This window comes from Rufibacter ruber, assembly GCF_014138425.1.
In the GTDB taxonomy this organism is placed as follows: domain Bacteria; phylum Bacteroidota; class Bacteroidia; order Cytophagales; family Hymenobacteraceae; genus Nibribacter; species Nibribacter ruber_C.
The window spans coordinates 286,450-344,120 of record NZ_JACJIQ010000002.1 but is presented as its reverse complement, the minus strand read 5'-3'; the positions used below and the strand labels follow the sequence as shown (position 1 = coordinate 344,120).

Below are 57,671 nucleotides of genomic sequence, written 5' to 3'. Positions count from 1 at the left end.
GGTTGGGATTACGCCCAATGAGGTGGCCACACTGGTCCCACACCCATTAGAAGCAGTCACTGATACAGCGCCTGCGCCACTTCCTACAGTTACAGTGATCTGTGATGATCCCAAACCAGCAGTAATAGTCCAGTTGGCGGGCACCTGCCAAACATAACTTATCCCTGGCACCGGATTTGAAACCGAATAGATCACTCCTGTACTCCCAACGCAGGGCACTGATTCACCTACCACCGCCTGTGGCTGGGCCGGTGCAGTGCCAAAGGCTGAGACCGTTAAACTGATAGCTGGATTTGATGGAAGACAGGCGTTGATAGCTTGCACCCTTATTTGACCGGAACCAGTACCGGAGGTTACGGTAATAGTTGACGAGCCCTGACCAGTAAATGTCCAGCCTGTTGGAACAGACCATACATAACTGGTTGCACCCGCAACCGGGGCAACTGAATAGGTAAGGCCGGTTTGGCCCTCACACGGGTTGAGCGCCCCCGGCCTGGCTATGATAGCCGCCGGTGACGCAGGAGGTGCTGTGCTTACTCTTGTGGAGTGGGTGGAGGCGGCACCAAGTCCGCACTCATTCTCTATGGCAAGCGCAATGGTACCGGTACCGCCCACCCGCACTTGTACAGAAGCTCCGTTAGGCGCAGAAACAAAGTCCCAGCCCGCTGGGAGCGTCCATTTATAATTGATGGCACCTGTTACTGGCGTAACAAAATACGTATGTACATTGTTAGCTCCACACACTTCCTCTGGGCCTGTAATAGCTCCTGCGGCAAGCTTGCCTGGTACAACTGCTACAAAATAACTGGTGGCGGCACTGGCTCCGCAGCTGTTCTTAGCTTTAACCGTCACCTCTCCCGAGGCACTGCCTATGGTAAAAGTGATCGTTCTTTCATCTGCGGCTCCCACTACTTGCCAATCTGCAGGGTAAGTCCAGATATAAGATGAGGCATTGGCCGTGGCGGCGGCTGTGAAAGTGACGGGCGTCTGCCCCGCACAGAGTTTGGCAGTACCGGTAATTGCTGTTGGGGCCAACGGAGCGGCAGGTGAGATTACCTCGTTCCGTACCTTTACCACACTTTCCCCACACGTATTCTCAGCCTTTACTGTAATCTGTCCGCCACTTGTGCCAGGTGTTACCTTGATGGTAGCTGTGCCCTGACCGTCTTCAATTGACCAGCCACTGGGAACACTCCAGAAATATGTATCTGCCCCTACAGCCGGGTCAATTCTATAGGTGACCTCTGTCTCGCCTGAACAAATCTGAGGAGGGCCTTGAATCTCTGACAGGAAAGTAGGCACCCCATCATAGGGAGTAACGGCTTTACTCTGCGCAATACCAGCCCCACAACCATTGACGGCACTCAAGGAGATAGTACCAGCCTCACTAGTAGCTGCTACTGTAATGGCAGTAGCAGTTTGAGACTGCACCACCCACGTTGCCGGGAACAACCAGGTATAGACCACATTTGCGGTGGGAGAGGTAACCTGATAGGTGTATGTCTGCCCTGCACAGGGCTTTAATTCACCTGAAAAATCAACGGGAACAGCTGGTACTGAAGCAAACGGAATTACATTGATAGATGTGATTCCACTTAAACCACAGCCGTTTTCTGCCTGAACCGTCACCTGCCCCGCCATGGTGCCAGCTTTTACTGAAATAGAAGCAGACCCGTTGCCATCAGTAATCTGCCAATCTGCAGGCACTGCCCATTTGTAGGTGTTTGCACCGGCCACCGGGGCAATACTGTATGTAAGCCCTTCCTGCCCAACACAAGGAATAGTTGCAAAAGCGCTTGGCGTGATAGCTCCAGGCGCTGCCGGCAGAGAGGTACTAACGCTTATAGTACGTGTCTCAACGGCTGACCCACAGCCGTTGGACACTGTCACTTTGATTGTGCCACCGGTAGTTCCAGGTTTAACTCTAATGGTGTTTGTGCCTTTCCCTGAGATTTCTGTCCACCCCGGTGGTATAGCCCACACAAAGGTTAGATCTGCATCTGCTAAAGCAACAGAATAGGTTTGGGAAGCATCACTGGAGCAAATAGTACCGTCTCCTATGATATTGGCGATCACCGGGGCTGCCGGAGAGACAGTGACCTCTTTTACTGCAGCCTCACTGGAACCACAGATGTTATTTGCCACTACAGTTACCGGTCCGCTCTGACTTCCTACTTTTAGGGTAATACTGCTGCTGCCCTGCCCTCCCACATAAACCCAGTCTGTGGGGTAAGTCCAGGTATAAGAATCAGCTCCCGCCATTGGAGCGGTAGAATAAATGACTTGATCACCTTGATTGGCGCAAACTTTATCCTGCCCGGTAACAGCAGCTGGTTTTGCTACTACGCTTAATGCCACATTAACCGCTTTGTCCAGAACATTACTGCCTCCACAAGGGTTAGAGGCTTTTACTTCCACCTTCCCACTAGACGGCCCTACCGTTACCCGTAAGAAATCACTCCCATCTCCCCCTTCCACCACAGTCCAGTCTGCAGGGAACGCCCAATCATACGTTTTAGCGGTTGGTGCACTGGTAATGCTGTATAAGACGGTAGAGCCTACACACGCTTTTTCTGGCCCTGTCATGCTGCCAGTAAGAACAGGAGCCTCTATATACAAATAGGTGTTAAATTTTTTCTCAGGGCCCAACCCGCACGGGCTGTCTATTCTTACAGAGATGGTATGCGTACCGGGCACACCGCCAGTTGAGACCTTGATTTTGCTTGTACCGGCCCCATCGGTAATAGTCCAGCCGGCCCCGGCAGGCAACGTCCAGACATATCCTTTCGCCCCCGCTACGGCTGGAACACTAAACTCATATTCTGTTTTGTTGATACAGGCTTCGGCAGGCCCTGTGATATCACCAGGAGGTTGAACGGCACAGATACTAAGCTTTGCGGTGTTATCCTCAAGGTCATTATCTGTACCAGCCCCTTCAGCAGTGGCAACGGTGGTAATAAAACCAGACCTGTTAATACGAAGGGTTACCGAAAGAGTAGCTTCAGCGTTAACAGCTAAGGCTGGGATCTCCCAATCGCCGCTGTTGTATGTGCCCACAGTGGCGGTGTAGCTTTGGGCAACCAGCCCCGTAGAGGGTAACCAGCCAAAATTAACGTAGACATTCTCCTCATTGTCTGGCCCGTTATTCTTTACTTTAACAGTATAAGTGACAAATTCACCTACCACATAGGGCTCTGCACTGACAGACTGTTCAATTGACAAGTCTGCATTGATAGTGGCAGGGTCTGAGGTAAAGTTATCAGGTAGTAAGATTTTACCGGCTTTACTGAGAAGCTTCCCCCTTACAGATGCCCCGGGGGCGGCGTCTATGTCTCCATTAGACACGATATTCCCTCTAAAATCACTTTGCCCGCCCAGATTGGTTTTTCCCTCAACCTGCCAAATGACATTTACGGGTGAAGCCCCTTGCCGCAGCACAACAGAGGCAGAAGGTGACACGGTTAAATTGCCTTCAACCTGAAAGATGAAAAATTCCTCTGCTTTTCCGGCTGTCGCCAGTTCCAATGCTCCTGTGATGACAGCATCACCATTGATTCTGTAGACCCCAGGGGTAAGGCGTAAGCCTGATAAACTTTGGCCGGGGATAGTAGCGGTAGCAGGCAATTCACGTAAAGCAACAGAGGCCTTCTCAATTTCTTTTTTTACTTCTGCAGCAGAAGAAGTGCCCTGTATGTGCCGCTTTTGCTGAGGCTTTTCAGCAACCGGCCCCACCAACTCCCCGTTGAAGGAAGTGTTCTTACCCAGTTGAACGTGGCTTTGACTAAAAAGGGAGACTTTCCTCAGTGCTCTCAAAGGGGACTTCACCTGAGCGTGGGCCTGAAAGAGGAAAAGAGAAACAAACACAATCAAGAGTAAACGTGTCTTCATGCAGAATCCTGAGAATTACACAAGAACGCCCCTTCTGGATGTCCGCACTTCAACACAAATGACAAATGCTGTAAGATTGCAACAGACTACTAGTCTCTCTCGCTATCTAGAGCTATTCTATTGACAATCAGTTGAAACAATAGAGAGCTACTTGTCGTATCATGTTGGGGGAAACAGAAACGAGGTTTAATGTGAAAAAAATTACTTGTAAAAAAATTATTCGTAAAACAGCACCACACCCTCTGCCGAAGGGTGCTTCATTTTTATTCAGAACAAACCATTAGAAAGGGTTAAAACACGGGGGAATGCCTTAATGATACCCTGGAGAAAGACTTCTAATGCCTTTGTTATAACATCCCATTAAAATTTAATTCTATATTCAATCAGTCAATATGTACCCCATCTGCCACTATCCTATATACTTTTAATACCTATAATTATTTGATAGTTAATAAATAAAGACAAATAAAGAGAAAAATACCCAGACCTCAAAAAGGACGGCTCCAGTTCCTCGCCACTACTTCTGCGTTGGTTCTTCTGCTTTGGATTATTTATTGGCCCTATGTGCCAGCAGCAGGGCTCATTTCACAGCACAGCTTCTCTTTCTAAAGAAAAACCTTTACGCACTAACCCCCACCCGGACCCAGAGATTTGTGGTTACATTTTTTGCACATCTATGACCCTGCATCTTATTGAAAGGCTGCATTAGAAAAAAATAATTCTGCACAGCACCTTCCAAGTTTTACGCAACGCCTTCACAATCAAACCTGCAGCAACAAAGACGAGGCACCAGCACTTATCAGTTATTCCTAAACCCGCTCCCCCAGTTTTGACGGGTTTTGCCAAAAACAGGCCGGAAACGCTCTGATTTTAGTTCAGTGAATTGGGCACCCCCGTAGCGGTTTACTCACACATAAGCTTAATGGGAGACCAGACCGGAAAACCCAGCAGCAACAGTAGACGCTCCGGTTAACAATACTTTTCCCAGAAGCCAGTAAGTTGTACCCGTTTGCAATACAGGACAAATCAAATACTTTTTGCACTTGAGCTATCAGCAGAGAAAGCTTCTCCAGGAAAGTACCATTCCACAGCCCGGACCCGCTTTGTTACTCTATCAGATCAATTGGGTTTCTAAAGCATGCAAGGCAATGTATTCTTTCGGGCTAATCCCTTCAACTTTTCTAAAGGCGCTGTAAAACCCGCTTCTGGAGGTAAAGCCAGCCTGCAGGGCCAATGACTCAATGGTAAAGTTCTGCAGGTTGTCTGGCTCAGCCAATTGCTGCTTCAGATAATTTATCCTGAATTGATTAAGGAAATCTTTAAAGCTTAGCCCACAGTGGGCATTGATGGCCTGTGAAAGCTTATAGGCGGGAATGCCTAACTGCTCTGCCAATGATCCTATTTTAATAGACTTCCTTTTGAAAGTCTTTTCTTGCCTGAAACATTGCTCTACATGCGCCACTATTGCCGCATGAGCGGCGTCTCTTGGCATGACCGCCTGTTGCTTCCTGATTCTGGCAAGTGTCTCTGGCTTCATGTCTAGAAAAGAGGCTATGAGTTCCAGCGGCAACCGTTCTATGAGCCCAGGCTTTGATTTCAAAAAATACCGGTATCGCTCTGTGGCGTTCCCAATGCGCACCAAATGGGCTCTTTCCTGCGCATCACGGTAATAGGCCTCATACACCTTGCGCACAATGAAATTCAGGTCAAAGAACCGCTGATACCATTCCAGAAGCTTGTCAGTGTGCACCCCTACCAGCAGGCTAGGCTCCACGGCCACAATAGCCTCCAGGGAAGGTTGCTGCGCATAAAGCCCCGAGAGCGAACTCACAAACTCATTCTCAACTGAAATATAGGTGGTAATCTTCTTTTTCTTATGCTCTGAATAGGCAAGAAGGGCGCCCTCTCTGATGAAATACATGTAGTGGCACAGGCCGCCCTGGCGCAACAGGTGCTCCCCGCTCTCAAGCCGCAGACAAATGGCGTGGGCGTGTAATTCATTCATCAATTCCTGACTTACCGGGTACACCATAGACATGAACTGTATAACGTGCTCAACATCTGCGGGATTAACAGGAAGGTATTTAAAGTCTGTCTCAGCCATTCCTTATGTACAAGTCTTCATGCGCAAAGCTACCTTTGATCAAGCCAGCCGTAGCTGAACTGGCTGAAGCAAGATACTGGAGTTCTGTTAAAAAACAGAATACGGGCATTTGTCCAGATATAATTTCCTTTCTGTGAGCCTGTTTATTTTCCCATTTACAAAGAACCCAGATCAACCCGTACGGGGTGCGCATGTGCCGCTGTTTTGGAGCTACTTTTCTGAAAACAGCCCGAAAACAGCCCCCCCTTCTCTCCAAAGGCACAAACGCACGCTGGCGCCAGAGACAAGAACAGGCACCATGGCACGTGGCAGGCCTCTCCCAAAGAGAATGTCTTTTGGGTTGTCTCCCTGAAAAGACAGAGGAACGTAATCCTGACAGGGGAGCCCTAATAAAGAACTGAGCCTGGGTTGAAAAACTTAAGCCATTTCTGTTTTCGGCCTGTTTTTCTGAAAACAGGCCGAAAACAGAAGATATTTCTCCCGCATGCCGCTCACGGGAGAGCCTCTAACTGAAAAAAGGCCCTGCCAGACCTTCTCCCAGCGAACAGAGGTCTTGCCTCATTTTGCCTGCAAGGTCCCAACTTTAGGCAAAATCTGGATGACAAACCTGCGGTCCCGTACGTCACCGCTTCTTCCGGCGCCTTCAAAGCCACTGCCAGAGGCAATCAGCTCTATCTGGTTTTCAGGGAATTTGATACCGGCATCGCGCCAGAACCGCAGCAGCGCCAGGGCGCGTTTGTAACTGAGCTCCAGCGCAAATTCGCGCTGGCTTATGTTGCGGGGGTCGCCTTTGGGGAAACTGGCCGCCCGCCCGTCTATCACAATCAGGTACTTCACGTCGGCGCCTTTGATGGAGGAGATGACCCGGCTAAGTTCTTCGCCGGCCCGGCGCAAGGGAGCCAGGGAGCGCTGCGGAATGACGGCGCTGCTCTGAGGAAACAGCACGTCTACCAGCAGCTCATGCCGCTTGTACTTTTCATTGTATTGGAAATACCGGCCGTCTAACCTGGAGAGGGCGGCTTTGATTTCGTCTAGTTTGCGCTTCTCCTGCACCTCTACCTGCAGGCGGGCAATGTTGCGGCGGTTCTCTGAGTCTTTATCTGTGAACATTTTGAAACTCAGCACAAAGAGCACCAGCATGATCAGGAACAGCACCGTCATGAGGTCTACGTAGCTGGGCCAGAAGAAATCGCGGTTTTCTTTGTTCATGCGTTACGGCCTCCGTCTGTTGTGCTGCCCACCGCCAAAGATTTTCCCCATGGCCGCTTTAATTGGCCCCGGCTCCATGCTCTTCTCTACGTTGGCATTCAAGATGGCCAGCTGCTGCAGCAACTTCTGCTGTATCTCGGCGTCGGTGTCCAACTTACGGAGCAGGCGTTCATGGGTGTGTTTGATTTCCTGGGCGGTTTCATGCTGCTGTTTATTCAGTTGGCTCTGCTGCCCGTTCAGGTTTTCAAAAGGCCGCATGTAGTCCAGAATGCGCTGGTACAGGTTGTCTTCGTTCAGCCGCCTAAAGTGCTCCTGCCATTTTTCATAGGCATTCTGGGCGTCGCGCTCCTGGTGCTGCAGACGGGCCTGCATCAGATCGGTCAGCTTGAGGGCTGCTTTGTCAAAATACTGTTCAGTGCGGTTGGCAATGGTGTTGAGTTCTTCTTCATGCCGGGCGAAGAAGTTGATTTGCCGTTGCAGGGCCTCGTCATGCTGCTGCAGGTAACCGGGCACTTGGTCAAAGCCTTCCTGCAATCTGGTGAGGCGGTTGAGCACCTGCGTGATGTTCTGCGTGAGCTCCCCGCCCTTACGCACCGATTCGTTCAGAGCCTCCTGGTACTGCAGAAAGTTCATGAACAGGCGCTCGCTTTCCTTGATTTTGTCAAAGACCTGCAGGTTGGCGTTGGCCATTTGCGTAAAGCCAATCTGGTCCAGCTTCTGAATGAATTCCTTCTGCGTACTGATGTTGTCGGTGAGGGTTTCCACAATCGGGCGGAAGCCCAAAATCTTATCCAGAAAGTCTTTGTTGAACGAGTCCAGCACCGATTTGAGGTTGCCCAGGCTGGCCGCCATGTCTGAATTGAGCTTGGGCAGCAGGTGGGTCTGCAAAAAGGTGTAGTAGGCGTTCTTGAGGCGGTCACGGGTGCTGCGTGCATCTTTCAGGGCGTTGTTGCCCAACAACGTCAGCAGCAGGCCGCACATGCTCCCGGCCATGGCAATGAGCACGCCAAACAAGAAAGACGGAATGTTATGGTCGGTGATAAAAGAGGCATCAGCGTCAGAAGTGCCCTGCAGCCCCGTCCAGACCAGGCTGGAAAGCCCAATGATAACCCCGGCAAACGTGCCCAGCAAGCCAATGTACAAGGGCGTGGCAATGGTAGACTGCACCTCATTGTCCTGCGCCTCGGCGTAGCGCTCCGCCACGTCTTTTAATATGTTGAAATCGGCGGCCGCACCTTTGTTTACGCGCAGGTACTCATTGGTGCTGTTGATGATCTTCTGAAACGTTTCTGACGGGTTCTGAGCCTGAATGAGGTCAATGGTTTCAGGATTCCGCTCAGAACCAGCGGGAGAACTGGAAACCGCTGGACTGCTTTCCAAAAAGATATTCCCGGTATACAGCAGCTGCCTGAACTTTTCAATGGCAATGGTATAAAAGGGAACCGGGTCATTCTCGGCTGAAATGTGTAGTTCCTCTGCGTCTACCGCTACTATTCTTTTTATAACTGGGCTGGCGGGTGAATATTCCCGGAATGTCTCGCCGTACAGCAACCGGTCCCATTGCTCTTCTACGGTTGCCCCCGCGGGAGCACCAGCGGTGTTGCCGTGCATGGGTTGCCGGGCCACAGAAAGTTTCCCTTCAGGCGGGAACAGTTTTTCAATTTCTGCAATCCGGTTTCTGTTGCCCCTGTACACCCGCAGCTGGTACCCTACAATAAAGAGTACCATCAACGCCTCAAAAATGAATACTATTTCCATGTAAGTCAGTAAGGGTAAAGGGTATCTGGGGTCAGGTACGCCCGCAAAAGGCGCGGTTTTCCAAGGAAAGAAGAGCGGCCTGGGAACAGAAGATAAATGGAACTCCTAATTGCGTTTTCGGCCTGTTTTTTAGAAAACAGGCTGAAAACAGACTTTCAGCCATGTTTCCGGGGAGTGTCTGGCACCCTTGCCTTTTTCTTCTTTTCAGCTGAATTGGCGGTTGAAGTAAGCGTTTGCTTGCTGGTGCGTTTTTGGGCTATTTTTCCAAAAACAGGCCAAAAACGCACTTTCAGCAGGGCTATGGTGACTTGCCCTAGTCTGTCATTCCGGAAGAATCACGGGAACAGGCGGCAACTACAGGAACGGCTTACAAACGCGCATGTAGTTTGCCCATTGCTCCCCGAGTTCCTTTCAGGATGACACTCTGTTGAGCAAATTTGCCACCCCCGCTTCTGAACACCGGTAAAGCCAAACAACTATCCAGCCGCTACCTGAAATCTATTTTAGCTTTTTCCTGAATTTTCCAACCGTTGGTGGTTCTTACCAGCACGCCGTCGCCCTGCAGCACAATCTGGCTCACCATTCGGTTAGACGGCTTCTCAAACGAGAACGCGTTTTCCAGCCGGTCCATGCCCTGGGTGATGACAAACGCCTGGTTCCCTGACAGGTTGAACCGGTACCGCGTACTGCCGCTTCCGTCCTGGGGGGTGTCAATCTCCAGGTAGCTGTCTGAGTCTGGCCGCAGCTGCAACTGGTGGCTTTTCACAATGCCGTCTTCCGGGATGATGGCGTACCGGGTAGGGCTGGTGGGTGCTTCCTCCTGGCTTAGCTCCTGCAAGAGATGATCGCCTACCAGGTCGTTTCCTACGGTTGTTTTAGCGGTTGGGGTTGGGTCAGATTCCAGGTTGTTCATAGGTTCTCTGCGTTTGTTCTCGTTTCTTCTGGGTTGTGGCTCCCTTTTGCCTTGCGGGGCGCCAGCGCTCTGAGGCTGTTGCGGCGCCCCAGACTGTGGCTGTGGCTGCCCTTGTTTCTGCCGTGGCTCCTGCTGCGGACGGGGTTCTTTGGGCTGCCTTTGCTGCTGGGGTTGCCCTTCCTGCCTGGCCCGGCCTTCCTGGGGTTGGCGCGATGGCTGCGGTTGCCCCTGGTTGGGGCGCCCTTCGCCGGTTTGCTGCCCGCGGGGGGCTTGCGGCTCCCGCTGCTGTTTTTGCCTTGGCTCCTGCTGGGGCCGGGGCTCACGGCCGGGCGGCATAGTGGTTTGCCCGCCAGCACGGGCATTGCGGTTGCCGTCTTGCGGTTGGTTCCGGCCGCCTTTGCGGGCATCTTCTTTGAGGCTTTTCACCTCATCTTCTAGCTTGCGGTTTCGCTTCTCCAGATTCCGGATTCGGGAAAGCGCGCCGCCCATTTTCAGGAAAGTAAAGCCCGCGACCAATAAGGCAAGTATGCCCAGAATAAGTGGTATATAGTCCATACCGTGTTTTTTTTTAGGTGATGTGTATAAAAGGATTCCCTCTGGTCTCGTGTAGAAGAGCACCAGAGGGAATAAATAAGCTTAAACAATAGCCCCCACCTGCTGCTGGTACAGTTCTTTAGACAGCAGGTACAATGACTGTTTCAACGGCATGAAGAACATAGTCTCCGGTATCAGTTCCCGGTCAGACAAGCCGCGCAGCGTGTCTTCCAACACCATGGTATAACTGTCTTGTATGTGGGACCGCATGAAGTTCAACACCCAATGCGGATCAACCTCTACCCCCATGGAACGCATGAGCGGGGCTACGTCTTCATCATCTAACAGCAGCTGCAGGCAGTTCATGACATTGTCCAGCACCTCCTGACGCAACGTGCCGGAAATCTGGCTTTTATTGACTGGTTTCAAAGCGTCTTCGCCAGCGGCCGTTCCCGTGGGGCGCATGATAGGAATATCTGTCAGGTCAGAGAGGCTGGCGCCTTCCAGGGCCATGGCTCCGCCGTTGGCGGTCACCTGTTTAGGGTTGTCTACCAGCACCAGCTTGAAGTTAGCCGGCGGCTCCTGCCCCGTCACTTTCTTGAAGATGGCCTTGGCGTACCGTTCCACATTAGAGAGGTTGTTGCCAGCGCTTAACAGCTTGATGTACAGACTGCCTTGCCCACTAAAGCAGATATACCTTGGCACCTGCGTGCCCAGTAGCTGCGTGAGTTGCGCCAAATGATACATCAATGCCCCAAAATGCAGGTAGAACATCAAGCGCAGCTGCCGGGCCTGCAACAGCTGTGAACTGTAATGCAGCTCTCTGTCATAGCTGAACAGCAAACTGGTAATATCTGCCGAACTGAAGTCCGGGTTGTCCAGGGCGGTTTCCAGGAACTTCTTGTACTCCTTGCCTTCCTCGGTGAGCGGAATCTGGAGCACGTGCTGCACGCCATATTGCAGCAAACCATTGTCTTTGCTGGTCTTGACCGCTGCAAACCCGTCGCCCCACAGGTCATTGCCCGCAAAGCGGAACGAGGCGCTGTGCGACGGCTTGCGGTTGGTGAACAGCAGCACGTCTGTGGTACCGCCGCCTATGTCTACGTTAATCAGGTTTTCGTCCTGGCTGGGCACCACCACCCCGGTTCTGGACAGGAAGTAAAACGGCGCCACCGATTCTGTGATGCAGGCCGTGTTTCTGCCGTTCTTGAACACGCTGTGGTACACGCCGTCCCACACGTTCTGGAACATGTTGCGCGAATAGTCATCAAAGCTCAAGGGCGCAAACCAGACCACCTTGGTGTTGGCCACGTTGCCGTTGTTCAGCACCACCTTGTTCTTGATGAGCAGCATTATCTCTGTGAAGAACGCCTCAATGCGGCGCTTTCCGGTATTAGAGAGCGTCTCGCTCCACTTCAGGTCTGTGTGGTACGTTTGCTTGTACTGGTTCTGGTGCGTGCCCTCTGTGTTGATGGCGAACCCAATGTTGATATTCCCGAACAAACTCGGGATTTGGTTCTCAAAGTCAGCCGACTCACAGGTGGCGGTGCGGGCCGGGAACGTGTACAGCGAGCCGCCCGCGTTCAGGATTAACGGAATGAATTCACGCTTGAGTAAATCCTGCACCGCGAACAACCGCCCAAACCCGCGTTTATGGAACCGCTGGTAATCAGTTAAAGACGCGTCATCTGATGGCTTGTTCAGCATGACTAACTGCAAATCATTGGCCGTGATGGAGAACTCCTTGGGCGCCTGGTTAGAACCCGAGGTATAGGCGATGTGCGTGTTAGAGGTCCCGAAGTCAATGGCAAACGTGAACGACTGGATTCCCTGCTGCACCGGCTGGAACCTAGGTACAATCAACGCCTTGCCGGTTACGTCCATGCCCTCATGGGTCAGTTCAGCATAGTCAAAGTGCGTGCCCCTGATTTCATAGTAAGTGCTGCCGGCGCTGCTGTTGCTTTTCTTGGTTCTGCGCTGCGAGGTAGCCGAAATAATTCCGCCCCCGGCGTCTAACTGCCTTCCGCCCGCATAGAACGTGAGCGTGTGGTTTCTATTGACGAGCAACGGGTCAATGTCTTCGTCTACCAGCATGACCTTGTAGAAGTCATTGTACGTGGGTGCATCTACAAATTTGTAGAACGGGAACACGCCAATGCCCACCCGTGACTTAAGAATATGTCCTTTCTCCGGGATAATCTGCCCGCTGGCGTCTCTTGAATTGAGTGGGTTGTCATAGTAGCTGCGCTCATACACCACGTTCCCCTGTTCGGTAGGAATTTGCAGCGTTACCCGCACGTGGTTCACGTCTATGTGGAACGCGAGATGGGTGGCTAAATCCTCGGGGGTGAAATAGGTGAAGTACAGGCTGGTGAGGGGCAACAGGTAATTAAAGGTTTTGTCTGTGACGCCCGGCTGGTACAGCACCGTGCCGCTGTAGAACCGGTCTGTATTCACCTCATAGGGCACCTGTACAATGGTTTCCTGCAAGAGGTCATTAATGGTGAGGTACGGGTACTTGAACCCGACGCCAGGCAACGAGCGGGCGGAGATTTCTTTGCTGTCTGCGTAGCCCACGTGGGTGTTGGCCGGCCAGGCCAGGTTGTTCACATACTTTACGTGGGGTGCCAACCGTAAGTCTGGCTTCAAGACAATGGGCCGGTCGCCGGAGAACGCGGCATTGGTGGGCCGCAAGAATAAATCGCTGTTGGTGACGGCGGTCTGGTCTTTTTTTACCAGAAACGTGAGGCTGCCCACGTGCACCGGGTTCTGCTGCAGGTCTACCAACGGAATGTACTCGGCGGAAATGGCGTTCTGCCCCACCACCCCAGACATGCTGATGCTGCGCAACAGGTTTTCATCTAAGGCATTGTACACCGCCGGGAACGCTTGAATAAACGCCGGGTTGGAGACAAACAGCTTGTGCACGTATTCCTTGAAATCCCGCTCGCGGTCATGGAGCGAGATATACTGGTTGTCAAAATACACGCCTACATTCTGGGCGCGGTTCATGCCCAGCGGCTGCACGTTGGGAGAGACAAAAAGAAAGGTGAGCGGCGAGGTGCCGCCCAGCAACTGCATGTGTTTTTCGCCGCGGGCATTGGTAGACTCCAGGTAGAACAGGAACAGGTCGTCTACGCCGTCAAAGCGGCGGTCGTTCATGAACAGCTCCAGCGTTTTGCCCAACAGGTTGGTGTTGGGGTTGGCCTGCATGGCGTACAGTTGCTGTTGCTTGTTCCACCGGCGGGTCACTATTTTATTTCCGCCCTGGGCGTAGCTTTGGTGATTATAAAGCAATTCCCAAAGGTCCCAGAAATGAGTGACAAACTTATGGTAGATGCTGTTCTGGCCCGTGGTCACGCCCTGCTTCACAAAATCAAAGGCCGTTTCAAACAGGTGCATGCGCGCGAAAGGCGTGGGAATGGAGGCGTTTATTTTCTGAGCGCGGCCACCGGCCCCATCTACCATGTCCTTGATTTCGGTGCTGGTAATCTGGGCGGTTTTAGACCAGCCTTCTACGTTAGAGCCAGTTTTATGAAGACGAAGTACTTTCGGCATAGGTCAATCTGTTTTTAAGGTGTTTTCAGAAAAAGAGGCCAAAAACGCAAACGTGGGGTTTGGCGGTCTTTCTGGTGTTCTTTTTACTGTATCTGAACGTCCCCCTTTGAAGGGGGTAGGGGGATGATTACTCGTGCAGAGTTTCGCATTCCCGAGAATCAATTTTTTCTTTCTTTGTAGGTTTTGCAGTTGGTTCTTCAACCGCCTTTATCATCCCCCTACCCCCTTCAAAGGGGGACGAAGTGCGTGCTTCCAAAATATCTTAATTATCTGTCTGTGATTTTCTCAAATGCACTCTCCTGTGTAAACACCCCTCTTAATCCCCCTTGAGGGGAGAATTTGCACTTAATGGAGCCCTTTCCTAGTTCGCCCACAAGATTCTTCCAGAATGACAAAATGAAAGGGGCAAGGCACTTACTCTACGAGTACTTCAGTTTTTCCTCTACCAGATTATTGGTGGCCACTTCAAATGCTTTGATGGTGGCTTTGAACGCCTCCCGGTCAGAGATGGCTTCAGAGGCGCGGTTGAGTTCTTTTACAAATGCCCCCTGAGAGATGCCTTTGTTCAGGAAACCGGTCTCTACCTGCTTGTCTGACACCATGCGGTTGAAGTCTGGTTCATTAAGATGGAAAGCCGAAAACGTTCTTTCCATGCGGCCCAACTCCTTCAACCAGGTTTCATACCCGAAGTCTGGGCTGTTCAGGAACTTGGTCAGCTCCCTAAAGATGGGCTCATTGCGCATGGCCCCTGCCAAATCAACGCCTTTGGCATAGGCGGCCTGGCTGTCTTCGGGCACGTGGTGGGTGAAATACCGTGAAAAGAAATGGAACCTAATCAGTTGCTTGGCAATGCGGTCACGGGTTTCCTGGTCCAGGTGCGAGAACTGCACGTTGTCTACGTCTTCGCGCAGGCCAAACTCATGGAAAAGCGCAGAACCGGAAAGCTCATTGTCTGAATAGTCCATGAAGTCAATGATAGACAGGGCGCTGAGCAACTCTACCAGGTGGGCGTCGTTTTTTTGGCTGGCCCGGCCCGGGTTGTTCTCCAGCGGCTTGTCTGGCGTGTCACCCATGTAGTAGGTGGCGTTCACGCCCTGCAGGTGGTGCTGGTAGTAAGAAAGCGCGTCTTTGGCTTTGGTGGTGAACGTATTGGAGTCTATGAAATCTACCTCTGCCCCCGCCGCAGGCTGTTCTAAGGAGAAATACGGCAACACCACCATGGCTCCGGTGAGGGCGGCATTCAGGCTGGAGGCGTTGGGCAGGCTGGAGCGGCTGTCTTTGAAGTTCTTGAGCAACAGCGGAAAACCGGCGGCCCCCGTGCCGCCAAAAATGGAGCTTACAAAGAAAATCCGGTCACCGGCCTGGAAATTAGAGGCGAAGAACCGCATCTCTGGCGAGTCAATAATCTCATTCAGCACCACGCTGCCCACATTGGGGCTGCCCCTGAAGCCCACGTCCAGGCTGTTGTTCAGGTTTTCTGGGGTAAACAGGAGGTCTACCAATGCCTGGCTGTCTATGTCCAGCTGGTTGTACCCCACGTGGTCTTTAAACGGCTTGTTGATTCCGCCAAAATCATAGACAAAGCTGTCGCGCACCTTAGAGGAACCGTCACCGGCAATGCTGGAGAGCGTGCTGATGTTGGTATGGAAAAACCCCTCGTCACGCTTGCCCAGCTGGTCATGCAGGTGTTTGTAGGTTTTGAGCAGTTCCACCGTACGGTTCATGTCGCCGTTCTGGGTGTCTGGGTCAATGATGATGGGGACTATCTTATCACAGTTCTTGATTTTGACACCGGCGGCCATGAGCATAACCAGGGAACGGATGACCCTGGAGCCCGTGCCCCCAATTCCGAATACAAAAAGTTTAGCCATAGTTTATCTAGCGTAGGTTACCTAAGTAACGTTTTGGTCAGGGTTTTCAGATTAAGTTTCGTTTAAAACAACAAAAGTTGAATGTCCCCCTTTGAAGGGGGTAGGGGGATGATTACTCGTGCAGATCACGCATTCCCGAGAATTACTCTTACCCTCATTATAGTAATTACTTCTGCATCTTCAACAGACCTTGTCATCCCCCTACCCCCTTCAAAGGGGGACGATATGCGTCATAGTCTTTCTATCTGGAGTGAGGCCATCTCATAGGGGTTGTCCAGGCCTGGACAGACCCTTTCTTGAGCAGCAGGGAGAAAACGAAAAACAGAACAAGGCTGAGCACCGCGTTCACAAAAGCAAAAGTGTAGGTGTACGAATGGGTTTCAACGCCGTTGCCGTTCACCTGCATAATGGGCACCGCAAAGGCAATAACCGCGTTCAGGAGTAACATGACCACCCAATGCTTCGGCTTATAGAAACCGGTGCTCATGACCCGGTTGAACACATAGTAGTACAGCACCACCAGCGCCAGCGAAATGACCAGCAGCAAGAGCCCCGTGTTGGGGAAGATGACCTCGCGGTAATCTTGGGTAAAGTTGGCGGGCATGGGCCTGCCCAGGAAAAGCTCGTAAAGGCCGGAGAAGAAGTTCTGAATCATCTTTAGTTCGTTTCTTTGTTAAACTTTATGGTTGCCGTGAATACCTGCTCGCTTTTGTCACGGTACAACGCCTGCAGCCCCTCCACAATCTTTTGGAGCTGATACGTTTTGCGCGGTGCCGCCGCCGGATTATTGTCATTCTCAGTAGACCATTGGGGTATCCAGGCCGGGACCACAGACGGCAACTGCACCGTGAGCGTACCAGTAGCCGCCGTTACCTGGGTCACCGTTACCCGCACAAAGTGGGTGTAGGTAGCCAGTTCGGGCACCGCCCTGGTATCTGGCGTGGCTGCAACTACTGTACCAATCGCTGCTTTTCCGCCGGTCACTGTTAGTTGCAGATGCTTCTTGAGGTAAGCGGCCTCCTGCATAGAGGCAGGCAACTGACTCAAATCCAAGGCAATATCAAACGCCACCGGCGCGCCTTTCTCCGGAATTAAATTTACGCTGGTGCACACCTGCGCGGTACGGCTGGTGCAGTACACCACGCCCTGCGGCTTAAACGCCTTCGCTTTCAGAATAGCCGAATACGGTACTGCGCCATATGAAAACCCAAAATACGCCTGTTGGGCGGGCAGGTTGCGGAGCACTTTGTTGATGACAGTTTGCACTTCGGCCTGCGGGCCGATGACCCAGGTATAGAACGGGACTTCCTGGCCCGTTAGATTCTGTTTGGTCGCCGGTTTTTTAACTGCCGGGTAGTAGCTCCCATAGAAAGGCGAGGCATCTGCCAGCACCGCCACCACCAGATTCTTGTGTTCGGCCTGCTTCAGGCTGCTCCTGATATCAGAGTCCAGGGAAAGGAATTGGCCGGGGTTGTTGGGGTCTGGGCCATGAATGAAATCAGAGACAATCACGCTCACCGCCCCGCCTTTTATGGAATTGGCAAGCGCCGACTGTAGCATGGCCGGCAGCGGCGTACCGCGCACATCGGCTTTAATGCCGCTGGTGATAGTGTTCTTGAGCGTGCCGTATGAGACGCTGTCCAGCACCGGTTGGCCCTGCCCGTCTTCCTTGGCCAAATAGTACCGCTTGCTGTCTACGTAAATGCCGTCTTCTACCTCAGAAATGAGTTTGTTCAGCCGGCTCTGGAACACGGTGGGCTTTTTATCGGCGGCGGGCGGGGGCATAAAGCCTTTCATGCCATTAGACACCTCCAGGTACAAATCAACGTCTACTTTGGCCTTGGCCGAAGGCGGGGTGGCAGCAGGTGGCGCTTTGGTGGCCTCAGCCCCCGTTGCCGCAGGCGCGGCAGACTCTGACTTTGGCTCAGGGGCTGTTTCTCCCTCCTGTGATTTCTTGGTATAGCACCCGGTACCTGCCAGCACTATCATCAGCCAAAGCACTAGCGTGCCAGCCGTACGCTGTTTGTTGAACATGTAGTCGCTCTTCATGTGATATTGGGAACTTACTATATTTAACTCAAAAGGTTATTATTTCAGATGGGCCGGACCAAGCCAGCCACTAACAGAAGAGGGTTTGTCTTGCCTCCCCCTTACCCAACTACACACGGGCAAATGTTATTGCCTAGCTTACCTTGAATGAGATCCTCACAGGCCAATCTGGACCAACTGATCCTACAACTTTTCGCCTTGCCCAACAAGGTAAACATAGGTGTCACAGGGTAATTTATAAAAAAATTTGGTTCGGGCCTGTTCGGTATCACGCACTAGTACATTGCTGCTTGCCGCTTTACTGTGTAACCTGACCAGATGTTCCTGCTAATTCATTGGTCAGGAAGGTTAGAGTACCCTTTCTCCACCGTACTTCTACAACATTAGTTAACAGCCGCTGTAAAAGTCACCGGAAACCATGCGCCGTTAGCCAAGATAGTTTTAAAGCCAAAAGCCGTTTTTGGCCTGTTTTTCTGAAAACAGGCCAAAAACGGCTTTTGGCTTTAAGCAGAACCAGCGAAGATCAACCGCACAACAAGCTAACACAGATTAGGGTATCTGGCCAGTTCAACCATGGCGGACTCAGGGGTTTGCCTCTGCCGTATGTGGTTGGCTGTTTCTGGCCTGTTTTTAAAAAATCAGGTCGAAAACAGCCAACCACTATGACAAATGCCATCAATAAGGGAGAAAGCTTCTTACTCCCAAAACAGGAGCCCCACCTCTGTCATCTTCAGCAGTGAATTTTACCAGTACCGCTAATTTCTTAGCTGCTCCTTCTGCTTGCAACGCACCCCTTACTCAGCCAGGGCAAACTCTCCCGTCAGTTTGATGTTGTCTGAGGCGGTGCCTATCATGAGCTTGAAATCGCCGGGCTCGGCCACCCATTGCAGTTCCTGGTTGTAGAACGAGAGCTTGTTCTGGTCAATGGTGAAGGTGATGGTCTTGCTCTCGCCAGGCTTCAGCATCACTTTTCTGAAGTCTTTCAACTCCTTCACCGGACGGGCCAGCGAAGCCACTTTGTCTTGCAGGTACAGCTGCGCCACCTCTTCACCGGCCACTTTGCCCGTGTTGGTCAGGGTAAAACTCACCTCCAGCTTCTCATGGGGCGCAATTTTGGATTTACTCAGTTTCAGGTCTGAATACCCGAAGGTGGTGTAACTCAACCCGTACCCAAACGCATATTTAGGCGTGTTGGGGGCATCAATGTAGGCCGAGCGATAGACAATGTTCTTCTCATTGAGCACGGGCCGGCCGGTGTTGTAGAAGTTGTACGACAGCGGAATCTGGCCCACATTTCTGGGGAAAGTCATGGGCAGTTTACCAGACGGGTTGTAATCCCCGAAGAGCACGTTGGCGATAGCGTTCCCGCCCTCGTTGCCCAACCACCACGCAAACACCACCGCCGAGGCCTTGTCAGCGATTTGGTCAAAGATCAACGGCCGGCCGCCCATGACCACGGCCACAATAGGTTTGCCCAGTTTCTGAAGCTCCATAAACAGCGCTTCCTGCTGGCCGGGTAAATTGATGTTGGTGCGGGATTTGGCCTCGCCGCTCATGTCCCAGGTCTCACCCACTGCCATCACAATCACGTCTGCGCTTTTGGCGGTCTGGAGGGCTTCGGCGAAGCCGGCCTGCGAATTGCTTTTCACGTCACAGCCTTTGGCATAGAGCAGCTTGGTTTTCTTGCCCACTTTCTGTTGTACCCCTTCCAACAGGTTCACAATGATGGTGGTGTCGCCGGGTTGTACAATCCAGCTGCCGGCCAGGTCACGCTTGCTCTGCACCAACGGCCCAATCAAGGCAATGGTCTGCGTGTTTTTTGACAGCGGCAGGGTGTTGTTCTCGTTCTTTAAAAGCACAATAGATTTCTGGGCCACCTCACGGGCAATGAGTTTGTGCTGCGGGTCATTCAATACTTTCTGCTCGCGTTTGGCGTCTGAGAACTTGTACGGGTCATCAAACAGACCTAGCTCAAACTTTTTGTACAGAATACGGCGCACGGCATCATCTACCAGCTCCTGCTTCACTTTACCCTCCTGCACCAGTTTCACCAGGCTTTTCTTGTAAGCCACGCTTTCCATGTCCATGTCGCTGCCCGCGGTAATGGCTTTGAGGGCGGCCTCTTCTGAGTTCTTCGCGAAGCCGTGGGCAATCATCTCGCCAATGGAGCCCCAGTCACTCACCACAAACCCTTTATAATTCCACTGGCCTTTCAAAATGTCACGCTGCAAATAGCTGTTGCCGGTGGCGGGCACGCCGTTGAGGGTGTTGAACGAGTTCATGAACGTGGCCACACCCGCGTCTGCGGCCGCCTTAAACGGCGGAAGATAACTCTCCCAGAGCATCTGCGGGCTCATGTCCACGGCGTTGTAATCGCGCCCGGCCAGGGCGGCGCCATAGGCCGCGAAGTGCTTGGCGCAGGCCATCACCGCATCTGTACCGCCCAGTTTCTCGCCCTGAAACCCTTTTACCCGGGCAGCCCCAATCAAGGAACCCAGATAGGTGTCCTCACCGGCGCCTTCCATCACGCGGCCCCAGCGCGGGTCACGGGAAATGTCCACCATGGGCGCAAACGTCCAGTGAATACCGGAGGCCGCCGCCTCTTTGGCCGCAATGTGCGCCGACAACCGGATGGCCTCCAGATCCCAGGAAGCGGCCTCGGCCAACGGAATGGGGAACACGGTGCGGTACCCGTGAATCACGTCCAGACTGAACAACAGCGGAATCTTGAGCCGCGACTGCAGCGCCACCGCCTGAATGGCGCGGGTGTCTTTCACGCCCTTCACGTTGAGCATGGAGCCCACCCAACCGGCTTTAATGTCATTGAGTTGGTTCGTGTTTTTCTCGTTCACGGGGCCGGTCACTTCTTTGCCCGAATACTGGTTCAACTGCCCTACTTTCTCTTCCAGGGTCATCTGTTTGAGCAGGTCTTCCACGCGTTGGTCAATGCCCTGGCTCTGCGCCCAAGCAACACCGGGGAAAATAAAACAGGAGAAAAAGGCAAGGGTAAGGATTCGTTTTTTACTCATGGTAGGCGTACTAGCTATGTTTGATGTTGCGTCTTAGAGAAGAGGATGAGTTAATCTTCCCCAACCGAGACTGGAGTTTTGTTCAGGTAAAAGGGGTTCCGTTTTTGGCCTGATTTCCGGAAAACAGGCCAAAAACGGAAATCTGTTTTGGTTTGGTGGCAAGAGGAAAAGAGTGGTGAAAAACACTTTCTTGGAAATAAAGAAAAATTTCCGTTTTCGGGCTGTTTTGGCCAAAACAGCCCGAAAACGGAAAGGCGCATCCCTATTTCGCCAAGGCGAATTTCAAGCCCAGTTCAAATCCGCCGCTGGCGTAGTCTTTCATGTCTGAGGGGGCGGTGGTGTAGATGCCCGTGAAGGCCAGCCGAGACTTGTAGCCCACGGAGAAACCAAACGTGGCCTCCTGGTTGCTGTGGTACAGCCCGAACACATTGAAGGCATTGTACAGAAACGAAAGGTTCGCGCCCGCGTCCAGGATGTTGTCTGTTTCCTTCATGCCGCGGTAGGCGATTTTCGGCTCTATGCCAATGGCCTGGCCCCCGGCGGTCACGTTGAAACGGTAACTCACGGCCGTAAAGAAGGTGGGGTAGTTGATCACCTCCACCTCATTGGGGTCATTGGCCAGATAGTTCCGCATGCCCAGCAGGGCACCCTGCACCGTGAGTTTACCGGTGGTGAACGCCAGCCCGAAGTCGCCGTCCAGCTCCACGCTCTGGTCATTGAAACGGCTCACGCTGGGGTCACTGTTCTCGCCCACCACGTCGCTGTTGCTGATACGCTGATTGGTAACGCCCACAGACAGCCCGAAGTGCAGCTGCTGGCCTTCGTTCACGGGCAAATGGTAGGCGTACGTGCCCACGGCGCTGGTATGGCGCAGCAATCCCGCTTTGGTGTTCTGCACCTTCAGGCCCACGCCTACGTTGCCGCCAAAGCCGTATTCGGCGGTGAGCGACTGGGTTTTGGGCGTACCTGGGAAAGAATTCCATTGCTGCCGGTAGGCCAGGTTCAGTTTCCAGCCGTTGTCCAGCCCCGCCATGGCCGGGTTACCCAGGTATTGGTTCTGGAAATACATGGTCCCCAAAGGATTGATCTGGGCCAACGCCTCCCCGCCGGAATGGAACAGTTGCGTCCCCATTAGGGCACTCACCAGCACCACTTGCAGGCAAATTTTCTGAAGGATAGTATTAGAAGTTTTCATGGTCATGCTTTTACTATAGGTCAATCGTCTGCCTGTGCTTAGTCTCTTACAACGGTGATGAAGCCCTTGAACAAGGGTTGCCCGTTCCCGAAATCCACGATGTAGTAGTAAGTTCCGGCGGCCAGCGGCGCGTTCTGGTAAGTTCCGTCCCAGGTGTTGCGGTAGCCTTTCTGCTGGAAGACCACGCGCCCGGCCCGGTCAAAGACCTTCACCTCATTGTTGCGGTAGAAGTCAATGTTCTGGATGACCCATTTGTCGTTCACCCCGTCATTGTTGGGCGTGAGCAGGTTGAAAGCCTGCAGCACGCTGTAATTCTCGGTTACCTCCAGCGTGATAGACTCCGTATCAGTGCAGCCGTTCTCATTGGTCACCGTGACCTGGTACGTGGTAGTGGCCTCTGGCCGAACGGTTAAGGTAGCGCTGTTCTGCCCACTCACTATCCCGTTGGCATTGGCCCAGACATAACTGGTGCCGCCGCTGGCCGTCAACGTGGCGGTCAGTCCTTTAGAAAGCTGCGTGCCCTGGTTGGAGGTGATGGTGGCGGTAGGCAAGGCCACGCTGGTCAGTTTGAAGGTGCGGGTGAACGTATCTGTTCCGCCGTGGGCGGTGCCGCCGTTGTCTTTCAGGGTCACGGTCACATCGGCTTCGCCGAGGGCGCCCGCTTTCAAACGGTAAGAAAGTTGCGCTGCCCCATTCGCCCCTGGCGTGATGCTCAACTCCTCAAACAAGGCACTGTTGGTAGAAGCCACGGAGTATGTCAGAGTCTGGGTAGTCTCAGGCCCTGGCGTGGCGTTGGAGAGGGCAATGGTTTGGGTTTGAGTGATGTTACAAGCCACCTGGTCAGCGATGGCGGCCAGCGTAGGCGCCTCGTTCACATCCTGCACCGCCACCGTGAAGACCTCCTCCAGGAAATGCCCGGACGAAGACGTGGACCTTACCCGCACCGAATAGCTGGACTTGGCTTCAAAATTCAGAGCGGCCGCGGTTTGCAGTTGATTCCCTGATATGCTGAACGCCGCATTATCAGTATCCCCGTCCCCGCTGACCAAGCTGTACGTGAACGTGGCAGAGGCATTGTCTGAGGTGGACGTCAACTCACCTGCCACGGTTCCAAGCGGTGCGTTTTCATAGACCGTCTGGGGGGTGAAGGAAACGGTGAGCACCTTCGCGATATTGGTAATGATCTCGGCTACATTGGAGAACTCTGACGCCGCCGAAGCACCCGTAGCCCTTACTCTGTAGTAGTATTTGGTGGAGCCCACCACTGTTTTGTCTGAGTAGGTGGTAACGTTTGCCCCTACCGTTGCCAAAGAGTTGAAGGTAGTACCGTCTGTGGAGCGCTCTATTTCAAAACCGGTTTCATTAGGAGAGTTATCACTCCAGGACAGGTCTATCTGGGTGGCCGTGATGGCGGCGGCCGTTAAATCAGAGGGAGCGGCTGGCGCCCGAAGCGAGGCAATAAACGCCCGGTTATTGTCGCCGTAGCCCATGCCCCATTTGCGGTCTGTGTCTGTAGAGGATTTTGCCTTCACGCCGTCAAAGTCTTCTATGGAGACCGTTGGGTTCAAGGGATAAAGGAAAAAACCGGTGCCGTTGGTCTCCGCAGAAACCAAGGCTCTGCTATAGATCGCATTGAAAAAAGAACCCGCGGTAGAAGCGTTTCCATTGTTAGACACCAGGGCATGGATGGCATCCCCTGCCCCGTTGATGTCCCCTCTTTTGATCATGACCATGTCTGTCATGGTGAGGTTGAACTCATGCCCGCTCAATGCCACGTTATCCAGATAAGGGGAGGAGTTGGTTAAGAGCAGGTCCAGGGTGAAGTCTGAGGCGTCTGTGTCTTCCACGTAGGCAGCGTCCTGCGACTGGGTTTTGCGCAGCACAATGGTGGTTCCTTTCCTCATATCGGCCCAGAAGGCAATGTTCTTGAACCGGTACTTGCCGCCGGTGTCGTTTACCAGATTGTCATTGAAATCTTTGACCACCAGGTTGCGCATGTCAAAATGGTCTTGCACCACCAGCAGCTCAAACGCATCTGATTTACCGTCATTCGTGTCAGTGGCATTGTAGATTTTGTTTACCACCACGGGGAGATTCACCGGACCTTCGGCCACTACGGGGCGCCGCAGGGAGGCGATGAAATTTCTGTTTCCAGCCCCGTAACCGAATCCCCATTGGCGCTGCGCATCATTGGCATTGGTGATGGCATTGGAAGCGGTGGCGCTGGTGCCGTTGTAATCGCTCACGTTCTGGGTTGGGTTGGTAGGATAGTAGAAGTACCCGCCCCCCGGGTTGGCGTACACCAGCTTGATTTTAGGGCTGGTGGTACTGGCAAAGTGGGCAGAGGCGTCAATATTGGCCGCGCTCCCGTAGGCAAAGGCATGAATGGAACCCGCAGTTCCGGTAGGTTCCCCGGTTTTTATCATCACCATATCATTGCCGGTAAGATTGAAGATGGCGGTTCCCCCGCGGTTGGTGAAGTAGGTGGTGTTCTGCAGCAGGACGTCAATGATGAAATCTGAGGGGTCTGTGTCTTGCACGTAGTTGCCCTGCAAGCCGCTGAGATTACGCAGTATAATGGTGGTTCCCTTTCTCAGGTCACGCCAGAGCGGCTCATCCTTGAACTCAAACCTGCCGCCCTCTGTGGTGATGTTGTTCTCAAAGTCCTTTATGATGAATCCTCTGATATCCAGGTGATCCTGGACCACCAACAGTTCCACGGCATCGGTTCTACCGTCTGCGTCATTGGAGCCGTTCAATAACTTGTTAATGACAATACTTTGAGCCTGTACCGCATTAAAAGATAAGAAGACACCTAATAAAAGTAAAAGTGCTTTTCTCATATGTTGCTGTTATAAGTTGTAGTGTAAGTTGTTTGTCTGTTCCTGTTTATTGTACCCGCTTTACTTTGATGGCATTGAGAATGGGCTGCCCGCTGATTTTTTCAAACTGGAGGTGAAGTCCCTGGCCTTTTTGGGCTTTCACCTGAAAAGTGCGCTGCAGCAGGGTCTTGGGGCCTGCCTGTCTTGCCAAATCCAACTCATTTATAATCTTTTTCTGATTCAGGAGCACCTGGAATACCCGTTTGCCTGATGCGGCCGCGGCGGCGCTGCCCAGATCATACACCAGACTGCTGTGACTGCCTTCCGGCTCCGCAAAGCTCAGTTCCACTTCATACAGCCCGTCCACCACGTCAAAGCGGTAGCCCTCCAGGTTCTGCCGGAGCGTTTGATACAGTGGATTCTGCGTTGTCCCTGCTATGTTGGATTGGATGCCCGGCCGGGACTTGTTGGGTCGGTAAGGTTCGCCGCCCACATATCCCCAGCTCCCGCTGCGGTACGGCTGGTCGGGCTCATAGATGAACTGCTTCTCTGGGTGGAAGTACCAGGCATTGCTTCCGCAGTTGACGCCTATCTCCACAAAGGCCGCCGCATCCTGGTTGAGTTGATAAGGCTGCAGTTGCATTTCTACCGTCTTGAAATCCTCTGCTGGCACGCCTTGTCTCTCCCCAATTGCCCGCAGGTTGTTCTTTCCGGGTACCAGCGGCACATCAAAGGTGGCAACGGTCTCTTGCACCTGTTTTCTGCCCAAAGATTTGCCGTTGAGAAACAGCTCCACCTCCGCACAGTTGCTGTACACGTTTATCGGGTTGATAACAAAAGAATCCCCTGCCTTTTGGGGAGCCATACGGCGGAGCGGCCAATCTTGCGTGGCCACGTGCACCACGGCTGAGTCTATCCTGAGGGTGACTTTGTAGAAATAGAAAATGTCTTTCTTGGTGCGGTTAAAGGTCACCAGGCCTTTGTTATTAAGGCGCGGCATGGTCTCCTGCCGTCCCTCAGACCCGAAATCGGCCAGAATCCAAGCCAGCGAACCTGCCACATACGGTCGGGTTTGTATGGTTTTCAGGTAACTCTGGGCGTACAGAAACTGCCACTGCGGGCTAAAGTCAAACTGCTCGGGTTGCAGGGTATTGATTCTGAGGTCGCTGCCCGCGCCATATTCACTTACCAGGAGCGGTATTTTGGGGTAAGCCTGGTGCTGCTTGTCCAGAAACGTACCTACCTCACTGAACTTGCCGCCGTACCAACCCTGGTACAGGTTCCAACCCACCAAATAGGAGATGTGCTGCAACCCGTGTATGGTATAAAGATCACTGCCGTGGAAAGCCACCGTGGTCAGGCGGGTGGGGTCTTCGGCTCTGGCCACTTTCTCCAGTTGCCGGGCCAGCTGCACGGTTTTCTGAATGATCTGCTCTTTCTCTGTGTCAGAAACTTTCAGGCTGCCCAACCTAAGCAGCACCTCATTCATATAGCCCCACATGACAATAGACGGGTGGTTGTAGTGCTGCTGAATCATCTCCCGCAACTGCGTGCTGGTATTCTCCGCGAAAGCCTGTGACGGGTTGATTTCGTTTACCGTGGGCACTTCCATCCAAACCAGCAACCCCAGTCGGTCACACGCCTCCAGCAGGGCAGGGTCTTGCGGGTAATGGGCCAGCCGCACGAAGTTGGCGCCCAGCTCCTTCAACAGCCGGGCATCATGTGCATGCAATTCATCAGGCAGAGCACTGGCGAGCCCTTCCCAATCCTGATGGCGGGACGCTCCTGTGAGTTTGAGATGCTGGTCATTGAGAAAGAACCCGCTGTCTGGGGAAACAGAAAACCACCTGAAGCCCACGGGATGGGTGATTTCATCTAGAACTTCTTTGGTTCGGGCATCTTTGATAGAGGTAGTCACCCGGTACAGATAAGGAGAATCTGGGCTCCACAGGTGGGGTGTAGGAATAGCCTTGCTCACAGCGGAGAAGCTGTGGCTCTGCCCGGCCTTTGATTGGACCTTAGAGGTAAACGCTGCTACTTCTTTCCCTTGGGCATCTTTGACGGAGTGCGCAATCTCAAGCTTCCGGTCTCTTCCGCTTTCATTGGTGAGGGTTCCCTTCACCTGCACCGTGGCCCGCTGTGCACTCACCTGGGGCGTCTGCACAAAAACACCGTTGGCCCCATATGAGGTAAAGGCGAAGTGGATATCTGAGGTTTTGATCAACCAGACATCCCGGTACAGGCCTCCATACAAGGTGAAATCTCCTGAGATTGGGGCAATATGCGCCTTGGCGGAGTTATCTACTTTCACTGAGATGACATTGGGACCGTCCTTCCGCAGAAATGAAGTAAGGGGCACGGCAAATCCGGTGTAACCGCCTTCATGGGTCCCCGCCAGTTTCCCGTTCACATACACCTCCGCTGAAAGCAGCGCCCCCTCTAAAAAGAGAAACACTTTATCTGAAGGCGTAAACGTATCCAACAGCCTTTTCTGGTACCAACCTATTCCTTTATAAGGTGCACCCGTGGGCACGAAGGCATCGGTTTGGTTCCAGGAGTGTGGCAAGGTCACCTTCTCCCAACCCTCCTCCTGCCCCGTAGGCACCTGCTTGTTTAGGGTATCACCCTTTCGGAAAAGCCACGCGTCATTCACCTTCACCGCCGTGCGCTGGGCGCACACCGGGAGGCAAAACAACAGGCTTAAAAACCAGATAAAGGTGATTCTCATTTTGTGCTATGGAATAGGAATTCAGGTGACACACTTGCTGCACACGTTTGCAGAAGACTTGGGATTCTTGCCTCCACCACCTGCTTGTGTGTGATGATATTTCCTTAGGCAAAAGCCCCAGCGGAAATACTCTTTAAAAGGGAGTCGCCGTTTTTGGCCTCTTTTTCTGAAATCAGCTTAAAAACGCAATGATGCCAGAGGCTGATCATCCTCTGGTTTTCTTCTCTTTGCGCCATTTCCGTTTTTGGGCTGTTTTGGCCAAACCAGCCCAAAAACGGAAATAAGGCATTTATTGTACCCCTTCAATAATGCCTTGATAGGCAGGCTTAGGCTGGTAGTTTTTATCAAAGGGCAAAGGCCAGTCTGGGGCGCCGTTGAAGCCCGGCACCCAGCTGTCGCCGTCGGTTACGTTCCAGGTGGTGATGCCAAACTGCTGTTCTTTGGGAATACCGTTATAGGCCTTCACAATGAATTTATACCGGGTGGCCTGCAGCTGCGCCGTGGCGGGCGTGAGCATGATTCCCTGCGTTTTCTCCGGGTTCATGGAGATGTCCAGCTCTGAGATGTGCACTTTCAGGCCGGTACTGGCCGCCGTGGTGATGGCTGCGGTGAGGTTGGCGTCTGATTGGTTGTAGCGGGTGTGCATCTGCATGCCAATGCCATGAATGGGAATCCCGCGCGCTTTCAGGCTGTTCACCAGATTAATAATGGCGTTGCGTTTAGTAGGGCCGTATTCATGCCCGTAGTCATTGTAAAACAAAAGCGCGGCGGGGTCTGCCTCATGGGCATACTGGAACGCGCGGGCTATGTAGTCATCGCCCAGAATGCGGCGCCACACGCTGTTGCGCAAAGTTCCGCCCTCGTTCTCAAAGGCTTCGTTCACCACATCCCAGGAGGCTACTTTGCCTTTAAAATGGGAGACAATGGTTTGAATGTGGGTCTTAAATATCTGCTCAAACTCTGCGGGGGTGCCGTTGTAGTTCTCTAGCCAGGCGGGCAGCGACTGGTGCCAGATCAAGGTGTGCCCATGCACGCGCTTGCCGCTTTGCTTCGCAAACTCCACCAGATAATCGGCGTCATTCCACACGTACAGGTCTTTGGAGGGGTGCAGGGCAGCCGGTTTCATGGCGTTCTCTGCCGTGATGCTGTTCATCTCCTTGGCCACCAGATTACGGTATTGGGCATTGTTCCGGATGAGGTTTACGTTCACCGCCGCCCCAAAAGGGAAAGGCAGCTTGGCGTGCAGCCCATCGGTGGAAACGGGTGGCGTGGTCACCAACACGGGTTTGGGAAACTCCTCCTCCTTGCCGCAGGCCGCAAGCCCGAGGCATAACAACGCTGTTTTCCAAAAATGCTTTTTCATGAGTGCCTCCTATTTCTTCTTTTGAAAATAATCTGCCAGTTGATACATGTGTTGGTTGATCTCCCGCATCTTGTCCATGAGCGGTTGATACACCTGGTAATAATTGTCCACGATGCCTTTGTTGGCATCAATGTTAGAGGACTCAGCGCCTTCTAAGGTAGGGTCATTGTCCTGGTACTGGAACCAGTGCCAGCCCACGCAGTTGGGGTTTTCCAGGAGACCCAGCGTGAAGTTCTGGTAAAACAAGCCTCTGTCCTGCTGGGTCTTCACCATCCAACCCGCGCCGGTTCTGTTGGGCAAACCTGAGTCCTCCCCTTTCACGTACCACTCCGTGATGATAAATGGCTTCTTAGACCAAGCCCCCCAGTTGCGCATTTTGTCCTGCTCCGGGGTCCAGACGTTGTAGTAGTTGATGGAAACCACATCCACGTATTTACCGGCGGCCTCCAGCATTTCTGGGTATTCCCGCTGGTTGCCGTAGAACCGACAGCCCAGGTACATGTGGTTGGGGTCATATTTCTTGATGGCTTTGGCCACAATGGAGAAATAGCGCTCAGCGGCGAAGGCCAGGAACTCCTTGCGGTGCGCATCGGTGATCTGCTCCGGGGTGATGCCTCGCTCTTTTATCCATTGATGGGCGGCAGCATAGCCCGGTTCTTTGGGATCAAGCGTCAGGTAGCCTTCCAAATTCTTCCGCCCGAAGGGCATTTCATTGTCTGAGAAATACCCGAACACGTTCTTGTCGTTTTTATAAGCAGCCAGCTGTTTGGCGTGGCTGTCGCAGAAGGCCTCAAACTCGGGGTCAAAGACGAAGATCACATCATTGGGGTAGCCACGGTGACCGGGCTTCTGGTACGTGCCGCCGCGCTTCTTGCCGTAGGCACTCATGAAGTCCCAGTTGATGGTGTAGGCCAGCGGGGTTTTCTCCTGCCGCGGCGAGGCCATCAATTCTTTCACGTTAGACCAGGAGCCCGTGCCGTTAAAACCGTTCTCCCGCAGCAACTGATTGGCGGCGGAGGCCCAGCCCCTGCTGTCTTTGAACTTCTCTTTTAGGGCCTCTTTGTTGCGGGCGGAGGCTCCCATGGTCACCGTGTTCACCGCGGTGTGCAGGAAATAATACCCCTCAGGGTCAATGGCCCACCAACGGCCGTTCAGCTGCTTCACATGGAAGAAGCCGGTGGCTTTGGTGCGTTTGTCTTTTCTGCCGCCGTATGGGCTCAGCTTGGTTTCCTTCGGTTTGAAATCTGTCAGTTGCGCGAAGCTTCTAGTGGCGTAATCTTTCCACTCCCCAAAGCCTTTGGTGGCATCAGAAGTAGTGAGGCCGCGCTTAGCCTGCACCACGAGCGGCGCCGGTGCTTTCTCCTGTGCTTTCACCACCGGAGCCAACGCCAGAACCGCCGCCAAAGACAACAAAATCTGTTTTCTCATGCTACTTGTACTTTTGCTGCATCTGGTCATAGAAGTTCTTCAGGACGTAGAAGGCTTTTTTCTTCTCGCCGGTGTCTGAATACACACCTTTGCGGTTCCAGAAATCCTGGTACACGGGGTGCTGGCGGCGCGGCGATCTGAAGTCCACTAGAATCCAGGGGGTCATGCCGCGCAGGGCGCTTACTTTGCCTAACATCTGGAGTTGGTATTTGTACATGGCCTCCTGGTACTCTTCTGACCAGCGGGTTTCTTCATCGGCGTGGTAACCGGCCACGGCCTCGCCCCCGAACTCGGTGATGACCACCGGTTTGTTGTACTTGATTTTGAAGGTGTATTTGGGCAGCTCCTTGGGTACGCCCCAGTACCAGCCGCCGTATTGGTTGAACGACACTAAATCCAGTTTCTCGCCCAGCGGGTCATCTACTATCACGTCAAAGCCGTTGCGGTGCACTTCCAGGGCAGCGGCCACCAGGCGGGTATTGTCCAGGGAGCGGGTGTAAGCGGCCATGTTGCCCATGAACGCGTGACGCGGCTCACTCAGGGGTGTCTCATTGCCAATGGACCAAACCACCACGCTGGCCCGGTTCTTGTCCCGCACCACCATGTCGGTCATCTGTTGCTGGGCGTTTTTGAAGGTTTCGGGGTTCTCCCAGGAGATAGTCCAATATACCGGTACTTCGGCCCACACCATCAGGCCCATTTCATCGGCCAGGCGTACCATGTCCTCGTTATGGGTGTAATGCGCCAGACGCACGTAGTTGCAGTTCAATTCTTTGGCCCACTGCAGCATCATGCGCATGTCGCCCTGGTTGCGGAGGCGGCCGGGCAGCAGCGGGTTCTCGTCATGAATGGAGATGCCCCGGAAGAACACAGATTTACCGTTCAGCAGCACATCTACCCCTTTCACCTCAATGGTTCTGAACCCGATGCGGTCTTTCACTTCATCTGTGCCGCTGCTCACCACTACGTCATACAGCTTGGGGTTTTCGGGTGACCAATAGGTCATTTTCTTCACCGGGATAGTGAAAGAGGCTTTGCCAGAAGTATCTGTTTTGGCGGTGGTTTTGATTTTTAGTTCTGGAATGGAAACCGTGATGGTCTGCGCCTTCTCTTTGCCGCTCAGCTGCACATAGCCTTCTATCTGCTTCAGGTTGTTTTTGGCCAGCTGTACTTTGTAGTCGTTGATGTGGGTTTGGGGCAATTCGGCCAGCAGCACATCACGGGTAATGCCGCCGTAGTTCCACCAGTCGGTGTTCACGGTGGGCACCTCGTCCTGCTTACGGGTGTTGTCTGCCTTCACCACCACCACGTTGTCACCTTCTTTGAGCTTGCCCGTCACATCAAACTGGAAGGGCGTGAAGCCGCCTTTGTGCACACCCAGCTTCTTGCCGTTCAGGTACACGTGCGCCTCATAATTCACGGCGGCAAAGTAGAGCAGGTATTTCTTATCTGCCTTCGGCTGTGCCGAAAACTTCTTACGGTACCAGATGGTGCCCTCGTAGAACTTGAAGATGTCGCCCTGCGAGTTCCAGTCTGCCGGCACAATCAACTGCGGGGCGTACTCAAAGTTGTATTCAATCAGTTCTGACTTGTTCTTCTGCTCGCGGTCATCATAGAACCCCCCTTTGCCCGTAGCCGACTGGTCAAAAGGCAGGTGGCGGTAGTCATAGTAGCCCATTTCATAGGGATCCATGATGTAGTTCCACTGACCGTTCAAACTCACGAACTGGCGGCCTTTGATGTTCTGGATCAGGTCAAGGCGCTGGGCTACGGCTACTTGGGTAAGTAAAAGAAGCAGTAGAAAAGCAGAAAGCGTTGATTTAATCATTCCTCAGGTTTTGTTTGTAAGCGTGATAGCAATAGGCGGCCCCAAAGTGGCTGCGTTTTTAAGATTTTCCGTTTTTGGCCTCATTTCTGGAAATGAGGCCAAAAACGGAAAAATGGTTATGGCCACATGGGGTTCTGGGCAAGCGCAGGCGTTCTGTTAATCTCGCTCTGCGCAAAAGGGAAGAAGTAGTGCTTGGGCAGGAAAACCCGGTTCTCTACCACAAACCGCTCATAGGTATAAGAGCCGTTGGGGTTCACAGTGATGCGCATGCCGTGTACCGGTTTGTTGAACAGCTCCTCCCCTTTCTTCCAGCGCCGCACGTCAAAGAAACGGTGGCCCTCAAAACACAGCTCCACCTGCCGCTCCTTCTGAATGATGGCCCGCATTCTCTCTTTGGTCATGGTGGGGTCCACGGCTATGACCATGTTGGCGCCTGCACGTCTGCGCACCTGGTTGAGTTTCTCATACACATCGGTCACAGGTCCCTGGGCCTCATTCAGGGCTTCTGCATAATTTAGGAGCACCTCGGCGTACCTGATCACCACCCAAGGGCGGCGGGCGTTGGTGTTGTTAGTCTGGTTCCAGGCGGCGGCCTCACTCAGAAACTTGCGCATGTAGTAGCCTGTTCTGGTGGCGTTCACATTTCTGCCTAATCCGTCTTTGCCGCCCACAAAGGTTTCTACCGGAGTGCCCTTGAAAGTTCTGCCGTTGTAGTTGATCACTATTGCCAGTCTGGGGTCACGGTTGGCATAAGGATTAGCGGCGTTATAGCCTGAGCCTTGTTCCCCAATGGGCTTGCCGTTGGCCATATCAAAGGCATCTACCAGTTCCTGGGTGGGGTTGGTCCTGCCCAGCGCCCCATTGTAACTGATGGGGGCATGATTAATTTCTATATCATTCCGGTTCAAAGCTTGGGTGGCAAAAATTACCTCTGAATTGTATTGGGCCGCCCCGTAATTGAAGATGTTGGTGTACGTGGTCTGCAGGGAGTGCTTGTTCAGCCGGATCAAAGCGTTTGCCGCATCAGCCGCGTCTTGCCACTTGGTCAAGTCATTATTAGGGTTGTGCAAAGGGCTGGCGGCATACAACAATAATCTGGACTTCAGCGCCAGCGCTGCCGTTCCCGTGGCCCGCCCTCGGTCACCTTCGGCCCAGTCATTGGTCCACTGCGGCAACATCTTATAAGCCGAGTCACAGTCTTGCAGAATTTGTTTTTTTACCTCGTCAAAGGTGTTTCTGGGCAGGTTGAGGTTCTCTGAGCGATCTAACACCCTGGTTACTAACGGCACCCCGCCATACCGCTTTAACAGTTCAAAATAGAAGTAGGCTCTCAGGAAATAGGCTTGCCCGTTCAACCTATCCAGTTCCTGCTGAAAAGTGCGGTTGTTCTGCGGAATGATAGCGCTGGTGGCCGAATTCGCCAAAAAGGAATTCACTTTTCTGATGCCCTCATACATAGAGGCATACACATCATCAAAGGTGCGGTTTGGGCTCCAGGTATTGTTGTTGAAGATGTTGATGGAGGAGTTGGGGTTAGAGTTTACCGCTTCATCAGACGCCGAGGCCAGCATGGCCCCGTTCCCGTCCAGGTTGAAGCCTTCGGCCACAGAGAAATACGCGTTGTTCAACACGCCGCGGGCATAGTTGTCATTGGCCCAGATCTGCTCCTCGGTAATAGGGCCTTCGGTGGTGGTGCCGTCTTCCAAGAAATCCTGGCAACCCCAAAGACCAAGCGGAAGCAGCAAAAGCAACCATTTAAGCTGTACCTTTTTCATATCATTCTCTTTCTAAAAGCTGCTACTTAAAATTTAATACTTACCCCAGCCGCCCATGTGCGCAGTGACGGGTACTCTGACCCATACCCCGCCATAGGCATTTCTGGGTCAATGGGCAGATCATCTACTTTACTGAAGGTGAGTAGATTGAACCCGCTCACGTAGAACCGCATAGCGTTTACCCGCATGAGCCGATTGATCCCTGCAGGCAGGGTATAGCCCAGTTCCATTTGTTTCAGTTTCAGGAAGTCCCCGGAGCGGAGCCAGTAATCAGAGTTCTGGGTGTTGTTGCCTCTGTCTGACATGGCCATGCGGGGATACAAGGCGGTTTGAGCGGTGGCCGTAGTCCAGCTGTCAACACTAAATTGGTTGAGGTAACCGCTGGCCAAAGAACCGCTGTTGATGAGGCTATTGATTTGAATAGTTCTCCCATGCACCCCTAAGAACTGAGCGGTTACATCAAACCCGGCATATTGCAGGGTGGTACCGAACCCATAGTAAGCTTTGGGCACATCAGAGTAGTCGGTCATGACAAAGTCAAAATTGTCTATGATTCCGTCAGGTACTCCGTTTGGCCCGCCAACATCGCGGTACTTAATGTCTCCTGGGCGCACGGTTCCTGAGAAACGCTGTACGGGGGCGGCATCAATCTCCTCCTGACTCTGGAAGATTCCGTCAGAGAGTAAGAACCTACGGGTAAAGGAATCACCTTGCCTCACCCCGCCAATGTTGTATCCCATCTGGCTTTGGTAAGGCAGGGTACCCGCCTCTTCATTGATGGCGATGATCTCACTTTGGGCATAGGTGAAGTTTCCGTTGAAGGAGACGTTCAATTTGCCAATGTTCTTAGAGAAATTCAGGGCCGCCTCTATGCCTTTGTACTGCGCCTCGCCCGCGTTTACCTGCACCCGGCTTTGGCCTAACACGTTGGGCAGAATATCTGCGGTCATCAGGTCGGTGCGGTTTTCATAGAAATAATCCACTGACAAGGACACGGCTTGCTTGAACAGCTTGGCGTCAAACCCTACACTTGCTTTTCTGGCTTTCTCCCAGGTAAGGTTAGGATTGGCCAACTCCAGTTCAGAGGAGTTAGGGGAAGCTGAATAGGACGTACCGAAAGCATACTGCGAGCCGCCGCGGGTCCAGTAATTGTTAAAGGCAAACCGGCGGCTGCTGATCAAGTCATTGCCCACCAACCCTACTGAACCTCTTATTTTCAAATAATCCAGGAAGCCCGCAGAGGAAAGGAAGTTTTCATCAGAGACAATCCAGCCCGCCGAGACGGCCGGGAACCAACCGGAGCGTTTTCCTGGCGCAAAATTTTGGGACTGCGAAAACGTGGCGACCACATCTACATAGTAGCGGTCTTTGAACCCGTAAGACAAGCGGTTAGAGACTCCTTGGCGTCTGTTGTCTAACCTACCGGGAGAGGCACTTAAGGCCCACTGCGCCCGGGTAGAGAAATTGAAGCTGTGCTGGCCCAGGTGACGGTTATAATCAAACCCACCCCAGAATTCATTGTTGCGTACGCTTGCGCTGAACGCGCTGGCCGAATACGTGATAGGGGCTCTGGTCCCGAACTGAGTGTAGCCCCCCGCTCCATTGTACTCAAAAACCTCATACGCCTGCTCAAATCCAGATTTGTAAAGCCCCTCCACATCATAGGTAAAGAAGGCATTAAAGGAAAGCCCCTCCAAAATAGAACCAAGTTTGTATTTCACGTCAATGGTGGACATCATAGACCTGGTCAAGTCTGAGATATACCCGTCTTCATTTAACATTGCCAGCGGATTGTTCCTGAACTGGGAGGTACCCCCGTAAGTGGCATTTTCATTGTAGATGGGAAAAGCATTGGCGGGGGTATTGTAAAGGGTATTCAGAAACGTTCCGTTCCCCGCTGAGAGGTAGCCTAAATCTTCTATTCTCCCGTTCACATCCAGCGCGATATCCAGATCTTTGTTGATGTGCATGTTCAGGTTGGTCCTAAAGTTATAGCGCTGGAAGTTGGTGTTGGCGTCATACCTGGGGTTGGTGGCCCACTTGTACAAGCCGTCTTGGTTGTAGTAGCTCAGCAAGGTGAAATACTGAACAAAAGAATTCCCGCCACTGACTGTAGCCACGTACCGCTGCACGGGAGCGGCTTTTTTAATGAATTGCTTTACAAAATTATTGTTGGGGTAGCGGTAAGGGTCTGTTCCGTTCTGGTAGGCGTCTAAGGCTGTTTGGTCATAGAGAGGCTGCTCCCCGTTCTCTGCTCTGGCCCTGTTGTACAAGGTGGCATAGGTATAGGCATCTAAGGGTTTAGTCAGGTTGACCGGCGTCTGCACCCCGCCCTGGGCATCTAAGGTCACTCTGGTACTGGTAGAGCTTCCGCGTTTGGTAGTGACATACACCACGCCGTTGGCGCCCGTCATCCCGTACCAGGCCAGGGTGGCGGCGTCTTTGAGCACACTGATGCTTTCAATCTCGTTCAGGTCCATGTCCACAAAATCGCGCTCCACCCCGTCAATGAGCAACAGGGGAGATTGGTTGCTGTTGTAAGATGATCTTCCTCTAATCAACATGGAGGCATCATCTGTACCCGGTCTGGAACCCAACTGCTGAATGTAAAGCCCCGGGAGTCTGCCAGCCAGCACATTGGTTAAGGTGGACAAGGGTAGCTGAGGCAGTTCACTGGTTTTAATGGAACTCACAGAGGCAGACACCGCCCTTCTTTTGCGCACCCCAAACGGAATCTGCACATTGTCTTCATCTCCCGCTTCAATAAGCGTAGCCACCATTGTCACGGTCGTGTTTTCTAATTCACTGGCCGCACCCCGGGCTATATTGTAGCCGTTCTTTTTAAAAATGAGCACCTCATTACTGATACACTCAATGGAGAATTTCCCGTCTGGCCCGGTGGTGACTTCTCGGGTATTTTCTTGCACAGAGATGGCCACTCCTTCAAGAGGCTTTCCGTTTTTATCTACCACAGTACCAGAGGCGGTGACGGTGGCATCTGGTTCACTCTGAGCGTTGCACGTGCTTATCAGGAGAAAGCAAAAGAGGCAAGAGGCCAAAACCTTATACATCCAATTCATTGCGGCTTATCTTTAATTTTTTCTACAGCTAAGTCAAGAGTTACCAGCCTGGGTTCTGCACCAGGGTACCGTTACTTTTCCAAATCTCGGGTCTTGGAATGGGATACAGGTGCATGTAGTCTAAATAGACCTTCTGCATGGTGGTTGGAAGTAAAACAGGCGTATAGGTAAAGTTGCCATTTGGGTTTCTCACCACGTCCATACCGTACATAGGCTTAGCCACTGTTTCAGGCCCTGCCTTCCACCGCATGATGTCATACCACCTGTGGTCTTCAAAAGCTAGTTCCACCGCACGCTCATTCCTGATCCTGGCCCGCATTTCCTGTTGCGTTAAATTGGCCGGCAGCGGCGGCATGCCCACTGAGGTTCTGGCTCTCACTACATTCACTGCCTCATATACAGACGCATCTGGCCCCACCGCTTCGTTCTGAGCCTCGGCGAAGTTTAGAAGAATCTCCGCATAGCGGAAGAAAACAAAATTCACCAGCGCCGTTTGGGTTGACGTGTTGGTATAGACCTCTGGCCATAGTTTTCTGTTGTAGTATCTGGTGGCGGTGTAGTTGGGGTTGCCAGCCCGGTAATCACGGCCGCCGTCCCACATCTCCATTCTTCTTCCCTGCCATGGGGCATCATTGTACAGGATGTTGGCATAGAACCTGGGATCACGCCCTTCATAGGGCTTCTGAGGATTATACCCTGAACCAGCCTCTTGAATGGGCTTACCCGTGGCTTTCATTTCATACAGGTCCACATGGTTTTGCGTGGGGTTAAACTGCCCTTGGGCGCCACCAGATCCGGGAGACATCAAGAAGTCTATCAAATACCCGGTGCGGCTGCGCGGGCCTCTGATCTTGATCATGATGTATTCTGGAGACTGCGCCTTGTTTAAGATATCAGCGTAGGTCTCCTGCAAAGAATACTTCTTTAAATCCATGACCCCTTTGGCCGCAGCAGCGGCGGCTTCCCACTTGGTTTTATCATGAGCAGCATTATGCAAAGGGCTGGCAGCATACAGCAAAACCCTGGAGCGCAAAGCCATAGCTGCCCCCTTGGTGGCACGCCCGTAATCAGACACGGGGTACTCCTCCGGTAAACCCACCTCTGCCTCGTCCAGATCCTGGAGGATAAAATCTACTACCTCTTCATAAGAGGCTCTTGGCAGGTTGATAGGTTCATAGATTCCGTAGGGCTTATCAATGATAGGAACGCCGCCAAACCGTTTAATCAACTCAAAATAGAGAAAGGCCCTGATAAAGTGCATTTCTCCGTTGATTCTGGCCGGGGAAGGGTTCCCGGTCCAGGGAACCTGGTTCATCTTGGAGAGTACTACATTCGTCACCCTGATACCTGCATAGGCCCGGTTCCACACATCGCTGATATCATTCAAGGAGGCCCCTCCCCGCTCATAATGGTCATGGTAGGTACCCAGGTTTAACGTTCTGACAGAGACGTCATTATTTCCGGAGACCGCCTCATCTGAGGCCTGAGACGTGGTACCTCTGTGGGAGTTGAACCTAGCGTAATCATCAATCAAATGATTATAGGCATTGTCTGCAAAACGCGAAGCCAGCAAAGGGTCTGCAAATATCTCTTCTTCAGACAGATTCACACTAGGCGCCCGGTCTAAGAAATCATCCTCGCAGGAGCTCAGAAACAGCAAGAGGACCAGCAAGGGAAGGATGTATGTTGCCTTCATTTTCTCTTTTCTTAAAATTGAATGTTCACCCCTAGGTTCATGATGCGGGAAGAAGGATAAATGGACTGTCTTGAGAAATCTGTATTGGAAACATTGATATTCTCAGGGTCTAAGTACATCTTGAAGCGGGTCCAGGTGTAGAGGTTCTGCCCCGTTAGGAAGACTCTGGCAGAATTTATCTTCAAAGGCTGCAACCAGGCAGCAGGAAGTTTGTAGGAGAATTCCGCATTCCTGATTTTCAGGTAGGACGCATCTTGCAAAATGAAGTCATTTAACCGGTAGCTGATGTACCCGTTTCCTCTGGCATGCAGAGCGGGCCAAGTGGCAGTGGCGGCGGTCTCTGGGGTCCAGCGCCCCAGTTGGAATTCATACATCTGCTGCCCGTTGTTCTGCTCCGTTAAAATCACATCTGAGCTCACATTGGCCACCCCTTGAAATAAAACCGAGAAGGAGAAGTTTCGCCATGTGACAGAAGGGGAGAAACTATAGGTATACTCTGGCAATCTGGAATACCCAATGGGGGCAATGTCATCAGAGTTGATGATACCGTCTGGTTTACCTTCCGGCCCGCTGATGTCCCTGTACTTTAAATCACCGGGAATAGGGGTGCCCAAGGTATTGATGGGAGAGTTATTGATATCTTCCTGGGAGGTGTAGAAACCATCTGTGAGGTACCCATAAAACTGCCCTACCCGGTTGCCTTGCTCTTTTCGCAACGCGGGCATGCCCAAAGGCTCATCCCGGTTGATGATTTCATTTCTGGCAAAAGACACCTGGGAATAAAGACCAATCTCCACTTCCCCAATCTGCCCTTTATAATTCACCTCCACTTCATATCCTTTGTTATACACCTCCCCAATATTCAGGAAAGGTTCATTTCTTAAACCGTAGGTTTTTAAACCGGAAGCCCGCCGGGTGAGAATGTCATATCTGGTTTCATCAAACAAATCTACATTCACCTGAAGCGCGCCCCTGAAAAAGCTACTCTCAATGCCTATGTTGCGCTTCACGCCTTTCTCCCAGGTAACATCTGGGGTACCATGGGCAGTTTGAGAGATGACCGGATTGTTTCTGATACTGCCTGGGTCTCCAAACTGCACGGCGTTCCCTATCTGCGACCATACCGGAGGGTTGTTGGACACCCCATTGGAATTTTGCTCAAACGCATCTCTGAAAATAAAACGGTTATCCATTCTATCATTCCCCACCAAACCATATGACCCCCTGACCTTTAAATAACTGAGGGCACCCGCGTTTTGTAAAAACTCTTCATTGGTCAACGTCCAACCTGCTGAAACCGCGGGGAAAAATCCATATTGGTACCCCGGGGCGAAGTTCTCTGACCCGTTATAGGCCGCATTCAGCTCAACAAAGTATTTCTCTCTGTAGTTATAGGAGACCCTGCTCACCACCCCTTGAGAAGCATAGGGGGCCGCGAACACTCCTGCCCCGGCGCTTCTGTTGGTTAAGAGTCTGGTGAAAAGCACCAGGCCGCCCACGTTGTGGTCACCAAACGACCGGTCATAGTTGAAGCCTGACTGCAAGTTGAAATTGATGGTACCGCCGTAAGTGACATTCAACCCGCTCAAGGGTTCGTCCCGGGGCCTATCAGAGGAAAGCATGACCTCCTGGGTTCTTCGGTTGACAATGTTATAGGCCGCCCAAACCGCATTTCTACGGGTAGTGCTGGTATAGTAGGAATCATAACCCACCGTGGTTCTAAACGTGAGTCCCTCTACTAATTTGCTCAAATTATAATGTAAGTTAAAAGTACTCTCAATGACATTGTTGTCATCATCTCGGGTTCCCCATCTGGTGAGCACCGCGTACGGGTTCCAGATGTTGGTGCCCACATTGGCATTCTGGGCAATTCTGCCGTCTGGCAAGAAAACCGGATACGCAAAAGAGGGGGTCTGCATAATTCTGGAAATCATGCCCTCCACGTTGTCATAAGAGAAGGAACTTCCCTGAGGCCCCGCAGGCTGATACCGTTTCTGCATGCGGCCGCCCAGCCTCACCGAGACCTTGAAATCATCAGACAGATTGATATCCACATTAGAGCGGAAGTTGAAGCGATTGAAAGAAGGCGTGGTTTTGAAACCATAAGGAGATTCAAACTCCTTGAAAATACCATCCTCAAACAAGTACCCCGCAGAGGCAAAATATTTTATTTTCTTGGTGCCACCGCTTACGTTCACATTGTGCTGGGTCTGTGAGTAGAAATCGCGGCTTACATAATCAAACCAGTTGATATCAGGGTAAAAGAACGGGTCAGAACCGTCTCTGAACTTCTGTAACTCGTCTGCGCTGAACTCATTGCCCAACCCATCATTCCGGCGGGCCTCATTGATGAGAAACGCGTTGGAATAGGCGTCCAAAGATTTAGGAATACCTGTATAGGTCTGTAAACTGAAGTTGCCGCTGTAGCTGACCCTGGGCTTGCCTTCCTTCCCCGCCTTGGTGGTGACCACAATCACCCCGTTGGCCCCTCTAATCCCATACACAGCCGTCATGGCCGCATCTTTTAAGACCGTGATCGACTCAATTTCATTCGGGTCAATGTCCCCGAAGTCTGGCCGTTCTATACCGTCCACCACTACTATGGCGCCGCTGTTTCCATAGGTAGCGGCCCCTCTGATGTTGATGACCGAGGCATTGGCCCCCGGCTGTCCACTCCGCTGGATAGCTCCTACCCCAGGCATTCTCCCAACCAGGGCATTGGTGGCGTTAGAGGTGGGAGATTTAAGAATCTCGGCACCACTCACGGTGCTGGCCGCCCCCGTGAGGGTAGACTTCTTTTGCTGGCCGTACCCAATCACCACTACCTCATTCAGACCGGTGGCCTGTTCCTGTAAAACCACAGCCATGGCACTGTTTGTCACGGCTGGCCGCTCTGCAGAAACATAGCCTACGTAGGAGAACACCAAAACGCTTTGCGCATTGGGCACCCTGATAGAAAAGTTCCCCTCCACATCTGTCAGGCTTCCTATCTGGGTCCCTTTTACTACCACGCTCACCCCAATCAAGGCTTCACCTTTCGCGTCTTTTACCGTGCCCCTTACAGTTAACTGCTGTTGCACCACAGATGCGTTCAACCAACCTTCTGGGGTAAATGGAGCAGCAGGCTTCCTTTCTACCCCTCTGGCTGCCGCCGAAGGAAGAAATGAAAGAAGCACCAGCACAGAAGCCAGGCTACAATGCCGCTGCCATGTACGTTCTTGTAGATACTTTATCATAGAATATGTTTAAGAGGCACCTAGTATCAGCTATTCTTTAGTTCAGACACAAGAGAAGGAATACAGATCAGATTCATATCAGGGATAATAGGGAAGGATGTGCGAACGCAGAATCAACCATTCCCTACAAGGGAGCGATAAATCCCCAACTCCAGCCCCCTTAACTCTGCCAGGCCGCGCAACCTACCTATGGCAGAATACCCAGGATTTGTCTTTTTATGCAAGTCATCCAGCATCTGATGCCCATGGTCTGGCCGCATAGGAAGAGAAAGTTTTCTCTCCTGCATAACCAGAAGGAGCTCCTTCATGACAGCGTACATGTCCACGTCGCCTTCCAAATGGTTGGCTTCATAGAAGTTCCCCTCTTCGTCTCGTTGGGTGCTGCGCAGGTGCACAAAGTTGATTCTTTCCCCAAACCGTTTAACCATGGCCGGCAGGTCATTGTCTGCCCGCACCCCAAAGGAACCCGTGCAAAAGCAAAGCCCGTTGCTGGGGGACGGAACCGCCTGAAAGAGCGCCTCCACATCTGCGGCGGTACTCACCACGCGGGGCAACCCTAAAATGCTGTAGGGCGGGTCATCTGGGTGAATGGCCATTTTCACCCCCACCTCTTCGGCAACGGGAATGACTTCTTTCAAAAAGTGGATTAAATGCTCCTGCAGCTTTTTAGGTGAAATATCCTGATAGGCATCTAAGGCTTGCTGGAACTGCTGCAGGGTAAAACTCTCTTCGCTCCCAGGCAGACCCGCTATTATATTCTGCTGCAGCTGCAGATTTTCAGGCGCAGACATTGCCTCAAAACGCTGCCTGGCTTTTTCAACCTGCTCTGGGGTATAGTCTTTTTCGGCTCCCTTGCGCTGCAGAACAAATACATCAAAGGCAATGAAAGCCGCCATTTCAAATCTTAGCGCCCGGGAACCATCTTCCACCTGGTAACTTAAATCTGTGCGGGTCCAGTCCAGCACCGGCATAAAATTATAGGTCACGGTGTTGACTCCGCAAGCAGCCAGGTTCCGGATGGATTCTTTGTAGTTATGGATATAGGCCTGAAACCCTGCTGCCTGTGTTTTAATAGACTCATGCACCGGAACACTCTCTACTACGCTCCACACAAGGCCTTCCTGTTCAATCTCCTGCTTACGTCTTTCTATCTGTTCTACGGTCCAGACTTCGCCGTTAGGCACATGGTGCAAGGCAGTGACAATGCCTGTTGCCCCTGCCTGATTAATATCTCGCAAGGAAACCGGATCATTGGGTCCAAACCATCTCCAACTTTGCAAAAGCATCATAGCTGTTTCTTCTAAACTATTTTTTTGTTGTTTACACGCCGCAGTACGCGTTAAAGCCCCCGTCTACCAGCACGGTTTCGCCGCTTACAAACCGGGAGGCATCACTTAACAGATAGATCAATGTACCGGTCAACTCCTCTGGCACACCAAACCGCTGAAAAGGAGTGTTGGTGATGAATTTCTCAGCCCGGTCTGTGTGGCTCCCGTCTGCGTTCAGCAGCAAATCTCTGTTCTGCTCTGTCAGGAAAACCCCAGGGGCCAGGGCATTGATTCTGAGAGCGCCACCGTAGCGCAAGCCCAGCTCTACGGCCATCCATTGAGTATAGGACTCTACCGCTTTTTTAGCCATGGAATACCCTAGCACCCGGGTAAGCGGACGCTGGGCGGTCAGGGAAGAGATATTTACAATCACCCCTTTGCCTCTGTCGGCCATCACGCTTCCAAAAACCTTGGTAGGAATCACCGTCCCGAACAGGTTCAGATCAACAGCCCTGCGGGTATCTTCAATGTTTAAATCAAAAATATTCTGCCCCGGCCCTACGGTGGCCCCCGGCATATTACCGCCGGCACCGTTCACCAATCCGTCAATGGTACCCCATGCCAGCAATATCTTTTCTTTGGCGGCCTGCATCTGGGCTTCGTCCTGCACATCTGCCAGTACCGCCATGGCCTCGCCGCCAGTTGCCTGAATGGCCTCCACCCGCTCTTTGGCGCGCGCTCCGTTCCTGCCCAAGATGGCCACCTTCGCCCCGGCCTGCGCCACCGCCAAAGACAACGCCGAACCTAACACTCCGGTAGCCCCGGTAATTACAATCACTCTGCCCTTCAAGGAAAACTGCTCTAATCCTGTCATGTTAATGAATACTAAACTTCATACCCTTGGGCAGCACAATGATGTAGCAGCACCTTTATAAGAATATCTTTGGGTATGCACACGTGTGCATACCCAAAGATATATAAATTTTGGAACAGGCAAGAAATATTTTGAAAATTTTAAATTTGAGAAGCCTTAGACGGGAGTGGCATTATAAATACATCAAAACCTCAAATGGAGAGATGCACTTATATATAAGTGCTTTTCAGAAAGGAGATGCAAAGCAGACCATAGCAGGCTTAGGGCCTTTCTTTCAAATACGTACCTGTAGTCAATTATCAACCCAGGCAATTTAGCCCAAGGGGCTACGCCTCATTTACAGCGGGTGGTTGATAAGAAATATTTCTGTTTTCGGCCTGTTTTGGCCAAAACAGGCCGAAAACAGAAACCTCTTAAACACTTACAACAAACCTGCACCCCCTGCACACCACAGAGCCGCCTCTTTCTGCAGAAGGACGACCAGAAACACCCCACTAAGCAACTGTATTTAAAGCACATACCTATCACAAAGCAGAAAACAGGCATTCTGTTCCTTACCAGCGCGCAGCAGACCCTATTCTGCAAACGTATGCATACATTCACGTAACATTAAAGCCGTTTTCGGCCTGTTTTTCAGAAAACAGGCCGAAAACGGCTTCCACTTCCAGAAGAATGACTTACAGCCCTAGGCCTGCAGGCAGCTGGACTGCCGTTTCACCAATTCAATGGGGGTGGTCAAGGAAATAAGATTCCGGCCTGGGCTTACTTTATCCATGATCAGGTCTAGCATCAGGATAGCCGCCTGCTCCCCCATTTCATATGGGAACTGCTCAACCGAGGTAATGGAGGGCTCTATGATCTCGGCCCTGGGGTCATTGGAATACCCTACAATCTTCAGCTGCGACGGAATGGCAATCCCCAACTGCTTGGCGTGCTGCATCACCCCAATGGCCGTGGTATCATTTCCCGCAAAAACACCGTCTGGCCGTACAGGCAGGGCAAAAACGGCCTCACTCGCTTTGATCGCATTTTCTTTGCTTAACTCCTGAAAATGCACCAGGGCCGGGTCCAGAGGCACATCAAATTCGGCCAGGGCATCTTGGTAGCCGGCATACCTGTGGCGGTAAATACTACAGGTAAGAGGCCCGCTAATATGGGCAATACGCCTGCAGCCCTGCTCCAGCAGATGCTTCGTAGACAAATATCCCCCCTGGTAGTCATCTCCCAACACTTTGTGGGCCGGGTGGCTCTTGGGCACCCGGTCATAAAACACCAGCGGAATGTTAGCCCTCTGGAAAATATCAAAATGGGAGAAGTCTGTGGTGTAAAGCGTAGTAGAGACAATCAATCCTGCAATACGGGAACTGAACAACTCATTGACCAGCTCCTTTTCTATCTCAGGGGAGTCATTAGACTGGCAGACCATGAGGTTATACCCGTGCTCGTGCAACTTGTTCTGGATAGCCGTAATCACCGTTGACTGAAAGTACATAGAGATCCTGGGCACCAAAAGACCTACCATTTTAGACTTGCTGTTCCGCAGGCTGGCCGCCACCGCATTGTGCCGGTAGTCAGACTTCTCCACCAGCTCCTTCACCCGGTCTTTTGTCTGCTGGCTAATGTGGGGGTGGTTGTTTAATGCACGGGAAACGGTGGAATGGGACAACCCCAGCTCAACGGCAATATCTTTGATGGTATAGGACAGCTTCTTCATTTAATCACGCATGCACACGTTTGCAAAGAAAGCAATTTCTCTCAATTAAATACATCTCCACCCTAAAGAAGGTTCTCCACCTGCTCATTCTCCTGCAAAATGCTTGGCGCCACCTTCCCCTAAGGCAAAGAAAAACAGCAACAAGCTTGTCAGTTGACCCTTCAGCAGCTAAAAGCCACTTTGACAGACATAAAAAAACCCTGAACCATTTCTGATTCAGGGCTTCCAGGTAGCGGGAACAGGACTAATACTTTGTATAACCCATGCTACTCCAGTTTACAATCCTGCCTCAGACACCAGATAAAGCCTTTTTTGTGTAAATCCTGTTAGGGCTGTTTTACCCAATTGTTTTACCCATGTTTTACTTTGCCGTACACCACCTCGGCGGCGGCGTCAAACTCCTCCTGGCGCATGGAGTCCATGTAATTCCTCTCGGTGGTCCTGATGGATTCGTGCCCCATCAGCTCCTTCACCTTGTAAAGGTCGCCCAGCTCCTGGTTGGCGTGGTTGCCGAAGGTCTTGCGCGCCACATGGGTGGAGATGTTGGCCCCTATCCCGGCCAGCTTCGCCAGGTCCTTCAGGTTGCGGTTGATGAGCGCCGTGCAGCTCTCTATCCGCTCCAGAAGCTGGGCCAGCGGCAGCTTCGCGTCTTCATGGGAAAGGAAGGGGAACACATACCCATGCGGTGTGCTTTGCGGGTAAAGCTCCAGTATTTTGTCAATCTCGGCGTTTCGCCTTACCCGCATGCGCTTCCCGTTCCCCAGCTGGCCGTCTGACCCCTTGCGCATGGTGTACTCCACATGGGTGTCTTTCACCCCGTCCCACTTCAGCTCCAGCACATCGCCTATGCGGGCCCCGAAGAGCAGGTACTGCATGTGGAACACCTTCTGGGCGTTGCGCATCACCCTCTGGTCTTCCTTCGTCTCCACCGCCAGAAACGCCTCCAGCTGCTCCCTGTCCAAAGTGACCTTCTTCTTCCCCCTGCCCTTCACCTGCATGGGGAACGGGTTCTGGGCGTACGGCAGGTCGCCCCGCTTCATGGCCAGCTTGGCAATGCCGGAGAACACCTGCAGCTCCTTGTTGATGGTCTCGGGGGCGTTGGGGCGCTTCATGGTCTGCAGGTGCGTGACATAGTCCAGCATGTAGTCATGGGTGAGCCTTGACATGGGGAGCCTGCCGCCCGCGTACTCGTGCAGCTTGTCATACATGGAGCTGCGCCGGCGGGCGGTCCTGCTCTGCCCCGCCTTCTCCAGACGCTCAATCTCCCGCTTGAACAGCTGCAGGAAGCACGCCTCCGGTTCCTCTGGCTCCTCCTGCAGCCTGCGGTACAGGTCGGTCAGCTGCCTGGGCTCCACGTAGACGGCCTGCAACTTTTTCTTCAGGTCCACAAACAGGGTGATCAGCTCCTCGGCGCTCAGGTGCTCGGTGATGAGGGCCAGGGCGATAAAGCCCCCCACGTCCAGGTCCAGCCGGTGGTTGTACTGGCCATGGTTGCCGTTGCCGGTCTTGATCCAGTTCTTCTTCTCGTAGGTGGCTGCCTTGTTCCAGTGGGATTTGGCGATGTAGACGCCCGTGGTGTGGTACTTCGGGGTCCGGTCCTTGGTGATGCGGATCAGGACGGAATGGGTGCCGTCGGCCTTTGGCTTGGCCTTCAGTGTGACTTTTACAGTGGCTGGCATAATCTTACTCTCTCATAAAAAGGCAAACCCCACGCAAAGGGTGGGGTTTGGAGAGTAAAAGCCCTAATGAATCTGATAATCTATTTCTGTCTTGATACTGTATAATTCTAGCTCATGACACACCCTGCCTCTAACAACAGCAGGGTGAATCCCTATTTCATTAGCAAAGTCCACAATGCTTATATCGAAGCTGTTTAGAGTTTTGGTAACTGCCAGGCAAAGGCTACCGGATAAGGTATTTCATATTCCAGTGGTTTCTGTTTTCGGGCTGTTTTCTGAAAAACAGCCCGAAAACAGAAATTAAATTCTCTGCAAAACATCTTTCTATCTAAACTCTAAACAGCTTCATCATCAAGAATGTGGCTCGTTTCTTTAAAGCGCAAATATGCCGCTCTTTCTATGAGGTAGTTCTGAGCGAATAAATCTGCCTCTCTTTCTTCTTTGCTTTCTTTTTCGTCACTGGTCAAGTCAATAAATTCCGCTTCATTATTGTTAACCAAATGCATATAAACATGCCCTAACTCATGAAATAGAGTAAAGGCAAAATTATCGATTCTTTTATGCCTCAAGGTCATTCCAATAGCTGGACTTCCCTCACTCCAGAACGATATACCATCGACAGGGGTCTTAGGTGGATTCTCAAGATATACAAGTTTGATACCGGCATCAGCTAGAATAAGCCTAACATTCTCTTTAAGGTTACTGTTTTTTTGGATTGCATTCCGCAATCTCTTCATCACAGAATCTTGTTGAGTATGATTAAAGGCTGGCACGGCTACCTCTTTAGCCATGTATTCGGCCATTTTTACCCACCCCACCAAATTAACTTGATCCACCTGTAATTTTACAGATTGCCTAAATCTATAGGCTGGTTTGGAAAATACAGAAGCCAAGCCCTCAAGTGAGCTTACTCCATAAATCTCTTTTACCTTAGGAATATCAAATAATGGGTCTCCTGATAGGCGACCGAGCTTTTTTAAGAACTGAAAAGGTACATTACCCTTTACCAATCTATTGAAGACTTCAATTGCGGTTTGTCTTTCCTGTACTTTCTCATCAACTCTAGCCTTGTCTAACTCATATTGAAGTTGAAGATTCAGCCATATTTCAGGTTCCATTTTCAAGGCTTCTCCTATCAGGATAGACAGTTCAGCATTTATACCTCTCTTACCTTTAATAATCTCATTAAGCTGAGACTTATTCATTCCTATAAGCGCAGCAAACTCCTGCTGGGTCATTTCTCTAGCCGCTAATTCATCAGCTAGATACTCTCCGGCATGGATAGCAATTGCAGGGGTTAAATCTTTTATGTTCATTTTAGTATTGCTATTGATAGTGCTTACTGAGTTCTTCAATTTTGACGATTCTCACTATATGAGGAGGTTCTTCTTCTGGAACTTCTGTAAAAAGTATCCGGTATTGCTTATTTACATATACTGTACTGAGCCCATCTAATTTACCACCAAGCTTATGGTAATTCAAGGTATAAAATTGAGTCAGCTGCTCAACCCGAGATACTGATTGCATGAGTTTTACAGTCTTGATAAACTGTTTAACCAATTGTGGATTTGATTGGTATTCTTTGTTCTTGATCTTTTTCCCCTCATAGAGTGAGCACAGCTCATCATCATTAAATATTATCTCCATTGGTAACGCAAATGTATACAATAATGTTCACAAAAATGTGAACAACTTATAAAATTTATTAACACTTTTTTGTAGAAAACACCAAAACCACCTCATTAACAACCATTTAAGACAGAAACCTAAAAACACAGTTATCCACACTGATGTCAAGATACCTATATTAAACAATACTTAGCTAATAAGACATGAAGTAGACATCACCTCCAGGGAAAGGACGCTCTGTGTAAGGCTTATGTTTTCCTGCATCAAACTCCTTTACTGTTACAAGCTCTTGGAATCGCATGAAAGCGTTATCAAGTTCTTGCGGAGTTTCATATTGGTAAACAACAGTATGGTAGTTGTCCCCAGATGTACGGTAATAGATACTGAGTTTTAATTCTCCCTTCTCATCAGAAGCGACAAAACGCATGATATCTGCAGCATTGACAAGATGCGTATTAGGCGAGGAGGTTGACGATGGGAGTTTTATGAAGTTGGCCATGATTTTTCTTTTAAATATATGAGTTTCAAAGAAAATAAAAAGCCCCACCCAAATTGGGCGGGGCGAGCGAGTGGCATTTCTTGTTTAATATTAAGCAGCTTTACTGGTAACCAACTCTTTTACTCTTCTTACACATTCATCCAGGTTGCTGTTTACTTCTTTGTTCCAGAATCGAATCACTTTCCAGCCTAGCGACTCCAGAAAAGCTGTTTTGCGTGCATCTTGTTCTTTAATTGCCAAAGCATGATGGGAGCCGCCATCAACTTCTATAGCAATCTTAAGTTCTTCATTCGCAATATCAATTTTAAAACAAGTAGGTAAACCAGCTTGCCTTTTACCAGTATTAACCGCAACCTCCATGGGCCAGTTGAGTGCGGCAGCAAGAACTTTCTGAGGTTCGGTGAGATGCCCGTTACCTTTATGAACTGGCGGCTTCCAGCCTATTTCCTTAAGCTTCGCTTTCATTTTAGCTTTTGCTTCTGGATTGTGCATCGGGTTCTTTTTCCTCATTCGCTCTGACGCATACTTACGATTAGTTTCTGCCATAACTTTAGAGCTTTTTTGTTTAATAAACTCTTTCTTACAAATCTCAGAACAATAAGCTCTTCCTTTTCTTGCGTATTGCAATTCTAAAGATGTGGAGGCTATTACCGTAGTCCCACACGTAACACATGGCAGAGTTATTGTCTTTTTTTTGCTAGCTTTTATTTCTGAAAGCCTAGATTCCTGACATTTCTTAGAGCAGAATATGCTATAATTCACTGGTTGGAATTCACTATTACAAACTTTGCATATTCTTTTTTTAGGTAATTCTGTATACTTTGGCATAAGACCTCCTTATCTCCTGTTTCTTTCAACTTTCCAAGGCTCGTCTCTCTCTCCAGTATATTTACACACAGTAGTCCACTCACGCGCACCCACCCTGATATAAGGTGTTCCACCTTTTAGAATCTCCTCCTTTTCGCCAGTAACTTTATCTACAACAAATGTGGTGTCAGTGAAAGCAACTACACTGCTGTCAGACGTGAGAAATTCCCTGATTGCAGCGGCTTCTTCTGCATTGAAGAAACCTGCCTCGTCACAAACTAATCTCAATCTTCGCGTCTCTAGGGATTTAGTAATTATTTCAAATTCGTAAACAACTTCTTTAGGTGAGCGGTAGGGCTTCAACATCCGCAGCGGGATTCCGGCGAAGTTCACGGGCTCATTTTCCTGTCCGTCCAGAATATGCGGAAACTCCTGCTCCTCGGTGACGTTAACAGGTCTAACTGAATCGGGATTGGTGGCTGGTTTTAGGAAGTAATTTTTCATAACTTTGAGTTCTTGATAGTTGAACAATTGTTTGACTTTTGGGGAGTAGTGGCTGCTACTCCCCCTTTTATTCTAAGCGTTTTTGATTTCCTTCAGAGTCTCCAGCATGGCCAGCGCCTGCTCCTCATTCCATGTGTGGCGTTGGAGCAGCACGGCGGCCCTGATCTGGTAGTTTAGTTTGCCAGCGTCCTTCAACTCACGGAACAGATACCACACCTGCTCATGGGCACCCACGGGTTTCTCCGGTGAGTAGCCGTAGAGGGAGAGGTTGGTGATCAGGACGGTGGCTTCCTTTTTCACCACTTCTTTGTCTGTAGAAGTGGCGGTGAATACTTTTTTACCGTTAGCGTAGATCTTGGCGGTGTGTTTCTTTACCCCGTTAGTCTTAATGGTATCGTACCAGATAGTGAACTTTGTGGAGATAGTGGCTACTGTTTCCATGTGCGTGTATTTATTGTATTGTTTTTCTTTACTAACGATACAAATGTAATACAAGTTTTATACAATCAAAATTTTTTGATATTATTTTTAAATCTTTTTTGTAGTGTTATTGTATAAGATTAATACATTTGCTCTACAAACACCTTATCAATAATCCAAATGGCAAAAACAGAAAAGACTCTGCTCAATTTTCAACTAGAAGTTGAACTGCGCGACAAGGGTAAAGCATTAGCAGAGAAAAGAGGAATAAGCTTAGCAGGTCTATTGCGTCAACTGTTAATAAAGGAATTAGAATCCGAAGAAAAGAAGTAGTAATCCAACCCACAGCCATCTCAAGGCCGCAACACTAGCGGCTTTTTTTGTGCGAGTAAAATTTTACTATATTGTTTTATCTAAAAAAAAAGGACATGCCAAAAACTAGATTAGAGTATTCCCAAATGCAAGGTTCTTTCCATTTTGACGATACCGCTAAACAAAAGAACAGAGATACAAATACTTATTATACTATAAGTGAAGGTGTTGAGTGGGATCTTTCAAGAAACTTTATAGAAGCCATGTTTAAAAAGTATCCATCTCTTAAGAATGGTGCTCTTTCATGGACAAAACACCCATCTGTTGAAGACATAAAGAAAGAGTTTGGTTTGTTTATGCTTGATAATCAATCACCTATAGAAGACAGAATCACAGTTGGTAGGCTTAGAGAAGAGCTTTCTCTTTTTTCAGATGATTGCGAAATAATTTTTTCAGATGGCGGACTGTATTTTCAGAGGGCAAAGCGCAGAGGCGACAACCTTGTTCAAATAGAATTCTCTCAGAATGTATATAGAGACAAAGAAGGAAAATTTAATTTTGAAGGATAGTTAACAATTCAGAATAACAAAGTTAAAACAAGCCTTCCTTCCCGTTTTTGACGTACTTTTTGAAAAACAGGCCGAAAATGAAGAAGTTTATCATATTCCTACTGCTGGTGTTGCCGCTGGAGGTGTTCGCCCAAAAGTACGAGTACAGGGGAATCAAGAACTTTCCCGTGAACGCTGAAACCGGCAAGGTATCCTATGATAGTGTGGTGGTGGCAGAGGGTAGAACTGCAGAGCAGCTGTACAACGCCGCCAAGGAGTGGCTGGCCCGTTCCTACGGTGATGCTAAGGAGGCGATCCAGGTGGACCAGCCTAATGAAAAGATTGTAGGAAAGGGTATATTAAAAGATACTGACAGGACATATTTGTCCTATAATTTTAAAATGGAGTTTAAGGCAGGAAGGTACCGGTATGAGGTGACAGATTTTGCGTACGCTAGTACCGGACTCACACTTGAGGAAGATACAAAATCAACCAAAGGTAATTACAAATTCTATGACAGAGGATATGCAGCACTGAATAGGAACATCTTTCAGATAGCACTTGCTTTCACAGAAATAGGTAAAGCCGTTCCAACAAAAGATTGGTAAAACAAAAGCCCCACCTACTGGCGGGGCTTTTTCTATTATTTAAGAAGCTGGCCAAAATCCATGTCCGCCTGTTCCTCTTTCGCCATTTGGGTTAGCTGCCAAGCCCCGGCCCTGTCAATCGGCGGCTTTGCAGCTATGTGCGCATTAGAGGTGGCTATCTCTGCCAGATAACCTTCAATACGCTCCAGCGTGGCGTTAGGAACCATGGTGTATCCTTCTTGCGCAGCAGGGAGAGGTGCGGAGTTGTTTGCCGCAACTCCGCCGTTTTCTGGAATAGAACCGCCTTCGGCGAAACGGCGCAGCTGGTGGGCGGGGATGGCGACGAACCGCATGCTGCGGCCCAAATCATTTATTTTTTTTATTTCTGCTCTATTCAAAGCCGAAGCACGCTTATTGACAATTTCTTCTCCCCCCTCCATTTCATATCTCGCTACGCTGCCTTTGACGGAAAAAGGTACACCGCCCATTGCGTGGCTTGGGCCTTTTACCGTACCGCCTTCCTCGAATTTCTCAGCCAATGCCTTGCTTTGGATCACGGCGGCACCCACAGCGGCCACACCAGCGGCAATGGCAAAAATATTGGCTGGCGGTGCTAGGCTAGCCCCCGCCTTGGTGGCTTCAAGCGCGGCATTGACTGCCAGCACGGCATTGTAAATAGACATTGCCGTAGAGTTAGCCTGAGTGAGCAGGGCTTGCTTCTCCTCAAGGTTTTGCCGCTTCTGCAAAGCCGCTTCCTTTTGTTTGTCAATCTTCAGCTGCTCCTTGGCATTCTTGTCCTTTTCCTTTTGCAGGGCAGCCTCTGCTGACTTCTCGCGGGCTAGAGATTTTAATACCGCCTCCCTGCGGGCACCTTTGGAGCTTGCCGCCTGCTCCTCCAGCTCCTCAATTCGTTCCCGCTTCTCGCTCAGCTCCTCATCCAACTCCGACGCCCGCTCCCTGGTCTCTTCCATGCGGGTGTTTAGAGTCTCAATGTAGGAATCCAGGCGGCTGAATGCATCGGTGAAAAGGTTGTTGGCGATTGAGGTGGCGGCCTCGGCCAGATACCCCATGGATTCGTTGATCGATTGCTTGACTTTACTAAGATCCCGATCTTTAACCCCAAAGAATTTCGTCAGCACCTTGTCCCATATTGAACCTTTCCCTGCCAAACTATCCTGCAGCATCTTTATCTCCAGATCAATCTTCTGGATTGCTTTGGTAGTGGCAGTTCCCATCTCATGCATTTTCTTCTTCTTCTCCTCCAACAATAGGATTGTCTGACGGGTAATGTCAGTTTCCGAGCTGCCGTTTAAACGCATCCTGTCTAGTGCATCCTCCATTGCAGAGTCGTAGTCGCTCAGATATTTATCGTTGCTGGCTTTCCGTTTTTCCATTGCAGCGCGGCCCTGCTCCACCCATACATCCAGAATAGCCTTTTCCTTCTCGTTGATTTGGTTTTTGATGGATATATACTCAGAACCATAGGCTTTGCCTTGTTGTACCAGCTCCTGCTGCATATCAAGGAGGTTGTTGATTTCCACCCGCAGCAGGGCGGCGGCATCGGCACCCATCAGCTTGGCCATCTCGTAGCGTTGCTTGCGCTGCTCTTCCCGCTGGGCGGCTTCCTGCTCAAAGGCTTTGCCTTGGGCGTCACGCATCTTCTGGTAGTTATCTTCCGCCAGCTTACGGGCTTTCTCTGTGGCCTCCTTCTGTTTCTCCAACTCCCGTTTCCTGGCATCGGCCGCCTCCTTGTCGGCTTTTGCCTGGTCGTCGGCCATCTGCTTGTCATGCTGGAACTTCAGCGCCCGCGCCTCGCTGTTCTTGTCTTTCAGCTGCTTCTGGTAGTCGTCGGCGTTCTTGTCCAGCAGTTTCATCTCGTCGGCCAGCTGCTGCTGCTTCAGCGCGTAGGTGGAGCGCCCTGCGGCTTCCTCCTCTTTGATCAGGCGGGCGCGGGCATCCACCCGGCTCTGCAGCATCTTCTTCTCGGCCTCCTCCGCCTTCTTCACCGCCGCGGTGGCGGCGTCGTCCACAAACCCGAAGGTAAGGAAGCTGGCCACGTCCCGGAGCTTGTCACCCACGGCGTCTATCAATTTCCCTATGCCCGGGAAGCTGTTGGACACATAGTCCTTAAACCGCCCCACGGCCCCCGTCACCTTGTCCCAGTTGGCGGCGAGGCTGCCCAGCAGCACGACAAACGCTAGGATACCGGTGGAGGTGAGGGCCGCCCTGGTGGCGGTGCCGAACAGCTTGGCCTTCACCCCCGCCACGGTCCAGCTGTTGCCCATGCCGGTGACGGCGACAAACTGCGCCTTGGCCCCCGCCAGCATGGCCTTCAGCGCGGACTGCGTCTCTGAGTTGAGCGCCTTGTGGATGGCTTCAATTGCAGACATAACTGTCATTAGCTGGAGCATCTTCTTTTCAACCTGCTCTGCGGACCCCTGAGAGGCTAAACCCCAGTTCTCGGCCGCTACGGTGGCGATACCGAAGGCGCCCACCAGGCCGTTGCCGAAGTCCAGCCACGCCGCCGCCCGCTGCTTGGGGTCCAGCGCATCCACGGCGTCCTCCAGCTCCTTGATCTGGCCTTTCTTCTTCCCAAGCTCCAGGATGGCGTCAGCCTGCTCCTTAGTACCGTTGACCGTTTTCTCCAGCGCCTGTTCCAGCTGTTCCACCTCCGCCCGCAATGCCCCCAAGGTGCCGGGTTTGAGCACCTCTGCAGGGGGCTGGTTGTTTATCTGGGCTTTGATCTCAGAGATACGGGCAAGCGTTTCCTCATACTTCTCAGAACCCACCACCAGCCCATCAAGGGACGCCTCTAGCTGCTTGGCCTCGTTTTTCAGCGCCCCGAGGGTGCCGGGTTCCAGCGCCTTGAGAGAATTATCAAACGCCTCTGTCTGTTTCGTAAGCGCTTCTATTTCCCTGGCAACAGCAGCCATCTGGGCTTTAAGCGCTTTCTCCAGGGGAACCCCGGTACCTTTGACCGCCTCCATCTGCTGTTCAAGGGCCTGCAACTTCTTGTACGCGTCCTCCAGCTGCTGCTGGGCTTCATCCATTTGGATCTCAATCGTGTAAACCTTGGTCTGTGCCATATTGCCTCTGGTTATGAGGTATGAACTTAGGGTAGTTAATAGGACAAAAGGAAGTTAAATAGTTGGCTTTTTTTTCTGAAGGGATTCCTCAATCTGATCTTCTATATCAGACACTGCTTGAGTTTGCATGTGTATCAGGGAAGTTGCGAACAGTACCATTTCAGAAGTCATGTTGTGCACATACTTTTTTGGCACATGTGATTCCTTCTCAGCAGGTGGGAAAGTAACAATTAAGAACTGGTCATGAGTCAGGAGAGCTCTTAATGCTTTAAGGCGCCGGATGAACATAATAAGCCAAAACCGAATATTGTAATAAGTTCTCATATGGAAAGGTGTTAAGATTGATTTAGCTCAAGATTGCGAACCTTGATAAGAATGTCTTAAAAAAGGCACTTAACATTCGTCTGATGCCTCCCGCGCTACTATCCCGGCACCCGCTGCTACTCCTGCGCCAAGAAACGCTACGCCGAGGCCAACCCCGTCAAGTACGCCTACCAGGTACTGCGGAACAACGCCAGGCGGCGCGGCAAACCCTTTGAGCTTACAATGGAGGAGTTCACCAAGTTCTGCTACGAGACCGACGTGCTGCACGGCAGGGGCCGCACCGCCACCTCCTACCACATTGACCGCATCGACGACACCAAAGGCTACACCCTTGACAACATCCAGGTGCTGACCAATGCGGAGAACATCGGCAAGGAGAACCGCCGCCGCAAGGTGATCGCCTACGACCACAACCTGAAGTTCGGATTCATGCTGGAGCCGAAACCGACACAACAATTAGACACGCCCTTTTAGATGAACGATATGAGCTCTGTTTCCCTGTACCCAAATATTGCCACCGTCACCGACGGGCACAACTACGACATCACCCAGGTGCTGGAAGGGATACGCACGGGCAAGTGGAAGAAGGAAACCGAAGTGGTTCGCGCCCAGGAAACCGAGACCGAAAAGCGCAGATATAAAAAACTGCTCCCGTACATCACTGTTTCCGGTACCTTTTCCAAACGGTGTGAGGCTGGCCTTATCCAGCACTCAGGACTGATATGCCTTGATATTGATGGAGACAAGAACCCAGGGGTTGACTTATTAGGGAAGCGGGAGGAAATAGCGGCGGACGTCTTTACCTATGTCATGTTCGTGAGCACCGGCGGGAACGGGCTGGCTGTCATATGCAAGACCCCAACCGACAACCATGATGCCAGATTCCGGGGATTGGTAAGGCATTACGAAAGGGAGTACGGAATAAACATTGACAGTCTGCCCGACGTCTCTCGCCCGCGCTTCGTCAGCTACGACCCCAACCTGTATCTGAACACCGAGAGCGAGGTGTTCACCGAGAAGTACGTGCCCGAGAAGAAAGCTCACACCCCGGTTTCCTACCCCGCCCCCACCACGCCCGCCAGCTTCGGCCACGCTGCCCTGCACACCGCCGTACGGAAGGTGCTGGAGGCTGTGGACGGCACCAAGCACAAAACGCTCAACACCATGGCGTTCCTGTGCGGCGGCTACGTGGCCACCGGCCTGCTCTCTGAACAGGAGGTGATCGACGCGCTGGAAGGCGCCATCGGCTCCCGCGGCAACGTGGAGTCCATGAAGGAGGCACAGCGCACCATCCGCGTGGCTGTGCGCGACGGACAGAAGAAACCCATACTGCCCGAGCCCCTGGAGTACGCCGCC

38 protein-coding genes (2 of these 38 only partly in view) are annotated in these 57,671 nt (G+C 51.5%); 5 read left to right on the top strand and 33 right to left on the bottom strand.

Annotation, left to right across the window (positions count from 1 at the left end; all coding sequences use genetic code 11):
* From FHS90_RS03995 to FHS90_RS03850, 31 genes are all read right to left on the bottom strand, one after another.
* A protein-coding gene (locus FHS90_RS03995; RefSeq protein ID WP_182511923.1) for a PKD-like domain-containing protein crosses the window boundary here: on the bottom strand, positions 1-3,813 show its beginning. The gene continues 8,397 nt to the left of window position 1, outside the view; 3,813 of the gene's 12,210 nt are visible here — the first part of the coding sequence; the start codon lies at positions 3,811-3,813; the stop codon falls past the left edge of the window.
* 1,189 nt (positions 3,814-5,002) lie between these two features.
* Positions 5,003-5,992, bottom strand: a complete 990-nt coding sequence (locus FHS90_RS03990) for a helix-turn-helix domain-containing protein (RefSeq protein WP_066839014.1) — start codon at positions 5,990-5,992, stop codon at positions 5,003-5,005.
* Positions 5,993-6,550: 558 nt separating this feature from the next.
* Complete coding sequence (locus FHS90_RS03985) at positions 6,551-7,201, bottom strand: OmpA family protein (protein ID WP_182511921.1); 651 nt, start codon at positions 7,199-7,201, stop codon at positions 6,551-6,553.
* Positions 7,202-7,204: 3 nt separating this feature from the next.
* A complete protein-coding gene (locus tag FHS90_RS03980) occupies positions 7,205-8,959 on the bottom strand; it encodes a hypothetical protein (protein ID WP_182511919.1) in 1,755 nt (584 codons plus the stop codon).
* A 487-nt stretch (positions 8,960-9,446) separates the two neighbouring features.
* On the bottom strand, positions 9,447-10,427 hold the full coding sequence (locus tag FHS90_RS03975; protein ID WP_182511917.1) for a hypothetical protein: 981 nt from the start codon (positions 10,425-10,427) through the stop codon (positions 9,447-9,449).
* A gap of 81 nt (positions 10,428-10,508) precedes the next feature.
* Positions 10,509-13,964, bottom strand: coding sequence for an acetate and sugar kinases/Hsc70/actin family protein (locus FHS90_RS03970; protein ID WP_182511916.1), 3,456 nt, complete (start codon positions 13,962-13,964; stop codon positions 10,509-10,511).
* Positions 13,965-14,383: 419 nt separating this feature from the next.
* Positions 14,384-15,835: a hypothetical protein gene (locus tag FHS90_RS03965; protein ID WP_182511914.1), complete on the bottom strand. Its 1,452-nt coding sequence runs from the start codon at positions 15,833-15,835 to the stop codon at positions 14,384-14,386.
* A 241-nt stretch (positions 15,836-16,076) separates the two neighbouring features.
* Entirely contained in the window at positions 16,077-16,490 is a 414-nt protein-coding gene (locus tag FHS90_RS03960; protein WP_220482974.1) for a hypothetical protein, read from the bottom strand.
* A 2-nt stretch (positions 16,491-16,492) separates the two neighbouring features.
* Positions 16,493-17,884: a hypothetical protein gene (locus FHS90_RS03955; protein ID WP_182511912.1), complete on the bottom strand. Its 1,392-nt coding sequence runs from the start codon at positions 17,882-17,884 to the stop codon at positions 16,493-16,495.
* 794 nt (positions 17,885-18,678) lie between these two features.
* A complete protein-coding gene (gene bglX / locus FHS90_RS03950; RefSeq protein ID WP_182511910.1) occupies positions 18,679-20,913 on the bottom strand; it encodes a beta-glucosidase BglX in 2,235 nt (744 codons plus the stop codon).
* 262 nt (positions 20,914-21,175) lie between these two features.
* Positions 21,176-22,108, bottom strand: a complete 933-nt coding sequence (locus tag FHS90_RS03945) for a PorP/SprF family type IX secretion system membrane protein (RefSeq protein WP_182511908.1) — start codon at positions 22,106-22,108, stop codon at positions 21,176-21,178.
* 38 nt (positions 22,109-22,146) lie between these two features.
* Complete coding sequence (locus FHS90_RS03940; RefSeq protein WP_182511906.1) at positions 22,147-24,951, bottom strand: T9SS type B sorting domain-containing protein; 2,805 nt, start codon at positions 24,949-24,951, stop codon at positions 22,147-22,149.
* 46 nt (positions 24,952-24,997) lie between these two features.
* Positions 24,998-27,658 (bottom strand): glycoside hydrolase family 2 TIM barrel-domain containing protein, encoded by a 2,661-nt coding sequence (locus FHS90_RS03935; RefSeq protein ID WP_182511904.1) that lies wholly within the window; start codon positions 27,656-27,658, stop codon positions 24,998-25,000.
* Positions 27,659-27,762: 104 nt separating this feature from the next.
* On the bottom strand, positions 27,763-27,894 hold the full coding sequence (locus FHS90_RS22565) for a hypothetical protein (protein ID WP_281367861.1): 132 nt from the start codon (positions 27,892-27,894) through the stop codon (positions 27,763-27,765).
* 53 nt (positions 27,895-27,947) lie between these two features.
* Positions 27,948-29,021, bottom strand: a complete 1,074-nt coding sequence (locus tag FHS90_RS03930; protein WP_182511902.1) for an endo-1,4-beta-xylanase — start codon at positions 29,019-29,021, stop codon at positions 27,948-27,950.
* 9 nt (positions 29,022-29,030) lie between these two features.
* On the bottom strand, positions 29,031-30,449 hold the full coding sequence (locus FHS90_RS03925; RefSeq protein ID WP_182511900.1) for an agarase: 1,419 nt from the start codon (positions 30,447-30,449) through the stop codon (positions 29,031-29,033).
* 1 nt (position 30,450) lies between these two features.
* Positions 30,451-32,277: a glycoside hydrolase family 2 protein gene (locus FHS90_RS03920; RefSeq protein WP_182511898.1), complete on the bottom strand. Its 1,827-nt coding sequence runs from the start codon at positions 32,275-32,277 to the stop codon at positions 30,451-30,453.
* A 116-nt stretch (positions 32,278-32,393) separates the two neighbouring features.
* Positions 32,394-34,052, bottom strand: a complete 1,659-nt coding sequence (locus FHS90_RS03915) for a RagB/SusD family nutrient uptake outer membrane protein (RefSeq protein ID WP_182511896.1) — start codon at positions 34,050-34,052, stop codon at positions 32,394-32,396.
* A 26-nt stretch (positions 34,053-34,078) separates the two neighbouring features.
* Entirely contained in the window at positions 34,079-37,132 is a 3,054-nt protein-coding gene (locus tag FHS90_RS03910) for a SusC/RagA family TonB-linked outer membrane protein (RefSeq protein ID WP_182511894.1), read from the bottom strand.
* Between the two features lie 40 nt (positions 37,133-37,172).
* Positions 37,173-38,828 (bottom strand): RagB/SusD family nutrient uptake outer membrane protein, encoded by a 1,656-nt coding sequence (locus FHS90_RS03905; protein ID WP_182511892.1) that lies wholly within the window; start codon positions 38,826-38,828, stop codon positions 37,173-37,175.
* A gap of 11 nt (positions 38,829-38,839) precedes the next feature.
* A complete protein-coding gene (locus tag FHS90_RS03900; protein ID WP_182511890.1) occupies positions 38,840-42,064 on the bottom strand; it encodes a SusC/RagA family TonB-linked outer membrane protein in 3,225 nt (1,074 codons plus the stop codon).
* Positions 42,065-42,177: 113 nt separating this feature from the next.
* Positions 42,178-43,353 (bottom strand): mannonate dehydratase, encoded by a 1,176-nt coding sequence (gene uxuA, locus FHS90_RS03895; RefSeq protein WP_220482973.1) that lies wholly within the window; start codon positions 43,351-43,353, stop codon positions 42,178-42,180.
* A gap of 31 nt (positions 43,354-43,384) precedes the next feature.
* A complete protein-coding gene (locus tag FHS90_RS03890) occupies positions 43,385-44,206 on the bottom strand; it encodes an SDR family oxidoreductase (protein ID WP_066838691.1) in 822 nt (273 codons plus the stop codon).
* Positions 44,207-44,891: 685 nt separating this feature from the next.
* Positions 44,892-45,920, bottom strand: coding sequence for a LacI family DNA-binding transcriptional regulator (locus FHS90_RS03885; protein ID WP_182511889.1), 1,029 nt, complete (start codon positions 45,918-45,920; stop codon positions 44,892-44,894).
* A 350-nt stretch (positions 45,921-46,270) separates the two neighbouring features.
* Complete coding sequence (locus FHS90_RS03880) at positions 46,271-47,599, bottom strand: site-specific integrase (RefSeq protein ID WP_182511887.1); 1,329 nt, start codon at positions 47,597-47,599, stop codon at positions 46,271-46,273.
* 335 nt (positions 47,600-47,934) lie between these two features.
* Positions 47,935-48,915, bottom strand: a complete 981-nt coding sequence (locus tag FHS90_RS03875; RefSeq protein ID WP_182511885.1) for a HigA family addiction module antitoxin — start codon at positions 48,913-48,915, stop codon at positions 47,935-47,937.
* A 10-nt stretch (positions 48,916-48,925) separates the two neighbouring features.
* Positions 48,926-49,246: a type II toxin-antitoxin system RelE/ParE family toxin gene (locus FHS90_RS03870; protein WP_182511883.1), complete on the bottom strand. Its 321-nt coding sequence runs from the start codon at positions 49,244-49,246 to the stop codon at positions 48,926-48,928.
* A gap of 175 nt (positions 49,247-49,421) precedes the next feature.
* A complete protein-coding gene (locus FHS90_RS03865) occupies positions 49,422-49,727 on the bottom strand; it encodes a hypothetical protein (protein WP_182511881.1) in 306 nt (101 codons plus the stop codon).
* A gap of 90 nt (positions 49,728-49,817) precedes the next feature.
* Complete coding sequence (locus FHS90_RS03860) at positions 49,818-50,555, bottom strand: endonuclease domain-containing protein (RefSeq protein WP_182511879.1); 738 nt, start codon at positions 50,553-50,555, stop codon at positions 49,818-49,820.
* 9 nt (positions 50,556-50,564) lie between these two features.
* Positions 50,565-51,038 carry a hypothetical protein gene (locus tag FHS90_RS03855; RefSeq protein WP_182511877.1) on the bottom strand — a complete coding sequence of 158 codons (474 nt, stop codon included), beginning with the start codon at positions 51,036-51,038 and terminating at the stop codon, positions 50,565-50,567.
* A 72-nt stretch (positions 51,039-51,110) separates the two neighbouring features.
* Positions 51,111-51,479 (bottom strand): hypothetical protein, encoded by a 369-nt coding sequence (locus tag FHS90_RS03850; RefSeq protein WP_182511876.1) that lies wholly within the window; start codon positions 51,477-51,479, stop codon positions 51,111-51,113.
* 159 nt (positions 51,480-51,638) lie between these two features.
* Between FHS90_RS03850 and FHS90_RS03845 the strand changes: the two genes are divergently transcribed.
* From FHS90_RS03845 to FHS90_RS03835, 3 genes are all read left to right on the top strand, one after another.
* A complete protein-coding gene (locus tag FHS90_RS03845) occupies positions 51,639-51,791 on the top strand; it encodes a hypothetical protein (protein WP_182511874.1) in 153 nt (50 codons plus the stop codon).
* Between the two features lie 95 nt (positions 51,792-51,886).
* Complete coding sequence (locus FHS90_RS03840; protein WP_182511872.1) at positions 51,887-52,339, top strand: hypothetical protein; 453 nt, start codon at positions 51,887-51,889, stop codon at positions 52,337-52,339.
* Positions 52,340-52,416: 77 nt separating this feature from the next.
* Positions 52,417-52,926, top strand: a complete 510-nt coding sequence (locus FHS90_RS03835) for a DUF4468 domain-containing protein (RefSeq protein WP_182511870.1) — start codon at positions 52,417-52,419, stop codon at positions 52,924-52,926.
* A gap of 35 nt (positions 52,927-52,961) precedes the next feature.
* On the opposite strand, the gene FHS90_RS03830 is transcribed toward FHS90_RS03835, so the two are convergent.
* Positions 52,962-55,991 (bottom strand): coiled-coil domain-containing protein, encoded by a 3,030-nt coding sequence (locus FHS90_RS03830; RefSeq protein WP_182511868.1) that lies wholly within the window; start codon positions 55,989-55,991, stop codon positions 52,962-52,964.
* Between the two features lie 54 nt (positions 55,992-56,045).
* A complete protein-coding gene (locus tag FHS90_RS03825) occupies positions 56,046-56,315 on the bottom strand; it encodes a hypothetical protein (protein ID WP_182511866.1) in 270 nt (89 codons plus the stop codon).
* Positions 56,316-56,537: 222 nt separating this feature from the next.
* Here FHS90_RS03825 and FHS90_RS03820 point away from each other — a divergent pair, with 222 nt between their 5' ends.
* Both FHS90_RS03820 and FHS90_RS03815 read left to right on the top strand, forming a co-directional pair.
* Positions 56,538-56,789, top strand: a complete 252-nt coding sequence (locus FHS90_RS03820; protein ID WP_182511864.1) for a hypothetical protein — start codon at positions 56,538-56,540, stop codon at positions 56,787-56,789.
* 9 nt (positions 56,790-56,798) lie between these two features.
* Positions 56,799-57,671: the 5' end (the start) of a BT4734/BF3469 family protein gene (locus FHS90_RS03815; protein ID WP_182511863.1), read on the top strand. It continues 1,557 nt past the right edge of the window; the window shows 873 of its 2,430 coding nt (coding positions 1-873); its start codon is at positions 56,799-56,801; the stop codon falls past the right edge of the window.

Excerpts from the sequence above, each read along its gene's own strand:
- FHS90_RS03990 (WP_066839014.1), bottom strand. The coding sequence starts at position 5,992 with ATGGCTGAGACAGACTTTAAATACCTTCCTGTTAATCCCGCAGATGTT.
- FHS90_RS03985 (WP_182511921.1), bottom strand. The coding sequence starts at position 7,201 with ATGAACAAAGAAAACCGCGATTTCTTCTGGCCCAGCTACGTAGACCTC.
- FHS90_RS03980 (WP_182511919.1), bottom strand. The coding sequence starts at position 8,959 with ATGGAAATAGTATTCATTTTTGAGGCGTTGATGGTACTCTTTATTGTA.
- FHS90_RS03975 (WP_182511917.1), bottom strand. The coding sequence starts at position 10,427 with ATGGACTATATACCACTTATTCTGGGCATACTTGCCTTATTGGTCGCG.
- FHS90_RS03970 (WP_182511916.1), bottom strand. The coding sequence starts at position 13,964 with ATGCCGAAAGTACTTCGTCTTCATAAAACTGGCTCTAACGTAGAAGGC.
- FHS90_RS03965 (WP_182511914.1), bottom strand. The coding sequence starts at position 15,835 with ATGGCTAAACTTTTTGTATTCGGAATTGGGGGCACGGGCTCCAGGGTC.
- FHS90_RS03960 (WP_220482974.1), bottom strand. The coding sequence starts at position 16,490 with ATGATTCAGAACTTCTTCTCCGGCCTTTACGAGCTTTTCCTGGGCAGG.
- FHS90_RS03955 (WP_182511912.1), bottom strand. The coding sequence starts at position 17,884 with ATGAAGAGCGACTACATGTTCAACAAACAGCGTACGGCTGGCACGCTA.
- bglX (WP_182511910.1), bottom strand. The coding sequence starts at position 20,913 with ATGAGTAAAAAACGAATCCTTACCCTTGCCTTTTTCTCCTGTTTTATT.
- FHS90_RS03945 (WP_182511908.1), bottom strand. The coding sequence starts at position 22,108 with ATGAAAACTTCTAATACTATCCTTCAGAAAATTTGCCTGCAAGTGGTG.
- FHS90_RS03940 (WP_182511906.1), bottom strand. The coding sequence starts at position 24,951 with ATGAGAAAAGCACTTTTACTTTTATTAGGTGTCTTCTTATCTTTTAAT.
- FHS90_RS03935 (WP_182511904.1), bottom strand. The coding sequence starts at position 27,658 with ATGAGAATCACCTTTATCTGGTTTTTAAGCCTGTTGTTTTGCCTCCCG.
- FHS90_RS22565 (WP_281367861.1), bottom strand. The coding sequence starts at position 27,894 with ATGGCGCAAAGAGAAGAAAACCAGAGGATGATCAGCCTCTGGCATCAT.
- FHS90_RS03930 (WP_182511902.1), bottom strand. The coding sequence starts at position 29,021 with ATGAAAAAGCATTTTTGGAAAACAGCGTTGTTATGCCTCGGGCTTGCG.
- FHS90_RS03925 (WP_182511900.1), bottom strand. The coding sequence starts at position 30,449 with ATGAGAAAACAGATTTTGTTGTCTTTGGCGGCGGTTCTGGCGTTGGCT.
- FHS90_RS03920 (WP_182511898.1), bottom strand. The coding sequence starts at position 32,277 with ATGATTAAATCAACGCTTTCTGCTTTTCTACTGCTTCTTTTACTTACC.
- FHS90_RS03915 (WP_182511896.1), bottom strand. The coding sequence starts at position 34,052 with ATGAAAAAGGTACAGCTTAAATGGTTGCTTTTGCTGCTTCCGCTTGGT.
- FHS90_RS03910 (WP_182511894.1), bottom strand. The coding sequence starts at position 37,132 with ATGAATTGGATGTATAAGGTTTTGGCCTCTTGCCTCTTTTGCTTTCTC.
- FHS90_RS03905 (WP_182511892.1), bottom strand. The coding sequence starts at position 38,828 with ATGAAGGCAACATACATCCTTCCCTTGCTGGTCCTCTTGCTGTTTCTG.
- FHS90_RS03900 (WP_182511890.1), bottom strand. The coding sequence starts at position 42,064 with ATGATAAAGTATCTACAAGAACGTACATGGCAGCGGCATTGTAGCCTG.
- uxuA (WP_220482973.1), bottom strand. The coding sequence starts at position 43,353 with ATGATGCTTTTGCAAAGTTGGAGATGGTTTGGACCCAATGATCCGGTT.
- FHS90_RS03890 (WP_066838691.1), bottom strand. The coding sequence starts at position 44,206 with ATGACAGGATTAGAGCAGTTTTCCTTGAAGGGCAGAGTGATTGTAATT.
- FHS90_RS03885 (WP_182511889.1), bottom strand. The coding sequence starts at position 45,920 with ATGAAGAAGCTGTCCTATACCATCAAAGATATTGCCGTTGAGCTGGGG.
- FHS90_RS03880 (WP_182511887.1), bottom strand. The coding sequence starts at position 47,599 with ATGCCAGCCACTGTAAAAGTCACACTGAAGGCCAAGCCAAAGGCCGAC.
- FHS90_RS03875 (WP_182511885.1), bottom strand. The coding sequence starts at position 48,915 with ATGAACATAAAAGATTTAACCCCTGCAATTGCTATCCATGCCGGAGAG.
- FHS90_RS03870 (WP_182511883.1), bottom strand. The coding sequence starts at position 49,246 with ATGGAGATAATATTTAATGATGATGAGCTGTGCTCACTCTATGAGGGG.
- FHS90_RS03865 (WP_182511881.1), bottom strand. The coding sequence starts at position 49,727 with ATGGCCAACTTCATAAAACTCCCATCGTCAACCTCCTCGCCTAATACG.
- FHS90_RS03860 (WP_182511879.1), bottom strand. The coding sequence starts at position 50,555 with ATGCCAAAGTATACAGAATTACCTAAAAAAAGAATATGCAAAGTTTGT.
- FHS90_RS03855 (WP_182511877.1), bottom strand. The coding sequence starts at position 51,038 with ATGAAAAATTACTTCCTAAAACCAGCCACCAATCCCGATTCAGTTAGA.
- FHS90_RS03850 (WP_182511876.1), bottom strand. The coding sequence starts at position 51,479 with ATGGAAACAGTAGCCACTATCTCCACAAAGTTCACTATCTGGTACGAT.
- FHS90_RS03845 (WP_182511874.1), top strand. The coding sequence starts at position 51,639 with ATGGCAAAAACAGAAAAGACTCTGCTCAATTTTCAACTAGAAGTTGAA.
- FHS90_RS03840 (WP_182511872.1), top strand. The coding sequence starts at position 51,887 with ATGCCAAAAACTAGATTAGAGTATTCCCAAATGCAAGGTTCTTTCCAT.
- FHS90_RS03835 (WP_182511870.1), top strand. The coding sequence starts at position 52,417 with ATGAAGAAGTTTATCATATTCCTACTGCTGGTGTTGCCGCTGGAGGTG.
- FHS90_RS03830 (WP_182511868.1), bottom strand. The coding sequence starts at position 55,991 with ATGGCACAGACCAAGGTTTACACGATTGAGATCCAAATGGATGAAGCC.
- FHS90_RS03825 (WP_182511866.1), bottom strand. The coding sequence starts at position 56,315 with ATGAGAACTTATTACAATATTCGGTTTTGGCTTATTATGTTCATCCGG.
- FHS90_RS03820 (WP_182511864.1), top strand. The coding sequence starts at position 56,538 with ATGGAGGAGTTCACCAAGTTCTGCTACGAGACCGACGTGCTGCACGGC.